Raw genomic sequence first — 57,671 nt, 5'->3', positions numbered from 1 at the left:
TAGGGTGGCTAAAGCAGCATCGAATTGTTTTAACTCAGCCTGAACGCGTGCCAATCTTAGATTAACGGCAGGTAATAGGATTTCGCTCGCTTTGTTCTTTTTCAACCAGTTAAGTTGGTTAAGAGCAAGTTCAAAGTCCCCTTTGTCGACCGCAGATTTAGCTAACATCATGGCTGCTAACGCGCCGTAGTTATTATCTGAGTTTTGTTCGATAAAGGTTTGGGTTTTCACCCAAGCATCATCACTGCCACTTTCTAGCACTTCAACAGCTTGGCTATAGGCTTGTGATGCGGCTTCTTGACCTGCAATTTTTTGTTCATTGTAGTAACGCCAGCCCCATAATGCGCCTAGGCCAACAACAGTACCAAAAATCACCGCAGTACCGTTTTCTTTCCACCAATTCTTTATCGCATCAACCTGTTGTTCTTCGGTTTCGTAACCTACCACGTTATACCCCTTTATTCTCAAGCATCATTGCGACGACATCAGCCATGGCTGTCTGTGCAACGGTTTGTTGTTCATTCTTCCCTGTTAAATCTTTGATGGTCACTTGCTGCTCTGCCATTTCTGACTCACCTAAGATCAACGCGATACGGGCGCCGGATTTATCAGCACGTTTCATTTGTTTCTTAAAATTACCGCCACCGCAATGGTTCATCACTTTAATACTTGGCAGCGCTTGGCGCAATTGCTGAGTAAGCAACATACCTTGAATATCTGTGCCCTCGCCCACTAATACCGAATAAACATCGACCGCAGGTGCCACATCTTGGTTGAGCTCTAAGGTTTCTAGCATTAACACTAAACGCTCTAGGCCCATCGCAAAACCTACCGCAGGGGTTGCTTTGCCGCCAATTTGCTCAACGAGACCATCATATCGGCCACCGGCACAAACCGTGCCTTGAGAGCCCAGACTTTGCGTTACCCACTCAAATACGGTGCGGTTGTAGTAGTCTAAGCCGCGCACTATCTTTTCATTCACCACGTATTTCACGCCCGCCGCATCTAAAATCTGACACAGTTTGGCAAAGTGCTGCTTAGACTCTTCGTCTAAGTAATCGGATAGCTTAGGTGCATCCACTAAGATAGCCTGAACTTGTTCATTTTTGGAATCAAGAACACGTAAAGGATTAGTGTGCATGCGACGTTTAGAATCTTCATCTAGCGCATCTTCATGCAAAGACAAAAAAGCCACGAGCGCATCACGGTAAACGGCGCGCGCTTCATTTGAGCCTAGGGAGTTTAATTGCAGCTCCACATGTTCGCTAATACCCAGCTTTTGCCAAAACTGCGCCGTCATCAAAATCACTTCGGCATCAATATCAGCACTGGCCATGCCAAAAACTTCTACACCAAACTGGTGAAATTGACGGTAGCGGCCTTTTTGCGGGCGCTCATGACGAAACATAGGACCTATGTACCACAAGCGGCGCTCTTGATTATATAGCAAGCCATGTTCGTTACCCGCACGTACGCATGACGCGGTACCTTCAGGACGAAGGGTCAGGCTATCGCCATTACGATCATCAAAGGTGTACATCTCTTTTTCAACGATATCAGTTACTTCACCGATAGAGCGTTTGAATAAATGGGTGCTTTCAACAATCGGCATTCTAATTTCAGAATAGCCATAACTGCTGACGACTTGCTTGAGAATATTTTCTACTTTTTGCCACACTGGCGTTTGTTCGGGTAAACAATCGTTCATCCCGCGAATAGCTTGGATCGATTTGGCCACTTGAAATTCCGTTGTTATTAAGATGATGGCTGGAAATTAGCAGGCATTATAGGGATTTTTGCTAGCCAGGTAAAACCTGGCTAGTCGTGAATGCAGTAATTACTGGTTTTGAATTTCTATTTTTTTACTTGGATCAAGGGTAGATACCCGAGCGCGGATTTTAGCTTCTAATAACTCGACTAATTTGTCGTTATCAAAACGCTCTTTTTGCCTAACGCCATCCTCATAGTAACCACTTTTGTTGCTGCTACCTGTGATGCCTAAATCGGAGATAAGCGCTTCACCCGGCCCATTGACCACACAACCTATGATAGATACATCCAGTGGGGTAGAAATGTCTTCTAGGCGTTGCTCAAGAGCGTTGACGGTATTGATTACATCAAACTCTTGGCGTGAACAACTTGGGCAAGCAATAAAGTTGATACCGCGACTGCGAATACGCAGCGATTTCAAAATATCATAGGCCACTTTGATTTCTTCAACGGGATCGGCAGCTAACGAAACACGCAAGGTATCACCGATACCTTCAGCAAGCAGCATGCCTAAACCCACGGCTGACTTAACCGAGCCACTGCGTAAACCGCCCGCTTCAGTGATGCCTAAATGAAGTGGCTGCACAATTTGTTTGGCCAACAAGCGATACGCACCCACGGCTAAAAACACATCGGATGCCTTCACGCTGACCTTGAACTGGTCAAAGTTCAATCTATCTAAGATATCAACATGACGCATGGCTGATTCCAATAAGGCTTCAGCGGTCGGCTCGCCGTATTTTTCTTGAATGTCGCGCTCTAATGAACCGCCATTCACCCCGATGCGAATAGGTATATTTTTATCTCTAGCACAATCGACCACGGCGCGAATACGGTCTTCGCGACCTATGTTGCCGGGATTAATACGTAAACAATCGACACCGTATTCAGCAACTTTAAGGGCAATACGATAATCAAAATGAATATCGGCTACCAGTGGCACCTTGACTTGCTGCTTGATCAGCTTAAACGCTTCGGCCGCGTCCATGGTAGGCACAGAAACACGCACGATATCGGCGCCGACATCTTCAAGGGATTTGATTTGCTTAACCGTTGCCTCAACGTCTGTGGTGCGAGTATTGGTCATGGATTGCACCGCAATCGGCGCGTCGCCGCCTACGGGTACATTACCCACCATGATTTGCGTACTGTGACGACGTTTAATCGGAGATGTTTGATGCATAACTCGTTATTCTTTTACCGGTAATTCAAAACGCGCAATTTTGCCCGCTTTATACTGAGACATATCGTAAGTTTGACCATTGTAAGTAATCGCCACGGCTTTAGGTGCACCGATAGTGAATTTAACCGGTGCCTTGCCAGTTAATGTCAAACTTGAACCCTTTTCTCTTACACCTATGGCTAAGGTTTTATCATCCGCATCGGTCACTTTGATCCAACAGTCGTTAGAGAAAGTTAAATCAATGTTTAGCACAGAATTATCAACCACAGGCGCTGTCGTTGGCTCACTTTGTTGTTCTTGCGTTGCCACGTCGCTCGCTTGCTCAGCGCCAGTTTCGCTGTCATTACCCGCAACTGTTTGTTCTTGCTCAGCTGACTCATTCGCATCAGTGGCATTATTCGTATCTGCGTTTATATCAAGCGGGATCTCTTGAGGTAATACCGCTTCGGCTTGCTCAGTCACTTCTTGCTGAATGGGTAAATCTTGAGTGGCATGATCTGGCTCAATTGAAGCAATAATGCTTTCACTGACAAGTTGATCCGATGTCGCCGGCTCCAAACTCGCCTTTTGCAACCACCACCAAACCAGCATCCCGACTAACGCAGCACCAATCGCCCAACTTACCCAAGTCAATCGGTTGTTGTGCGCTTCTTGCTGGGTACGCTGAGAGAAACTTTGCATCGGCGTGTTGTTAGGCTCTTTAATCCCTAAGCTGTAATAGGCATTTAAAATTTCTTCTTCACTGATGCCTAAGATCCTGGCATAAGCTTTGAGGTAGCCTTTGATAAAGGTGGGCGACACTTTAGGATCAAATGTTTCATTTTCGATGTCATTGATATTGTGCGCGCGCAGGTTAAGACGAGCCGCTATATCGGTTACCGTCAAACCTTGTTTTTCACGCTCTGCACGCAGCATAGGACCTGGTCCACTTGGGCCAAGATCTTGAATTTCTTCTGGGGAATTATTTTCAGTATTCATTTTTTAAGTATTTTTGTGACTCAATCGACTGAGGAAATTTATTGACTAAACGTCTGCCAAAAGATCTGACTGCCGTTTCACGATTTTGAGCTGATTCTAGGCGGATCCAAGTCCACAAACTTTGTGGCGAATCCTGCGCTACTTTTTGATACTGCAAAAGTACGTTACGCGCATCTTCATACTTTTCTTGAGTGACATAAATCGATGCAATCTCAACCAAAGACACAGGCTTTCTTGGACTGTGCGATAACGCGTTATTAAAATAAATTAAAGCTTTATCAAGATTACCCGCTTGTTTGGCACACAAGCCGGCATTTTCGTAGGTGTCACCCACTCTCACATAAGTGCTAATGCTCACTGCTTTGAGGAATTGTTCTTCGGCTGCTTGGTATTGTTTCTCGCGACATAAAAATGTGCCGTAGTTATTCATCGTATCGGCATCATTGCGGTCAAGTGATAAAGCTTGGCGATAAGATTTTTCAGCTAATCTTGGCTCATTGACTACTTCGTAGTAATAAGCCAGTGCCCGATATATTTCAGGATCGCGAGAATTGTAAGAGAGCGCTTTTTCTAAGTTAAACTTGGCTTGTTCGGTATTACCTTGTTGTAAATACTGAATACCTAATTGCATCCTTGCCTTAGCCGCACCGTCGTAATCCACGGTTTGGCTAACATTTTTTCCAGCCACTGTAGTTTCACTGACACAGCCCAGTAGACTCAATAAAACACTCGCACCTAGGAGAATTTTTTTCATACACCACAAGTATCTAACAAATTATTCTGTCATTGTGACGGAAATTGACTCGCCTTGCATCCGTTTTTTAGCTGTTCTTTTGGTTCTGTCTATCACATCGCCCACTAATTGACCACATGCCGCATCAATATCATCACCGCGCGTCTTACGAACCGTCACTGTGTAGCCATATTCTTGTAACACTTTGTTGAACCTATCAACGCGGCTATTACTGGGTTTAGCGTAATCCGATTCAGGGAATGGATTAAACGGAATCAGGTTAATTTTACAAGGTAAGTCTTTCACCAAGTGAGCTAGCTCATGAGCCAGATCCGTCGAATCATTATAATGATCCAATAACACGTACTCTATGGTGACTTTACCGCGGTTCGCTTTAGATTTAGCAATATAACGTCTAACGCCAGCTAAAAAGTCTTGGATATTGTACTTATCATTTATGGGCATCATCTCTGAGCGCAGCTGGTCATTAGGCGCATGTAAAGAGATAGCTAACGCAACATCAATTTTGTCACCCAAAATATCCAGCGCAGGAACCACACCCGATGTTGACACAGTAACGCGACGCTTAGACAAAGCAAAGCCTAGATCATCTAGCATCAGCTCCAAAGCCGGTACTAAGTTTTTCATATTAAGTAGCGGCTCACCCATCCCCATCATCACCACGTTGGTGATCGGCCGTTGACCTGTGCCATTGGCTTTTACCGGACCAATAATTTTGGCCGCGCGCCACACCTGACCGATGATTTCAGAAACCGATAGGTTGCGGTTAAAACCTTGTTGCGCAGTTGAACAAAATTTACATTCAAGGGCACAGCCAACCTGAGAAGAAACACATAACGTGGCTCTGTCCCCTTCAGGAATATAAACCGTTTCAACATCTTGGTTGCCCACTTTCATGGCCCACTTGATGGTGCCATCGGCACTGCGTTGTTCAAAGGAAACTTCAGGGGCTTGGATCACCGCTTTTTGTTTTAGCTTCTCACGCATTTGCTTGTTGATATTGGTCATTTCATCAAAATCATCAACACCAAAATGGTAAATCCACTTCATCACTTGGTCAGCTCGAAATGGCTTTTCCCCCATATCGGCGAAAAATTGACGCAAGCCGGCACGGTTTAAATCAAGTAGGTTAATTTTTTGATCAGACATAAGCTCTCACAGCGGTGGATTACAGCTAAAAATTGGTCGCGAATTGTACAAAGATTATAACGAGGTTACTAGAGCAGAATAAACAAAAAGCATTGGCTTAGCGAAGCACTAAACCAATGCGACCTATTTGCTTATGATTTTGTGGAGAAAATTTCATCGCTAGAGAAAAAGAAACTGATTTCACGTTGAGCAGATTCTGGGCTATCGGAGCCATGTACACAGTTTTCGCGCACCGATGTGGCAAAGTCTGCTCGGATCGTACCCGGAGCCGCTTCTTCAAAATTGGTTTTGCCCATGATTTCTCTATTTTTGGCAATAGCGTCTTCACCTTCAAGCACTTGTACCATGATCGGGCCTGAAGTCATAAAGCCGATAAGCGGTTCATAAAATGGACGTCCTAAATGTTCAGCATAGAAACCCGCTGCTTGCTCTGGATTTAGTTGCAGCATTTTGGACGCTACAATTTTCAATCCTGCTTGTTCAAAGCGCTGATAAATAGTGCCAATCAAATTACGTTTTACTGCATCTGGTTTGATAATAGAGAAGGTCGTTTCTACAGCCATGTACATCATCCTGTTCATTTCTTAGATATTTTAGAGCCACGATTATAGGCATAGCATTTGTTAAAGCCAAGTTAAGACGTGATGACGACCAAACTCTTCTTGCGTAATATTTGAAAACTCAAGGAGATAGTCTATTTCTTAAATATACCGATTTTACTATGTTCAGGCAGCCCATGGATGACGATATCCTAATTATCGATGATGACGAGCAGCTCCCGACCAGTGCAATCCAGCATTGGACGGTGTTAATTGTCGATGATGAATCAGAAGTACACCGCATTACCAAAGTGACCTTGAGTCAGTTTCGCTTTGATGGCAAAAGCATTCGTTTTTTACACGCCTACTCCGCCAGTGAAGCGCGGGAAATTCTACGCTCTGAGTCCGATGTTGCCTTGGTGTTACTTGATGTTGTCATGGAAACGGATGATGCCGGTTTGCAAGTGGTTAAGTATATTCGTGAAGAGCTAGATAACCACAGTGTGCGGATCGTCTTACGTACCGGGCAACCCGGTCAGGCTCCCGAAGACGATGTGGTTGAAAGCTATGACATTAACGACTACAAAGACAAAACAGAGCTCACGTCGCAAAAACTGCGCACCTTAATCAGAGCAAGCCTGCGCTCCTACCGCGACATTTGTAGTTTGCAGCGTAATAAGCGCGGTTTAGAAAAGGTTATCCAAGCTTCCAAGGGTATTTTTGAAAAAACCGCTCTAGAAAGCTTTGTCGAAGGCGCTTTGGAGCAACTAACCGCGCTGCTGGAGCTTGAAGACACCACCATCTACAACATCAAACATGCATACGAGCTCAAAGACGCAGAGTTGGAAATGCTGCATACCACCGCTGACGATAAAGATAGCGAAGGAGAATTGCAGCACCACCCCATTTTGCAGCTAGCCATTCAAGATAAAGCCAATGTATATCAAGAAAATGAAGTGGTCATTTATTGTAAAAACCCACGCCATAATCTGATTTTTCACATCGAAGGAACACGTGAGTTAGGCGATGTAGACATTCATCTACTCAATTTATTTACCGAAAACATCGTCGTTGCGCTTGAAAACATTCGCTTAAATGAAGTTATTGAAGACAACCAAAAAGAAATTATGTATCGCCTAGGCGAGGTTGTGGAAAGCCGCTCTAAAGAATCCGGTAGCCATGTTAAGCGCGTAGCAAACTACACAGCCTTGTTAGCTAGACTATCGGGGCTTGAGCCTGAGCAAGTAGAAACCTTAAAACAAGCGTCGCCATTACATGATATCGGTAAGGTTGGGATCCCAGATGCGGTGCTGAACAAACCCGCCAAACTCGATGCTGACGAATGGGAAATAATGAAGACCCATGCCAAGCTAGGCTACGATATGCTTTATGACTCCGATATCCCGCTTCTACGCACTGGTGCAGCCATTGCTATGTATCACCATGAAAAGTGGGATGGCAGTGGTTATCCCAACGGCCTTAAAGGCGAAGACATTCCTATCGAGGGTAGACTGACCGCATTAGCCGATGTGTTCGATGCGCTTGGCTCAAAACGTTGTTACAAGGAGCCTTGGGGAATTGAAGAAATAATGGATTTGATTAACAGCGAGTCAGGTAAACACTTTGACCCTAGCTTAGTCAAATTGCTCAATGATAATCTGGGTTTATTTTTGGAGATTAAAGGCAAGTATCAAGATTAGAGGCGTTTGCTTGGCTGATACGATATTGGCGGAGCGGACGGGACTCGAACCCGCGACCCCCGGCGTGACAGGCCGGTATTCTAACCAACTGAACTACCGCTCCGCTATATGTATCAAATTTTGCTTTAACTGATTGAGATGTTGGCGGAGCGGACGGGACTCGAACCCGCGACCCCCGGCGTGACAGGCCGGTATTCTAACCAACTGAACTACCGCTCCGTTATCTTAATCAATTTTTATACTATTTCTGGCGGAGCGGACGGGACTCGAACCCGCGACCCCCGGCGTGACAGGCCGGTATTCTAACCAACTGAACTACCGCTCCGAAGAAATAATATTGCATGTTTGTTGGCGGAGCGGACGGGACTCGAACCCGCGACCCCCGGCGTGACAGGCCGGTATTCTAACCAACTGAACTACCGCTCCATAACAAACATTTTTAGATAATTGGCGGAGCGGACGGGACTCGAACCCGCGACCCCCGGCGTGACAGGCCGGTATTCTAACCAACTGAACTACCGCTCCGTATTATCTATATTCAACTTTGACTTTCATCTAGCTGTTGACGCTAACACATTGTAAGTGGCGGAGCGGACGGGACTCGAACCCGCGACCCCCGGCGTGACAGGCCGGTATTCTAACCAACTGAACTACCGCTCCACTACATCAACGCGCTGCTAATTTTCATTAGCGCTTCGTTGTGTGCGGCGCAGATAATACGTACATGCCCCTACCGAGTCAACAAAGAATGTGTAAAAAAATCGGAAAAATGACTGTTTGATTTCATATCGAACAATCTTTGTTGAAATTACATACAAGGTGGTGATATTTGCACCACAACGACCCCTTTTGGCTTCTTTATTTCTTGACTCTATGTGTAGAGAGTCGGTCAAAAGTGCGATATTTCAATCGCACAATCAACCAAGCAAGTCAGCATCTCATCTTGATTAAGCTAACTAGGGCTTACTTTTTTTTGCTCTCTTGTTCTAGGTTCAACTCTTCCACAGGCGATGCTGTTGGATCTGTTTGCTGCTGTCCCTGCTCTGCCAGTTTTGCAGCAATGCGTTGTACACTTCTTCGCTTCCACCAAATAATGCCCACCAGCACGAGCGATATGAACAATAAGATGGCCCCACCTAGCATCAGATAAAATGATAATTGGCTTGGCTCAGGCTCCGGCACGACCTCAGGGGTTGGCTCTGGCGTCGGTTCAGGTGTCGCAGGTGGTGGCACCACACGAAAAACTTGCTCTTCTAGTTCTAATACAATTTCGCGTCCGGCTCGGGTCGTGGCATAAGCCATGGTAGAAACCGTGTATTTGCCAGCCTCTTCAGGGCGAGGCAAGGTAACAGTCAGTACATCTTTGTCTGCTTCACCGTGGCCAACAAAATCCAATGGCTGCTCTAACACCCCTTCATAGCTTCCCTTTACCACTAATGTCTCTGGCAATATCTCATCCATATCAATTTGGTAGTGCAACATAGGCCCAGGTTGCTCAAAGGATTCGGTGATATTTAACGTAATAGGTACCGGATAAACTAATAGGTCTTGACGAAAGGCGCGGGTAAAGACTTCGTTACGGGTAGAAACTTCAACACGATACTTACCTGATGGCATCTTAATGCTGGGATGGGTGGTCAACTTACCATCACGAGGATATTCATCGTAACCTTTGCCGTCATCTAAAAACTGAAAGCTAACCTTATGGCCATAACCAAAATTATCATCGGTTTCATCATTTAGGCTGGTAAACGTCATGCGAATAATCAGATCTTGGATATAGTCCTCCGCGACCGGCTGACCACTTTTATTCAATAGTGCGGTGGTTAACTTAACCTGTTCGTTGGCATATAAGGTACTGGGTAATTTATCCATATATAGCTGTAGATCCGTCACCATACGGATCGCATTATCTGGACTAAGCCGCCCAACGGCTTGCCAAGGTCCTGGCATCGGCTTATCAATCGTGATCATGTCAAATTGTAAGCCTTCGTGCCATTTCACATTGTCTGGGTGACGACTGGAATAAAGTTTACTGCCATCGGGTTGGACTAAAATAGTGGCCGCAGCGCCAGGTTGGCGTTTAATGACAAAGGTGACCTTTTCCGCCATGGGGTCAATTCGAAAACGGTTATCGAGTAAACTGATATCATTTTTTTCAATAAATGTAACGGCTCCCAACGAGGCACTCAACGAGAGACTCAATGTCAGGCCAATAACACCCAGGATTCGACTCATTAATCTAGCCATAGACAAGGCCCCTTCTTCGCTATTAATTGCAGTCTTTCGTGGTGGGCTTGTTGTTCATCTGCACTTGCGCTGACTACTTTTAACGGGGCTCGATGACTGTTTAAACGCATAATGCCTTGCTGATTTTGGTTATCTTGGTTTTCTGAGTCTTGATTGAGATTAAGCGCCGTTTGTCCGCCCGTCATCAGCAAGTAAACGTCAGCTAAGATCTCGGCATCAAGTAATGCGCCGTGCAAGGTACGGTGAGAGTTATCTATGCCATATCGATCACACAACACATCGAGGTTGTTACGCTTACCGGGAAACAGCTCCTTGGCCATTTGCAAGGTATCGGTGATTTGACAGAAATCTGCGGTTTTACCTATGCCCGTTTTCAGCTTATCAAACTCATAGTCCATAAAGCCGATATCGAACGGCGCATTATGGGCAATCACTTCAGCCCCTTTAATAAACTCGATAAATTCAGGCGCGATTTGGGCAAAGCTTGGCTTGTCTCTTAAGAATGCATCGGTGATACCATGAACCCCGATCGCCTCCGCATCAATCAGCCTGTCGGGTTTAATGTAAACATGGTAATGACGCCCCGTTAATCGGCGGTTTATTAACTCGACACAACCTATTTCTATAATATTGTGGTTTAGATAATGAGGACCGCTATCGAAATTCATACCTGTGGTCTCTGTATCAAGAACCACTTGTCTCAAGGTCTGCTCTGTGTTCATATCTGTTCCATGTTGTCGTTATTATTACTAGTCTAACAAAAATGAATAAACAGGTTGAACTATATACTGATGGATCGTGCCTAGGTAACCCCGGCCCCGGAGGTTACGGTGTGGTCATGAAATACCTTGGCCATCAAAAAGAGCTGGCACAAGGTTATGAGCTTACAACCAACAATCGGATGGAACTACTCGCCTGTATTAAAGGTTTAAATGCCCTCACGCGTCCCTGCAAGGTCATTCTGACCACAGATAGCCAGTACGTCCGACAAGGCATCACCAGTTGGATCCATGGCTGGAAAAAGCGTAATTGGAAAACCGCCAGTAAAGCACCGGTAAAAAATGTCGACCTATGGCAACAACTCGATGAGGCAAGCCAAAAACACGACATAGATTGGCGTTGGGTGAAAGGTCATTCCGGCCACCCGGAAAATGAGCGTTGTGATGAGTTAGCGCGCTCGGCAGCCGAATCCAGCGACTTAATCGTTGATTCTGGTTATATCAGCTCACTTTAATTGCTAAAACTTGTGTTAGCGCATTAATAAAATGCGCCAGCACGCGTCATAATTTGCTTTTTTTCACGCTGGGATCGGAGCCATGACAGTTGGCAAATGGCGTAGCCGTGAGTATCGGTCTTTTTAAGCGCCATTTCTCTTTGATCGGCGTCATTGGCCGTGTCGATTTACGTGCCACAATATAATAGTTGTCGCATAAAATGGGGAAAAAACGTTGCCCAGCCTGCTCGCACCAGTCAAGTTTTTCATTTCGCGCCAACGAAAAACCAAAGCCAAATTTTTCATCGGCTAAAATTTCAAAACCTAATAAATGCAGCCAGTCACGGATCCGCGCAGGGGTAAACATACGACTGTGGCTTACCCAAGGATTGCGATTAAACGGAATATATTGGCTTAGGCCATGCCAGCTCACCGGATTAAAACCACTCAGCAACAGAAAACCATCGGCGGTCAGTACCCGCTCTACTTCCCTCAACATTTGATGGGGATCTTGGACAAAGTTTATGCCGTGGGCGAGTAAACAAACATCAATACAAGATTCTTGCAAGGGTAAGGCGTTACTTTGTGCAACGAGTCCGGTCAATACATTTCCGCTAGAGATATTCACCTGATGGCGTATAGTGCAACTGCTGGTGTTAAGCTGGGCACTTAACTGGCCCAATTTAATCAAATGATAACCAAACAACTGCGGACACCATTTATCCAACCTTTGCTGTAATTGTTGTTGCAACCATTCTCCAGCAGGTAAATCTGGCCATGTTTGCGGATCATACACTTTTCGGCTGGTTTTAGCTGGACGCATGAAGTTCTCATATGGTTAGAATACGTTAAGGTTATCATATCGCTTCAAGGCTGCAATAAAGCTGCATCAAAATCCTTTTAGCGAGCCATCATGTTCGGATTAATTCAAGCTAACGGAGCGACTGCGATGATACAAGTGTTACCTATCCCAGCCTTTAACGACAATTATATTTGGCTTATTAAAAATGAGCAGCGAACCGCTATCCTAGTCGATCCTGGCGACGGCCAAGCCGCGTACCATTTTTTGAAACAACATGATCTTACGCTAACGGCGATATTACTGACTCATTACCACCGCGATCATGGCGGCGGCTTAGAATATTTACAACAGCAATATCAACAACCTTTAGCCATTTATGGCCCCAAATGGCAAGCGACTCCCGTTGGCAAGAGAGCGCCTCAAAAGCGATGCCCTGAAGCATTTACCGAAGTCGCTGCTGGCGCACGCTTAGAAATCAACCAACTTGTTTTTAGGGTTAATGCTGTACCAGGCCATACCCTTGAGCACATTAATTATGTCTTAGAGGATGACACTCAACACGTGTTTTGTGGTGACAGTTTGTTTTCAGCTGGTTGCGGTCGTGTATTTGAAGGCACTATGAGTGAAATGTATCACTCCGTCAGCTCTTATCTTGATTTTCCTGACAATACACTGCTCTACCCTGCCCATGAATATACATTTAGTAACTTAGCCTTTGCTCATCAAGTTGAGCCCGATAACCTAGCCATCACCGATGCCATCAAGCAAGTCGCTAAACTCAGGCAGCAAGGGTTGCCGTCATTACCGGTTACTTTAAGCCATGAAAAAAAGGTTAATCCTTTCTTACGCTGTGACCAACCCACTGTTTTACAAGCAGTTCAACTTCACTGCGCCGAAGCGATCACGACCCCAGAAATGGTATTTTCAGCGCTAAGAAAATGGAAAGATGAGAGTTAGTTCCTTGATTCCCGCCACCAGCTTCTCTAACATGTGGCGATTTTTTTGATAAAAGTGATGAAAATGAAACTACCTCTGGCCCTAACATTGACGATTTTTTTGGTTGGTTGTCAAACCACTGACACCCCAAAAGCTCCCCAAGAAGTCTCAATTACACCTAAACCTAAGGTAGTTAAACCTGATCAACCCACTCCATCTACCCAACCTAAACGTGTGGTGAAACTTTCACCTGAGCCACTTGAGTCCGATTTATGGCAGGTGATCATCGATGGGTTTGAGTTACCTGCGGCGGAAAATGATCGCGTTGCGTATTACGTTGATTGGTATTTAAAGCACCCCGATTATATGCGCCGCATTTCCAAACGCGCCGAGCCTTTTCTGTTTCTAATTGTTGAAGAAATTAAAAAGCGTGACATGCCACTTGAGCTAGCCTTATTGCCTGTAGTTGAAAGCGCTTTCGATCCGTTCGCGTATTCTCACGGTCATGCCTCTGGCATGTGGCAGTTTTTGTCTTCTACCGGAAAGCGCTTTGGCCTGCAACAAGATTGGTGGTACGACGGCAGGCGTGATGTGATCGCATCGACTAACGCCGCATTAGATTACTTAACCTATCTTAACGAGATGATGGACGGTAATTGGCTGCATGCCATCGCGTCCTACAACGCGGGTGAAGGCCGCGTCCTTCGCGCTATCAAGAAAAATCGCAAAGCCGGTAAACCCACCGACTATTGGAACTTGGATTTACCGAAAGAAACCAATGCTTATATCCCTAAACTGTTGGCTTTGGCAGAGCTGATTCGTAACAATGAAAAATACCACATGCCGTTGCCTAAGTTCAAAAACGCGCCAGTGCTTCGCACAGTTAACACGGGCTCACAGATAGATCTCGCTTTTGCCGCCAAATTAGCCGGTATCGACACCGAGCAGTTATTGCAATTAAACCCAGGCTTCAATCATTGGGCAACCTCTCCCCTTGGCCCCCACGAATTATTACTGCCGATTGAAAATGCAGAGCAATTCGAAATAGCCCTTTCAAGTGTGCCTAAATCTGATCGCGTAAAATGGCAAAGATACAAGATCCAAAAAGGGGACTCCCTTGGCTTGATTGCGAAAAAGTTTAATACCCAAGCCGATGTTCTGCGTAAAGCCAATAACATCAAAGGCAATAGCATCAGAGCGGGTAAATTTTTGTTGATACCATCATCAGGCCCTATTTCAGACGTCCAAACCGCTCAACAAGATAAGGTGGCCAAAGTACAAAAAAGAACCGAAGCGAAACGAGGAAAAGCAGCCATTCACACGGTAAAGCAAGGTGATACTCTGTGGGAAATTGCCAAAAAGTACAAGGTAAACTATCAAGATTTAGCTAAGTGGAATAACTTAACCAAGCGCAGTACCTTACGCTTGGGACAAGAGTTAAAAGTATTCAATCAACCTCAGATTAACGTGACTACAGTTAACGCTCAACTGGCTAAGCCGATGGTTTATATTGTTAAAAGTGGTGATTCACTCGGCGCAATCGCTCAAGACTATAAAGTCACTGTAGAAGAATTAAAGCAGTGGAACCAAATCAGCAACCCACGCTCTCTTAAACCAGGTCAGTCGTTAACCATCAAAGTAGCGGACGCCCGCTAATTTATTGCTTTAAACGCCACTTCCATAGGGAAGTGATCTGAGCCAGCCAAGGCATAAGCCTTGGCGCTAACCACTTCAATATCCTTAATATATATATGATCCAATGGCTCGCCCATCACGACTAGTCGCTGATCCGGTGTAAAGCTAACCTCAGATAATCCCACCTGCTTAGCCTGCTCACGCAACTCAAGCTGACGAGAACGACTCCAAGTATTAAAGTCTCCAGCAAAAATAACCGGGCCGACATGGCGCTCGACCAAGGCAAACAAATTCGCTAACTGAAGATTCCAGTCTGCTGTACCTAAGGTAAAATTGATCCCATGAACATTGATGACCAACAGTCCAGCTGCAGTATCAGCCATCGGATACAAGGTCACTAATGTCGATTTCGGAAGTTGGATCCACGGCTCAGGACTGAGTTCAACACAAACAAGCTGACCTTCTACCTTAGCCAAATTTTGCACCCCAAAAAACCTGCCATCTTGACTAAATGCACTAGCACCAAAGCCTTGCCATCCTCGATGTTGCCAAAATTGACTAACTTGGCTATCACTGCTCGCTTCTTGCAGCAGCGCTAAGTGGTGCGTCTTAAGCAAGTTTGCAAGTGTTCCTTGCCAACGAGGATCTTGATATTTATACACATTCCACACCAGTAAACTAAACTCGGCAGGCAACAAGGAGCCGCGAGAAGCGGGCTTTAATACATTTAACTGAGCCTGATTACAAGACGGCGCTTGATAAGGCGTTTGCGTTTCGAGGTCATATGCCTGCGTCATCACATGTAATGTTTGCAAATAATGATGCGCAATCAGAGCCGATATAATCACAGCCAAGACGATACCCGCTAACAGCAAAACTAATTTGTGAAATTTCGCCAATCTTGGATTTAACATTTTCTTCACATTGTTCCTATAATGTAACTTCGACCTAGCTAACAGAGAAGCGCAATGACGACCAAACGCTACCGAGTAACTTATTTCGATCAAGACGGTTGTAAAGAGCAGATGACCATAGAAACGCCTTACTACATCTGCCGCGATCACGATACCGCTTTGTGTCTATTTGATGAGCAAGGATGTGTGGGAGATGAAGTATTACTCGAGACCATTCTCAATCAAAACTTAAATGGGCAACGCGCTTGCTGCATCGTTAATGCTGAGCCTTTACTCATTTAGTGAGAATACCCTACACAGCTGCTTACTTTATCAAAGTTGCAGTCGTGTTGGCGAGCCCCCAATCACCGAGTCAAGCATGCTCATGGGGGCTGGTTTGCCGTGGTTACGGCTACCTATAACTAGTTTTGCTATAAATAGGAGATGATAGCAATGGTTAAAGGGTCTTAATTAATATCTTGGAATTACGCTGAAAGTTATACATGGATTTTTTCTGATTAGGCAAGTCATTAACATCAGCAGGCACAAAACCGCGCTCACGAAACCAATGAATGCTTTGCGTGGTGAGCACAAACACCTTGTTCAAGCCCATTTTAATCGCCTGAGCTTCAATGTGTCTAACCAAGCTATCACCTCGGCTGCTGCGACGGTATTTAGGGTGGCTGACCACACAGGCTAATTCCGCCATCCCTTCTTCTACAAATGGGTATAACGCGGCGCAGCCAATAACCATGCCGTCGCGCTCTACAATGGTAAAGCGCTCAATTTCTGATTCAAGTAACTCGCGAGAACGTTTTACTAAAATACCGCGCTCTTCCAGCGGCTGGATCAGCTCTAAAATCCCGCCGATGTCGTCAATGTTAGCATCGCGGATCTTTTCATAACTCTCGGTGACAATCTGAGTGCCCACACCATCGCGGGTGAATAGCTCTTTAAGCAAGGCTCCACTTTCTTGATAGCTCACCAAATGGCTACGTTTTACACCACCATAACAAGAAGCAACGGCAGCCCGTAAATAGCGCACTGTGCCGGTATCGGTTTCGCTGGCCTGCAAGGTGCGTAACTTAGCCTCGGCTTCTGACGGTAGCATCTCATTAATAACTCGGTCTTTATCGTCAAGCACACCTTGGTTAGAACAAAAACCGATAATTTTGTCGGCCTGCAAACCAATCGCAACTTGAGTCGCCACCTCTTCTGCGGAAAGGTTAAACGCTTCACCAGTAACGGAATAACCGATGGGCGGAACCACCACAATCGCACCTTGGCCTAACTGCCAACGAATGCTGTCGGTATCAATACGACGGATATTACCGGTGTGGCAAAAATCGATTCCATCACGCACGCCGATCGGCTGTGCAACAACAAAGTTTCCTGACATCACATTGATGCGCGCACCTTGCATCGGCGAGTTAACCACTCCCATGGAAAAGGTTGCCTGAATATCAATCAAAAGCTTACCAACCACTTGTTTCACCGCGTTCAGTGCAACATCATCGGTCACTCGGAGGTTATCAACAAATTGACTTTGAACGTGTTGCATTTCTAGCGCAGCATCAATTTGTGGCCGAAAACCAAACACTAAGACCAATTTAACACCGAGGCTGTTAAGCAGCGCAATATCACTGACTATTTCAGGAAAATTCTCATGCTCTAACGCTTCTCCTCCGACCATTAAAACAAATGTCTTGTTGCGATGAGCATTAATATAAGGGGCTGATTGCCTAAAACTGCTAACAATAACGTCTGTATCTTGTGCCAATGCAAATTACTCCCTAGAAATACGGCTGGCAATGATTGTATCTCAAGTGAAGCCAGACTGCAGCGTCAAAATAGAATTTTTATGCACTTTTTTAGAATTTATATTAAGCTTTCAAAGCTCTTTTGTAGGAATGCATTCGCTTCGCTTGCCGTCACCGGAGCCGAGAAATAATAGCCCTGTAGGTAATCACACTTACGTCCTTTCAAAAAGTCCATTTGTTCTTTAGTCTCAACGCCTTCGGCTACGACTTGTAAACCTAATGTATGCGCCATGGTGATGATAGTCGAGACAATTTTTGCATCATCGTTGTCATGAGACAACTGCGCAACAAAGCTGCGGTCTATCTTTAAGGTGTGAATAGGGAAGCGTTTTAAATAGCTTAATGAGGAGTAGCCAGTACCAAAGTCATCAAGGGAGATATTTATCCCCTGCAGGCTAAATTGTTGCATCACATTAATGGCCGACTCAACGTCTTCCATCAACATGCTTTCGGTGATTTCTAGTTCTAGGTTGGCAGGCTTAACGCCTGATTGTTCAATACTTTGCTCTATGACTTGAGCAAGACGTGCAGACACAAATTGCTTAGGTGACAAGTTAATGGCGATTTTGATCTGCTCATATCCCATCGCAACCCACTTGGCCGCCTGATTGGCGGCTTCAAATATAATCCACTCGCCAAGGGGCTCAATTAAACCTGTTTCTTCGGCTAACGGGATAAACTCATTGGGAGGAATAAACCCAAATTCATCATGTTGCCAGCGAATTAACGCTTCAAACCCAGTGACTTCCCCCGTGGTAGGCAGCACTTTAGGCTGATAGTAGAGTTGCAGTTGATTTTCGGCAATGGCCACATTAAGTGCCTTTGTCAGCTTTTTCTTATATTCCATCGCCACGTTCATGTCTCTATGGAAAAAGCTGAAATCATTGCCGTGCAATTTTGCTTGCTGCAAGGCAAATTGAGCGGCATTAAGCAGTTGCTCTTCATTGTCAGCATCATCAGGAAACACGGCAATACCAAATGCAGCGCCAATTCGAATCGACTCATGCTGAGCCGCAAACGGCTCTGAAAATACCGCTTTAAGCTGGGTGAGTTTTTGCTCTAAGGCAAATTGATCCAGTTGAGGGGCTAAAAACGCAAATTCATCCCCTCCTAAACGGGCAAGTGTATCATTCGCTGATAAGCTAGCCGATAACCCGTTGACCACTTGTTGCAGTATGGAGTCGCCGACTTTTAAACCAAACTGGGTATTTATCTCTTTGAAGTGTTTCAAATCGATAATCACCAACGCAACGCTTTGATTTGATTTAGCCGCGCTGATGAGACGATTTTTGAGTCTTTTTTGGAATAAGCCACGATTTGGGATCCCAGTTAATGGGTCGCGCATCGAAAGAAACTTCACTTTTTGTTCGACTTCTTTTTGCTCGGAAATATCAAAGAAAGTGATCACATGATGGGTAATTTCGGCGTGATGTTTGATGACACTGATTTTAACCCAAGCAGGAAAAATCTCGCCATTTTCACGTTTAGACCAAATTTCCCCCTGCCAACTGCCTTCGTTGTATAGATGATGCCATAGGGTCTTATAAAACAATGGGGTGTGGTGTGAGGTAAAGATACAATCGGGCTCTTTGCCAATCACTTCATCCGAAGTTAACCCCGTGATAAGGGTAAACGCAGGATTCACCTTGATGCAGCGCTTACGATTATCTGTCACCATAATGGCCTCTGACAAGGTATCAAACACTTGCCCCGTAAGCTTTAACTCCTGCTCTAAATTAAACTTACTGCTGTAATCACGAAACACCACAACCACACCAGCAAAGCTGCCATCTTGTAATAACTCGGTTGCCTCGTAATCGATATACAGCACCATGCCAGTAGGCGTATCCAGTTTGGCCACCGTGCGCGGGGAAGCATCGCAATGACGATAAATAATATCATCTATATGTTGATTCGCTTTATTTGCTTTATCGTCAAGGTCGATAAAAGATAATACTTGGTTATAAGGTTTGTGTAATAACTGACTTGGGCTCACCCTAAGCAGGGTTAACGCGGCGTTGTTAATGAAACTAATTTGCCCTTGTTTGTCGATGCCAAACATCGCATCGGCCATGCCATTTAAGATGGTCTGATTAAAATCTGATAAACGCTGAGCAGTTAACTCTGAGTGTTTTCGCTGCTCGATTTCTTGTTCCATTTGTTGCTGTTTATGTTCTATTTCAGCGGCGAGAAAAGCCAATGCATCACTTAGCTGATTAAATTCTTGGCTATGGTATTTGGCTGGTTTAGCTGAGAAGTTAAAGTTGGAGAGCGCCAAAGCATAATCGTTTAGCTGTGCTAAGGGGGTAGCCAAACGTTGACTGGCCCTTAAAGACATATACAAGGTGTAAACAATCAATAAGGTGATCGCAATTAAAAATGCCCGCTGGGCATCGCCTAGCTGCTTATTGAAATCGTCCCCACTGCGCTCAATGGCCTCAGTGGCCATTTCAACCCGCTGCTGAAGTAACGCTTGTAACTCGCGAGATTGGGTTAGCCACACCTCGTAAGCCGATGCAAACTCGTCTTGCTCACTCATGAAATCCGGCGCAGCTTGCTCCATTAATGACAGTAAACGAAAAGTGCTGTCAATAAATTGCCAAATAGGCTGTTGCAGCTCTGAATCAACATCCCCTGGCGCAAACGTGCCATGGCGGGTTTGCTCTAAATCATGCTGCCAGTCCTGCTGCTGAAAATGTAAACGTGATAACGCAAAGCGCACCTCATCCCCGGCGTATTTTTTAGCTTTAAAATCACGGCGTAAATGCTGTAATCTTGCTTCTCGGGTATTTGATTTAGCTCTTTGCACCAACAAGTTAACGGCATTAGAGTGATTAATTTCAACGAGATGATAATTGACTAAGCGATCGGCATTGGCCTTTAAATCCAAGAAATAATAGAAACCCGCAAACAGAATGAGTAATGCGAATATCACCACTGAGAGATAAGAAAGCATTAATCGATTTCTAAATTTCATGAAATTATCTCAACTACTAACATCTAAGCCTAACTGATCAAAATAACCACACTACGCGGCTCAGCAATATACCTTTCTTTCACCGTACGCTTGCTGCTACTCAACGGCAGAATGTCATGAGGAGAAGGCAAAGAAGTATCAATAAAACGAGTCCAAAAACCGCGTTTGGGAATAGGCAACTCAAATTCTAAAGGCTCCCAATAGGCATTAAAAATGGCATACATGCCATAATCTTGACCAAATGGCGTTGTTTCTATTGCAATACTGCGTGAGGCTGGGCCCCAATCCGGTTGATTAAGTTGAGTACCATGCCAACGAATATCGGATCTCTGTAACACCTCATTCAAAGGTAAACGATTGGCATTAGCAAAATCAGGCCTAGCTTGTTCCACACGAAGATTAATTAGGGCTTTAGAGAACTCAAACAGGTCTTTATTCTTTTCAAGCAAGTCCCAATCAAACCAAAAATCTTCGTTGTCCTGACAATAACCATTGTTATTCCCTTTTTGCGTGCGCCCCACTTCGTCGCCCATTAAAATCATCGGCGTACCTAGCGATAACAAGGTGGTGGTTAATAAATTCTTTACCTGTCTCCAGCGCAGTGCATTTATCTCCTCATCATCGGTTTCACCTTCAACACCATGATTCCACGAGAAGTTATCATTACTGCCGTCGCGGTTTTCTTCGCCATTGGCCCAGTTTTGCTTTTCGTTATAACTAACGAGATCAAGGAGCGTAAAACCGTCATGACAGGTGACAAAATTAATGGTTTTTTCTGGCTCAAGAAGATGATGGCCATAAATATCTGGGCTACCTATCAGGCGGTTAGCAAACTTGTTGACCATGCCTTCATCACCGCGAATAAAGCGTCGAACGTCATCTCTAAACTGACCATTCCACTCCCGCCAACGTTGCCCTGCGAGGTTGCCCACTTGATATAAGCCACCCGCATCCCATGCTTCGGCAATCAACTTCGTTGACGACAAAGCCGGATCCGTATCAATACTATATAAGGTAGGAGGGCTAACCATCGGCATCCCCTCTTCATCGCGGGATAAAATCGACGCCAGATCGAAACGAAAGCCATCCACATGCATTTCTTCCACCCAAAAATGCAAACTGTCGATAATCAAACGCCTGCAAACGGAATGCGTACCGTTAAAGGTGTTACCACAGCCACTGAAGTTCATGTAATCTTGTTTGTTTTTCGAAAGGATATAGTAGTTTTCATTATCAAAACCACGAAAACAGAGCGTTGGGCCGCCTACCCCACCTTCTGCAGTGTGGTTATAAACCACATCCAAAATGACCTCGATATCGGCCTTATGCATGGCCTTGACCATATCACGAAATTCATTAAGCGGGCCTAATATAGACTGATCTGAACTATAACCACGGTGCGGAGCAAAAAATGAAATGGGGCTATAGCCCCAATAGTTCGACAAGCCGGCATGATGTTCATTTTCATCAAACTGATAAACCGGCAGCAGCTCCACAGCGGTAACGCCAAGCTCTTTAAGATACGGTATTTTTTCGATTAATCCGGCATAAGTACCTTTTTTATCCTCGCTAACCCCTGAGCTAGGATGACGAGTAAAGCCCGCCACATGCATTTCATAAATCACGGTTTTACTAAAGGTATGCCGAGGGTGTTGATCCCCTTCCCAATCATAATCTTTGATATCGGCCACCACGCTTTTTAAACAATGGGCTTCATTACAGCCGGGTTTCGCCGCTAAGTGTCGGTCGTAATTTTTCCCCTTAGCAACCAAAATACCGTAAGGATCGAGGAGTACCTTTTCGCTGTCAAAAGCCGTCCCCTCGTAAGGGCGATATGGACCATGAACACGATAGCCATATAACTGCCCCGGCTTCACGCCTTCGATAAAGATATGCCAGTAATAAGCAGTTCTATTTTCTTCACTCGACAAACGAAATACATGAGAGGCTTCTTGGTCTTCTTCATGATCAAAAAACAACAGCTCCACTTCATAGGCTAAACGCGCATAAACACAAAAATTGGCGCCGTTAGAGGTTAACGTCACACCCAGTTTTTCTGACCAGCCTGCCTCAGTTCGAAAAAGCATTGCTATGTATTCCCTTTATTGGATTGGTAACCCACTCAACACTCAGTGCGCTTAGTCAATCAGCTACCTGTACCTAATGATAAAATAAGTATAAATAAATACTGCAAAAAAACAGCACTTAACCACGCATTTCTGTTACGGCAACGCCTTTACCGCCATAAAAACGTTTAGTGCTCTCACCTTAAGCGCTACATCCGAAAGATGAACCATCACTAATGGCAAACAAATTTGCCAGAAACAAGCAAGCACATTGCCCACAAGCATACCGGTAGCACCTTACAAAAATGCGATAACTTGGCTAAGACTTAACCTGGGTGGTTGTCACTCATCTCTGTGAATATTTAGACACGTCTGTTGCAGCTTTTTTCGAGTATCAAAATGAGTTAATACCAACGATGAAGAATCAGATTAGTAATTTCAACTTGGTCACAAGGTGTGTCAGTGTTAACCATCTGAGAAGTTTGAGTAAAATGAAGATTTGAAATTTATATGCCCGAATGAGCTTATAAATAGAAGCATCCAAAGAGCAAGTTTATCGAAATCTGTACTAGAATGCGGATACAAAAAAAACGCTCATTGAGCGCTTTTTTTGTTAATTTGGTTGGTGATGAGTGAACTTTGAATTAGTGAACTCACGACCTCAAGCTTTGCTTGAAAGCCAAACTTAAATAAGTGGTCGGTGATGAGCGTACTTCGAATTAGTGAACTCCCGACCTCAAGCTTTGCTTGAAAGACGAACTTGGAAAAGTGGTCGGTGATGAGCGTACTTCGAATTAGTGAACTCCCGACCTCAAGCTTCGCTTGAAAGACAAACTTGGAAAAGTGGTCGGTGATGAGAGATTCGAACTCCCGACCCTCTGGTCCCAAACCAGATGCGCTACCAGGCTGCGCTAATCACCGATGTCTTTAATAACGAAATATCTTTAAGGATGGATCATTATCTAGGAAAGATGGGGCGAATGACGGGGATTGAACCCGCGACAACCGGAATCACAATCCGGGGCTCTACCAACTGAGCTACATCCGCCACTAAAACTGGTCGGTGATGAGAGATTCGAACTCCCGACCCTCTGGTCCCAAACCAGATGCGCTACCAGGCTGCGCTAATCACCGAACTAAATCTTGCTTGGAGGCTTGCTTATCGAGCAAGTTAACGTCTGTCCAACTCATTGACGTTAAATGGTGCGGAAGGAGAGACTTGAACTCTCACACCTTGCGGCACTAGAACCTAAATCTAGCGTGTCTACCAATTTCACCACTTCCGCATTTTATCTTCTTGAAGAAGATGGGGCGAATGACGGGGATTGAACCCGCGACAACCGGAATCACAATCCGGGGCTCTACCAACTGAGCTACATCCGCCGCTATATCTCTAACCATTTTTTTGAATATTTATTCAAAGTAAAATGGCGCACCCTGAAGGATTCGAACCTTCGACCTACGGCTTAGAAGGCCGTTGCTCTATCCAGCTGAGCTAAGGGCGCACATTGTAAGCGCTAGGCTTTGCATCCGCTTAGTGCCTGACAACGGGGCGGGATATTACTGAGTTGATTGCGGTTGGTCAAACACTTTCTTTAAAAAATTTGTTGTTTGCTCAAATGTTGTTCGCCCTGCACAAGCCTTATACTAATTGGCTGACAAGCTTTCTTTGTTCTGCCACAATATAAGCAGTTTTAATGACAATAAAAGAGTAGCAAAATCAATGTCTGCGCAAATAATTGACGGAACGGCCATCGCTAAACAAATAAGAACAAATGTAGCTGAAAAAGTACAACAGCGTTTAGCGCAAGGCAAACGAGCACCAGGCTTAGCTGTGGTATTGGTGGGTTTAGATCCTGCTTCTCAGGTTTATGTTGGTAGTAAACGCCGCGCCTGTGAAGAAGTTGGTTTTGTGTCTAAGTCCTACGACTTACCTGCAACCACTTCACAGCAAGAGCTATTATCTTTAATTGATAGCTTGAATGACGACGCCGAAGTAGATGGCATTTTAGTTCAACTTCCTTTGCCACAAGGGCTTGATTCAACTCAGATCATCGAACGCATTCGTCCCGATAAAGACGTTGATGGCTTCCACCCTTATAATGTTGGCCGCCTTGCCCAGCGTATTCCTCAATTGCGTCCTTGCACACCCAAAGGGATCATGACGTTATTTGAAACCACCCAACAAGATCCGCACGGCATGCATGCCGTTGTTGTTGGCGCATCAAATATTGTTGGCCGTCCTATGATGTTAGAGCTACTGTTAGCGGGCTGTACTGTAACCTGTTGTCACCGTTTCACTAAAGACCTAGAGCACCATGTGCGCCAAGCAGACCTGTTAGTGGTGGGCGTAGGTAAACCTAACTTTATTCCTGGTGAATGGGTGAAACAAGGTGCCACCGTGATTGATGTGGGTATTAACCGCCTTGAGAACGGTAAATTGGTTGGTGATGTCGAATTCGAAGTGGCTAAGCAACATGCGGCATTCCTCACCCCAGTACCGGGTGGTGTAGGCCCTATGACAGTGGCGACCCTGATTGAAAATACGTTAGAAGCTTGCGAGTCGTTTGATCAATAAATCCGCTGCATCATGGGTTTAAATCACTGATTTGAGTTGTTTAAACGTTGTAACCAATTGCAAATAAAAACGGAGGCCAAGGCCTCCGCTTTTGTTAATGCGATAACTTATTCTGTTATGCTTTACGCCAAGTTGTACCTGCCGCGCTGTCTTCTAACACGATATTCATTGCGTTAAGTTTATCACGCGCATCATCTGCACTAGCCCAATCTTTTGCCGCTCGTGCATCGTTGCGTTGTTTAATCAAGGCTTCGATGATAGCGACTTCGTCATCAGACTCACCGCCTTGTAAAAACTGCTCAGGATCTTGATACAGTAAACCCAGCACTTGAGCGTATTTCAATAGTTCAGCAGCCAGTGATTGGGCTTTTTCCATGTCCTGTTCTTTGGCTTTGTTAATTTCTTTAGCCAGTTCAAACAACACAGGTAATGCCTCTGGTGTATTAAAGTCATCGTCCATGGCTTGTTTAAACTGCAGCGCATGTTCACTGTCTATGGGCGCTTGTGATGCTGTAATACCGCGTAGCGCCGTGTATAAACGCTCTAGCGATGCCCGCGCCTGTTTTAAGTTATCTTCACTGTAGTTTAATTGGCTACGGTAGTGACCAGATAGCAAGAAGTAGCGCACCGACTCGGCGTCATATTCAGCTAACACATCGCGGATGGTGAAAAAATTATTCAGTGATTTGGACATTTTCACCTTGTCCACTTGTACCATGCCTGAGTGCATCCAAGTATTCACGTATTTACCGTGATGAGCACAACAAGATTGGGCAATTTCATTTTCATGGTGTGGAAAGGCTAAATCCGAGCCGCCGCCATGAATATCAAATACTTCACCTAAGATCTTGTTGTTCATAGCACTACATTCAATGTGCCAGCCCGGACGACCTGCGCCCCATGGCGATTCCCAGCTTGGCTCACCTGGCTTGGACATTTTCCACAATACGAAGTCCAGTGGGTTGTGTTTACTTTGCTCAACCTCTACGCGCGCACCTGCTTGCAACATATCGAGGTTTTGTTGGCTTAACTTGCCATAATCAGCAAATGAGCCGACCGAGAATAAGACATCGCCGGTATCGGAAACATAAGCATGCTCTTTGGCGATAAGCTTTTCGATCATCTCTATCACATCGTCCATGTGATTGGTCACGCGAGGTTCAAAATCAGGGCGGCTGATATTAAGCGCGTCGAAATCCTCGTGCATAGCCTGAGTAAAGCGAGCGGTTAACTCGTCACAGCTTTCGTTATTTTCATTAGCACGTTTGATTATCTTGTCGTCAACATCGGTGATATTGCGAACAAAGGTCAAATCATAACCTGCGTAACGCAGGTAACGAGCCACGATGTCAAAGGCAACGAAAGTGCGGCCATGGCCGATATGACAGTAATCGTAAATGGTAACCCCACACACATACATGCCAACTTTGCCGGCGGTTAAAGGTTTAAATTCCTCTTTTTGACGTGTCAATGTGTTGTAAATCTTGAGCATCTGTTCCTCGATACTTAACTGTGGGGTAAAAAAGCGCATTCTAACGTTTGCTAAGGGGAAATTCACCTATTACTGGCCTTTTTACCATGATTGCGACTACGTCAATGGTTTTCCCTCCGCTTGGCTTAGGTTAGAATATGCCTTTCTATTTGACGATGCAGCTGTATTGGCTAAGTGTGTTCACCCTTATCACATAGTTTTTCTATGCTCATAGGGCTCTCCCTTACCACCTATCTGCAGCGTCAAGTAGTTGGGTATAACCACCACATATAACACTAAGTTAGGTAATAACATGATCACGTTAACAACGAACCACGGCGATATCAAAATCGAACTCGACTATGAGAAGGCTCCTGTAACGGCCGAAAACTTTGCTCAATACGTAAAAGAAGGTCACTACGATGGCACTATCTTTCATCGCGTTATTGATGGCTTTATGGTTCAAGGCGGTGGTTTTGCATCGGGCATGGATGAAAAGCAAACGCGTGCACCAATCAAAAACGAAGCGAACAATGGCCTTTCGAACCAGACCGGTACCATTGCCATGGCGCGCACTATGGATCCTCACTCTGCATCCGCTCAGTTCTTTATCAACGTAAACAACAATACCTTCTTGGATTTCAAATCTGAAACCACACAAGGCTGGGGTTACTGTGTATTTGGTAAAGTAGTGGAAGGCATGGACGTGGTAGAAGCGATTAAAGGCGTATCTACCGGCAACTACGGTATGCACCAAGATGTACCGCTAGAAGAAGTCGTGATCACCAAAGCGACCATTGCTGAATAAGCGTCCCTTTAAATTATGGTCACTTATTTTATTGCTGATTTGCACCTAACCGAGAATCGTCCTGATATTACGGCGCTGTTTCTTCGTTTTTTAGCCAATGACGCAAAAGAGGCTGATGCCTTGTATATCTTAGGTGATCTGTTTGAAGTGTGGTTAGGGGATGATATTCAATCTCCCCTAACCATGGACGTTGCTAAGGCGCTATCTACCTTAGTTGACGCCGGTGTGCCTTGTTATTTTATTCATGGTAATCGTGATTTCATGCTGGGGGAGCGCTATGCTCGCCAATGCAAGATGCAAATTTTACCTGAATACTGCGTGATCCAGCTCTACGGTGAGCCCGCCCTACTCTTGCATGGTGACACCCTATGCACTCAAGATGAGGCCTATCAAAATTATCGTAAATGGGTTTATAAACCCTGGCTGCGCTGGCTATTTCTAGCTCTGCCCAAGTTTGTTAGAGCTCATATTGGCAACAAAATCCGTACTAATAGCCGTGCCCAAAGTAAATACAAACAACAGCACCGCAAAGAAATCATGGATGTTTGCCCTACTCAAGTCATTGCCGATTGCAAGCACTATAACGTCAATTTAATGATCCATGGCCATACCCATCGGCCTGCCATACATGGCTTTAACCTCGATAATCAGCCCGCTACCCGTATTGTTCTAGGCGACTGGTACGAGCAAGGCAGTATGTTAGTGGTAAACCCTGCCGGCAAGCAGCTTATCAACCAAGCTTTTTAAACCGCCGCCCCCCTGTCTATTTTTTGTTCTAATTTGGCTCAACCCGCAATCCTCGACTAAAGTTAGCTCTATGTAGATGTTGCGAAAATGTAACTTTTACATTTGATCTACATTTATGGGTTACGACGTAGTGCCATAATGTCAACGTTGAGATGATTTAGCGACTTGCAGCGTTGGAGCTCAGTTATTGCAGTACGCACCGATTTATTTGCAAGAGGGACGAATTATGATACTGAACCATATTTGGGGGTTATATGCACACCCCAAGACTGAATGGCATACCATTGATCGCAACCATGAAAGCATCAGCTCTAGTTTGAGTCATATCTTATTGATTGCATTAGTACCAAGTGTCTGCATGTTTTATTCCACTGCCTATATCGGTTGGCGAATTGGCGTCGGTGAGCCTATTTTCTTATCAACAGGTAGTGCCGCGCTAATGAGTATTGCGACCTACTTTGCCCTAGTCGTCGGGGTATTCGCGCTAGCGTACTTAACTAACTGGATGAGTCGAACCTTTGGCGCCGAGCCCAATTTTATTCATGCCCTTGAGCTGGCTGCTTACACTGCCACCCCCTTATTCATGGTGGGCTTTTCTGCCCTATATCCTTCACCTTGGTTTATGATGCTAGTGGGGTTTGCGGGATTAGCTTGGTCCATTTACTTACTTTACACAGGCGTGCCTATTTTAATGCACATCCCTGAAGAGCAAGGCTTTATCTTTGCAAGCTCGGTGGTTACGGTCGGGTTAGTGTTGCTGGTGGCAATCCTAGCAAGCACAGTGATTTTATGGTCGGTCGGATTTGGCCCGAGTTTTGTTTAGCAATATGCCTTGATTGTGACGCCAACATTGCGCAAAAAAAGGGTTGCCGAAGCAACCCTTTTTATATCTTAACGATACCTTTTAACTATTGCCCATAACGAGTCATAACGAATAATCACAACTCCTCATGTTAACTTAGCCTACGCACCTTCGTTATGCATTTCTAAGTTGGCGATCTCTTCCTTTTGCTCACGCAGCTCCTTGGCATCATCGCTACGTAAGTTATTCAGGTAATCAAGGTAATCTTGATCTATGTCTTTGGTTACATATTCACCGTTGAATACCGAGGTTTCAAATTGGGTAATGTCAGGATTTTGCACCGATACGGCTTTCACCAAGTCTTTTAGATCTTGGAAAATCAGACCATCAGCACCGATGCTTTGACAAATTTGGTCAACATCACGGCCATGAGCGATCAATTCGTTTGCCGTTGGCATATCAATACCATAGACGTTCGGGAAACGGATTTCAGGCGCCGCAGAAGCAAAGTAAACCTTCTTCGCACCTGCTTCGCGTGCCATTTCAACGATTTGCTCACTGGTGGTACCGCGTACGATAGAATCATCTACCAATAATACGTTCTTACCTGCGAATTCTGCATCAATCGCATTCAGTTTACGGCGCACCGATTTACGACGTTGAGTTTGACCCGGCATGATAAAGGTACGGCCAATGTAGCGGTTTTTAACAAAACCTTGGCGGTACGGTAAATCCAATTGCAGCGCGATTTGCAGTGCCACATCACACGATGTTTCAGGGATAGGAATAACCACGTCTATGTCTAGATCATCCCATTCACGCTTGATTTTATCGCCTAAGGTTTTACCCATTTCTAAACGCGCACCATAAACAGAGATATTATCTATGGTTGAATCGGGACGTGCAAAGTACACGTATTCAAAAATACATGGGCAATAGTTTGGCTCTTTAGCACATTGCTTAGTGAACAGCTCACCTTGCTCGGTTACAAAAATCGCTTCACCCGGTAATACATCGCGAATGAATTCAAAGCCAATCGCATCCAGTGCCACACTTTCTGACGCCACCATGTATTCCATTTGGCCATCTTCAGCTTCACGCTTACCTAAAACCAAAGGACGAATACCATTTGGATCACGAAACGCAATCAGACCATGACCATTTAGAATCGACACCACTGCATAAGCACCGCGCGCCTGCTGATGTACTTTAGCAACCGCGGTAAAAATGTCTTCGGAGTTAAGTTGGTCTTTGTCTACACGCGCTAACTCATGAGCCAATACATTCAGCAAAGTCTCTGAGTCTGACGTTGTATTAATATGACGACGCGAGCGAGTCGATATTTCAGCTAGCTCAGGCGCATTGGTCAAATTACCGTTGTGGGCTAAAGCCATACCATAAGGGAAGTTCACGTAAAACGGCTGAGCTTCAGCTGCACTTGAACTGCCTGCGGTAGGATAGCGCACATGGCCGATACCGATATTTCCTTTAAGGCGCTGCATATGTTTTGATTCAAACACATCTTTGACCAAACCATTGGCTTTACGTTGCTTAAAGTTACCTTCTGAAATAGTCACAATGCCTGCTGCATCCTGACCTCTGTGCTGAAGCACAGTAAGCGCATCATAGATGCTTTGGTTAACAGGGGTAGATCCAACGATGCCGACAATACCACACATGTCTCTTGTCCTTGTATTTTTAGGGGCGGTTTAAAAAACTGGATGACGCTTTTACATAGTCAAAGAACCATTCAATGACGATGCCAAATTCGGGTATTAAGGTTGACGTTTGCCACCAAGGTGTAGATGGAAAGGCGGTAAACGAATCCATAAAAAACAAAATTGCACTTACAATCAAGGCGCCGCGAATAGCACCAAAACAAATACCCAGTACACGATCGGTCCCTGATAGGCCGGTTTTAGTGACGAGTTGGCTAATGATATAGTTAACCAATGCACCTAAAATCAGGGTAACAATAAATAGAATCGCGATAGCGGCGGCGTTACGGATCAGGGGATCGTTGATATTGGGCAGTAAGGTAGCAAGGTCGGTATAAAATTGGCTGGCAACAAAGAAGGCGGCAAACCAGCTGGCGAGAGAGAAAGCTTCTTTTACAAACCCTCGCACTAAGCTAATAATCGCTGATAAGCTAATAATGCCAAGTATGACGTAATCTATCCAGACCATTAATTTACCCAAACGTGGCTGCTTTGTTGTAGCAGCCTAGTTAAAAATCGCCGCGATTCTACCACCCTTGCTAACAAATTGCTTGCAAAAAATGGCATCAGATCACACTTAACTCTGTGGGGTGTAAGCAATCACTCGCCCATTCAAATTGGTCAACTGTTTCAATGCCGGCAGCTTTTGTTCTAACTTCTGTGCCGAAACATCTGGGCCGACATAGACCTTATTAATTCCCGTTTCTGTGACCACAGCAGGAATGGTATAAACAGAATGCCCGGCTTGACGTAGTTTTTTCACCAGTGCTTTTACGTTTGTCGCATTTCTAAATGCACCAAGCTGAATTGTCCAAGCCGCGTCTTTAAACTCCACTTTCGCAACAGGTGCTACCGGCTTGATGACACCAGCTTTAATCGGCTCGGCTATGGGTTTAGGCTCTACTTTGGCGACTTCAACTGGTTTTGGTTTTGGCGTGGGCTTAGGCTTCTCAGCAACCTTAATGACAGGTGCAGGCGTAGGTTTGCTCGCTTCAACCGGTTTAGCCGTGACCACCTTAATCGGCTCGGGAGTCACTAACACTGCAGGCTCAGACGAAGCCGTAACGGCTTCTTGAGCAGCAGCAACGACTGGCTCTTCATTCGGTTTAGCACTTTCATCTATGGCTTTTACGCCATTATCAGTCGGCTGTTCAGCTGCATCGTTAGCGCTAATGATGACCGCATCCGGCAAGGTTTCAATAGTAAAATTGCTATCTTGCTCGGTCACGTCGCTAGGCACTTGAAAAGGCTGCTGCTGCGTTTGCTCAACCATCTCAGGCGCGATAGGAATGGCAACAAATTCTTCCCGATAGGTCTCTTTTTGACCATCCAATAAACTGGGTAAAAACAGTACCGCTAACGCGACAAGAATAATGGTTCCAACTAACCGATTTTGAAACTGAGTGGCCACACGCTAACCTTTTTGTTGTCTATCGATAATTTCCGCTACAGTGTAAAACGAGCCGAACACAATTACCACTGCCTGTGCCTCACTGTCAGCAATCGCTTGCTCATAAGCAAGTTCAACGTTTTTAAATACTTGGGTTGAATCTGATGGCGTGTATTGAGCCAATAGCTCAGCACTCGCCGCCCGCGGCCCCGTGAGGTCAGCCAAATACCAGCGGCTAACTAAACCATCAAATTTAGCCAATGTCGCCTTAATGTCTTTGTCTTTGAGCATACCAACGACGGCGCTAATGGGGCCCTTGTGTTTGGCTTTTAGTTGCTCAACTAAATACCCTGCCGAGTGTGGGTTATGGGCTACATCTAAAATCACCGTGGGCGAGGTTTGAATAACTTGCATGCGCCCAGCTAATTTTGCCTCGCGTAAGCCTTGTTCGATATGAGCCGTACTTACGTTTAGGGCTAACTGTTCAAGTGTTGCTAATGCGGTAGAGGCATTTTGCACAGGCAATGCCATAACTGGCAACCCCGTTAACCGCTTTTCGCCCATTTGCCAATCCCAGCTATCATTATGAAGCTGCATGGTGAAAGCTTGGTTCGCTAGCAATAAATTGGCTTCAATGCGATTGGCATGGTCAATCAAACGTTGAGGCGTGTCATAATCACCACAGATAGCGGGTTTGTTCGAACGGAAAATACCTGCTTTTTCATAGCTAACATCTTCACGGTTATTACCCAGCCATTCGACATGATCTATGTCTATCGTCGTAACGACGGAAACATCAGGCTCAACAATATTTGTGGCATCAAGGCGTCCACCTAAACCCACTTCTAATAAAATCACATCGCATTTTGCTTGTTTGAGTAATTGCAGGGCTGCCAAGGTGCCAAACTCAAAATAAGTAAGCGCGGTATCGCCGCGACCCTGCTCTATCACAGTAAAGGCATCACAGTGCTGCTGCTCGGATAACTCATCACCGTCAACTCGCACGCGCTCGGTATAACGAATCAGATGCGGTGAGCAATAGACGCCAACCCGGTAGCCCGCTTGCATCAAGATAGATTCCAAAATTGCGCAAGTCGTTCCCTTGCCGTTGGTGCCGCCCACCAGCACCACTTTTGCATCATCAAATTGCGTTAAGCTCAGGTGCTCAGCAACTTGTTTAACGCGAGTAAGACCCAGCTCAATTTCACTAGGATGTAGTTGCTCAAGGTGAGCAAGCCAAGCAGGTAAAGAATTTGGGATCATCAAGTGCTCTTATGCATTATCAATAAACAAAGGACCAATATGGTGGTGAGGTAAATCAAACTCAGCTGGGTAATCAACATCGACAAGGTATAATCCGCCCGCTTTCGCAGTCGCAGCGGCAATGCTGCGATCTTTTTGCTCTAACAGGTAAGTTATCCATTCAATCGGCTGTTTACCTTTACCTATTTCAATCAGGCTTCCCGTAATATTGCGCACCATATGGTGTAAAAAGGCGTTAGCTTTAATATCAATGATGATATAGGGGCCTTGGCGAGTGATACGGATATGGTGAATATGTCGACAAGGAGAATGCGCCTGGCAATGCTTAGCACGAAACGAAGTAAAGTCATGCTCGCCAACCAAACACTGAGCTGCTTGGTGCATGCGCTTTTCATCCAGCGGCTCATGATAATGGCTCAACCCTTGGCTTAAGATCGCGCTGCGAAGGTTGGAATTATCTATGATGTAGCGATAGCGGCGCGCGGTTGCTGAAAAGCGAGCGTGAAAAGTGTCAGGTACTTCTTTAACCCAAGCCACGGCAATATCATCGGGAAGATTTGCATTAACGCCAAGCGTCCAAGCGCGTTCATTGCGAATAGCTGAAGTAGTAAAATGAACAACTTGGCCCGTAGCATGTACGCCCGCATCGGTGCGCCCAGCACAAAATGTATCTATTTTTTCATTGGCAACCAAGCTCAAGGCCGCTTCTAATCGGTCTTGTACCGTATCGACTTCAACTTGTTTTTGCCAGCCATAGTAGGCCGCACCATTGTATTCGATACCCAATGCAATATGCATAATGCTTGATGCCCTCTTAAAAAGTGGCAATTATACCCAAACCGATTAAAGATGGAATCGGTCTAGCCCATAAAAAAGGGAGCCTTAGGCTCCCTTTTGCTGGTTATTGCTAAATCTAGCGCTAATTAACCAAGACGATTGAGTAGCTTGGTAATTTCGGCGATTTGATCCTCTGAGCCTTGACCTTGAATTTCTTCAAGAATGCTCTTGGCACCTTCTTTATCGTCAATTTCAAGGTAAGCGCGCGCTAAATCAAGTTTTTGACCTATGCCACCTTCATCAATATCAACATCGATGCCACCTGTTTCAGGTAATACATCTGGGAACTCATCCAAGCCGATGTCAAAATTCGCACCTTGGTACGGCTCATCATTTGACTCGTCACCACTTTCTTCAAGTAGGCGCTCGATATCGATATAGTCATCGGATACATCAGCCGCTTTCGGTACTTCAACCGGCTCGGTTGGCTCATTAAAGGCGATTTCACCTAACTGGCTCGCAAGTAGATCCGTGTCTTCAATATCATCAACTTCGGTAATTTCAGCACTGTCTGCAGGTTCATCTACCGTATCAATTTCGGCGAAATCCCAATCTAGATCGTTAATGTCAGAGCCATCTTGACTAGATTCATTCGCATCCAAAGTTAAATCAGCAATGTCATCTATGCTGTCATCTAGCTCAGCCAAGGTGTCTTTGCTAGTGTCAAAATCAAGGGCTGTATCTGGCTCTGACTCTGGAGTTTCTGACATGTTAAAGTCAAATTCTTCAAGGTCAGTTGCCCCTTTTGGCTCGGCAGTTGAAGCAAGGTCGGCCACTAAATCATCATCCATCGCACTTGGTGATAACTCATCAAGTAAGATGTCATCTTCATCATCAAGCTCAACAATCATCTCTTCATCTTGAACCAGATGATTTTCTTCTTGAAGTTCAAACAGTGAATCGTCTGCTTCTTCAAATTCGATATTGGCGAGATCTTCAGCACTAAGTATGTCATCTGAGTTTGACTCTGCAACCGGCTCTGGCTCAACCTCAAGGTCGGCTACGCTGTTGCTAAAGTCTATTTCTGGCTCATTTGCATCATCAAGAGCTAGCTCACTTGATACGTCGGTGCTAGCAAATAAGTCTTCGTCTTCTAACTCTACAGGCTTTTCAGTTTCGTCTTCAGCTTCAGCTTCCGCAGCATTGAAATCAAAGTCGAAGCTGTCTGCATCGCTTGTTTGTTCAGCCAACATGTCGAGTTCAGCACTGATATCAGCTTCGTTATCCTTGCTATCAAAATCCAAATCTAGACCAGTGTCACGAGGCTCGTCATTGTCACTGTCTAAATCGATTTCGCTCATCAGATTGATATCATCAGAGGCAAGGTTAGCATTGGTCAGCTCATCAGCTTTTAGATCATCATCTAACGAAAACTGAGGCTCCTCTGGTTTAACCACAGGCTCATCGTCAGCTTGTTCACCAGCTAGTAAATCATCATATTCGCTCTTCTCTTCCATTAAGGCGCTGGTTGAAGTGGCGATTTCTTGCTCTTGCTCTTCTGCTTCGCGTTTCGTTTTAGCACGTAGCCAGAATGAAATGATCACCAAGATGATAAGAATTGGCAATGCGATAACAGCACCCAAGTAGAGCCAGCTAGAAGTGAGTAGTTTCAGTAAATCATCTGACTCAGCTTGCTCTTCCGCTTGCGCTTGGGCTGGCGTATTATTGGCCAATTGTTGCGACAGTAGCTCTTTAATTTCTAGCTGAACTTTCGAATCTTCTTGTAGCTGAGTTTTCAAGCTATCTAAATCAGTCGATAAAGCTTCTAGCTTCATCTTCATTCGTTGATTCGATTCGGCAACTTGTAGTAGCTGTTGGTTAGAGTCGTCAAGTTGGGTTTTTAGCTCATCAAGCTCCGTTGAGCGAGCAGGAGCGACCGCCTCTTTAGGGGCAACTTCTTTTGCTGTATTCGCTGTTTCAACCGGCGCTTCCGGTGCTACCTCAGGTGCAATGCTTGGTACTGCAGTAGGGGCAACCGTTGGCGCAACTGTTGGCGCAGGCGTTGGCGCGGGAGTGGCTTTAGTCGCCACTTTAGCTGGCTGAGTATCAGCAATAAACTTCTGTTTTGCTGCGTCTTTATCAATCCCTTGAATTTCGGCTAGGGTTGGAATCGAAAGGACGGCACCATTAACTAATCGGTTGATATCGTTATTTAAAAAGGCTTGCGGGTTTTTGTTGAAAATAGCGGTCATCATTTGATGGACGGACACACTATTATTCGGTCGAGTTTTACTCGCAATTGACCACATGGTGTCAGATGATTTCAGCGGGCCGTAGGTTCCTGATCTAGCTCCAGTATTGACGGCTTTCACTGTCGGCGTATTTTCAACGCTACGAATCTCTTGTTTCGTTTCGCCGTTCGGTCCTGTTAATTCAACATAAAAACCGGGGGCATCTTTAAATACATCTTCTTCAGCAACAATATTGCTCGCAGCAAGTAATAACGGTAAAGCTATTGCTGCGCGGGAAATAGAACGTCCCATGTTTAATCCTTCATTTTGATTTGCTCAAAAACCCAGCAAATATGACGCACGTGGCGCATATACTTATTCAATAACTCATCACTATAAACCAGCATTGCTGGCTAATCTAGTTACAAAAGAAAGGGGATGGGATACAGGGACTAGAATTGAGATCCAGCCCCCTATTTTGCTACTTCTTTACTTAGTCAGTAGCGGGTATTTGTATAGAAACGAGTGCTTTAACAAATATTTGCGGGCGAAACTACAGGTAAAACTGACCAATTTGCTCTGCAATTTGCACTAGGTTAGTCGCGCTGCCTTTTCTTACATTGTCGATAGCGAACCAAAGCTGTATGCCATTTTCATTGGCCAAATTTTTACGCACACGATCGACATACACGGTATCCTGCCCTAGTGCATGGCCAACACAAGTTGCCAGCTCATCATCTTGCTCCACCAGCTCAACCCCTTGGCTATCACGGATCATGGCTGTAATTTCATTAATTTCGAGTGGATAACGTGTTTCTACATGCAGCACGGCTGACATTCCATGAAACACCGGCACAATAACGCAGCTAGGAATAACGTCTACCTCTGGATCGTTTAACACCAAAGGTAATTGACTTGCTATTAACATCTCATCTTGGCTGTAGCCATTTTCATTTAACTTGCCTGCCAAGGGTAAGCAATTAAAAGCGATTTGTTCGCTAAAAAAATCTGCCTCAACCGGCTTAGCATTAAGTAACTTGGCGGTTTGTCCAGCCAAGGCTGCAACGCCTTTTTTACCCGCAGATGAAACCGACTGGTAAGTGGTGATATTAACCTTACTCAATCCAACTTCGTCTTGAATCGATTTGAGCACTAAGCTGGCAGCGATAACCGCACTCGATGGGCTAACTACAATCCGTGATTGTTGAATCTGGGCTAAAGCGCCAGCGTTAATCTCAGGGACAACTTGAGCAACATCTGGCTCATTAGCAAACGCCGATGAACTATCAATAACTAAACAGCCTGCCGCTTTAGCATCGTCAATATACGTTAAGGCTGCTTCATTTCCAGCACAAAAGATAGCAATTTCAACCTGCGTCCAATCGAAATTTTGTGCCAGTCTCACTCTGTGACGTTTACCTTTAAACATTAACGTTTCACCGTCACTGTTTTCAGAGCCTAGCAAGAATAATTGATTTACTGGGTATTCACGCTCTTCCAGCTGCTCTACCACTGCATTGCCAACCGTACCGGTAGCGCCTAATACAGCAATATTAATTAAACGTTCCATTTTATCTCTCTATCAAATTTCAGTTTTAGTCAGCGATGGTAAAACCAAGTGCAGCTAATAGATGTGCTTCTTGGTTCTCGCCCAAAGACACGGTTAAGGTTGAAAACTCACGACGCTCACGGTAATGCTTACGCATCAAGTCAAACCCATTTGGCTGATTAATTTCCGCTCGCATAATATGGTCATCACGGCGCACATCGTAAACTAAATGCACCAAGGATTTAACGAGGTTTTGGTTAAGCTCAGCATTGATTTGAATATTATCCACCACCGCCTTAGGCAAATAATCGGTCACTTTCTTCTTGGTTGGTTGCCCTAGGTGTTGGCACAAAGCCTGATATAAAACGTCGGTACCATTGGCTTTGCCTTCTAGGCTATAACCCGCAATATGGGGCGTCGCAATAGCGGTATAGGGGAGCAGCTGGGTTTCGATTTCTGGCTCATTTTCCCACACATCTAAGATCAGGGTGGGTAAGCATCCGGTTTCGACTCGTTCAAGCAAGGCTTGATTATCTATCACGCCGCCCCTTGAAGTATTGATTAATACTTGCTCATGATTCAATTGGCGTAGGCGCTGCTGATCGAATAAATGCTTAGTGGCAAACTCTCCTTGTGTGGTCAGCGGTACATGCAAACTAATAAAATCACATTCCATGATGGTTTTCATATCAACAAACTGGCGACTGTCGCCGGCTTGCTCAAGTAGAGGATCACACAAATAGCACTTCATTCCCAATGCGGTGAGTTTTTGCCACACCGCACTGCCGGTATTCCCTGCCCCGACAATACCCACGGTTTTCCCTTGTAGGTTTATCAGATGCTTTTCGGCGTGAACCAAAATGGCACTGACGACATATTGCGCAACCGACTCCTTATTGCAACCAGGGGCGCTCACAAAAGGAATATCACGGGATGCTAAGTACGCTTTATCAATATGATCCATGCCGATAGTCGCGGTACCAACAAACTGCAAACGAGTATTTTGGCCCAATAAGTCTTGATTAACCTGGGTGATAGAGCGAACCAAGAGCACATCGGCATCGGCTAACTGATCCGCCGTTACTTTGCGACCTTCAAAGAAATGCAGTTCACCGAGATCACTGAACATTTCTTTAGCAAAGGGGATATTTGAGTCGAGGAATATTTTCATCTTGGGATTAATTTTGCCTAAACAAACTTAAGTTTCATAAACGGCTTAAATGGACAAGCTCATTGCTAACCGCCAGAAACAAAAAAGAGCAGAGATAGCTCCCTGCTCTAACGATAAACGCTTTTACTTAGCTTAAACTTTTTGGAAAACTAAGGTTGCGTTCGTGCCGCCAAAACCAAAGCTGTTTGACATCACTGTCTTAAGCTCGGCTGGTTCAGCTTGATTTCTCACAATTGGCAAGCCTTCTGCTTTTTCGTCGGCTTGCTCAATGTTAATGCTTGGTGCAATAAACTTATTTTCAACCATTAATAGGCTGTAAATAGCTTCGTGAACACCCGCTGCGCCCAAAGCGTGGCCTGTCATGGCCTTAGTTGCACTGATTTTAGGTGCGTTATCACCAAAGACTTCGCGAATAGCTTCAAGTTCACGTACATCACCTACTGGCGTAGAAGTACCATGGGTATTGAGGTAATCAATCTCACCATTGACCGTTGCCATGGCTTGCTTCATACAACGCACAGCACCTTCGCCCGATGGTGCAACCATGTCGTAACCATCAGATGTTGCGCCGTAACCTACGATTTCAGCGTAGATTTTAGCACCACGGGCAACTGCATGTTCGTATTCTTCAACCACGACCATACCGCCACCGCCTGAAATAACGAAACCATCACGATTCGCATCATACGTACGTGACGCTTTTTCAGGGGTTTCATTGTACTTGGTCGACAGCGCGCCCATGGCATCAAATTCCATCGCCAGTGTCCAGTGTAGCTCTTCTGCTCCACCAGCAAAAACGATGTCTTGTTTACCTAATTGAATCAACTCAAGGGCATTACCAATACAGTGGGCACTGGTTGCACAAGCTGAGCTAATTGAGTAGTTAACACCTTTGATCTTAAACGGCGTAGCCAAACAAGCTGAAGTGGTACTCGCCATGGTGCGAGGTACCATGTATGGGCCAACTCGTTTAACACCTTTGTTACGCAAGATATCCGCGGCTTCAACTTGGTTCTCAGATGAGCCCCCACCTGAGCCAACGACTAATCCAGTGCGCTCATTAGAAACGTCTGCTTCAGAAAGGTTGGCATCAGCAATGGCTTGTTCCATTGCTAGGTAAGCAAACCCTGCTGCATCACCCATAAAACGCATGATTTTACGGTCAATGTGTTCTTTAGGCACAATATTCAGTGCACCCCACACCTGACTACGTAAGTTAAACTCGGCAAATTGCTCAGAAAAACGAATACCGGACTTGCCGTTTTGTAATGAAGCAAGTACTTCCTCTTTATTGTTACCAATACTGGAAATAACACCGATACCTGTGATGACTGCTCTTCTCATTTATAGACCCTGTGGTTCTCTCGTTGCCGCCATTGTAGCATTTTATCTATGACAACTGGTCGGCTTTCGACAATATAAGGTAAAATCGGCGCTATCATGCCACAAAATAGCGAAACTTTCTTTGATAAATCATAAACTCGAGAATGCCCAACTAGAATGGAATGCCAATGGCACCCCGGTATCCAGTCAATTTGATGACATTTATTTCTCAAACATCAATGGTTTAGAAGAAACCAAACACGTATTCATTACGGCAAATGGACTGCCGAACAGATGGCATAATTTTGCTCGAGATCACTTTGTGATTGCTGAAACTGGCTTTGGCACTGGATTAAATTTCTTAGTCGCGTGGCATACTTTTAATCAATTTAAGCAAGCTTACCCTGATCAAGGGCCACAGCGACTGTATTTTACTAGCTTTGAAAAATACCCACTAACCCAAAAAGATTTACAATTAGCGCTAGCACAATGGCCAGAGCTTGCCCCATTAGCCAAACAATTGGTAGCAGACTACCCGAACTGTGTGTCAGGAAGTCATCGCTTAAGCCTACAACAAGGACAGGTGATACTCGACCTTTGGTTTGGCGATCTTCATGATTCACTACCGCAGCTTTATTGCCCCGCACAAGGCCTAGTCGATTGCTGGTTTTTAGACGGTTTTGCGCCCAGTAAAAATCCGGATATGTGGTCACAATCCTTGTTTGATGCAATGGGCAGACTAGCAAAACCTGGTGCCACGGTGGCAACCTTTACCGCGGCAGGATTTGTCCGCCGAGGTTTAACCGATGCAGGCTTTACCATGACCAAGCCAAAAGGCTTTGGGCGTAAGCGTGAAATGCTAGCGGGCCACTACAGTGAAGCGCCAAAGGTACTTACCATAATCAAGGGTGAAAATAGAGAGCCCGCTACATCAAGCGCCGATGCTATCACTCTAGTAGGCGGTGGTATTGCCGCTGCGGCAACCGCCCTTGCTTTAGTGCGCAAAGGTCGCAAGGTCAACCTGTATTGCAAAGATAGTCAATTAGCCAGCAATGCCTCGGGCAACCGCCAAGGGGCACTTTACCCACTAATTAGCCCCAATAATCCGATCAATACTGAACTTTTCATTCATGCCTTTGATTATAGCCGTCAGCTATTAAGACAAGTGGCACACCAAGGTATTCGACATCAGTTTTGTGGCGTTATTGAATTAAATTACGATGACAAATCAGCAAAAAAAGTAAATCTAATTGAGCAGCAAGACTACCCTTGCTCGCTGGTTAAAAGTTTAACGCCCGAGCAAGCCAATCAAGTAGCTAATCTGCCAATTAATACCAATGGCCTGCTATACCCTGATGCCGCTTGGCTTAATCCTGGGGACTATACGTGCGCCTTGATAGCTCAAGCTATTGAAACTGGGCTTCTCACCATTCATTTTGACAGTCTGATCAGTGATATTGTGGCCAAGGATACAGGCTGGCAATTTAGGGTGAACGGTCAGTTAGAGTCCGCGCAAATCATGATTCTATGTACTGGCTCAAACCTTGATTTTGCGCAGCTAAAAGCGCTTCCCCTCTTTCCAGTTCGCGGACAAGTAAGCCATGTTAATACGTCACCAGTTAGCCAAGACTTAAAAACCGTCCTGTGTTATCAAGGTTATATGACGCCAGCAGATGGCAAGTCCCATTGCATAGGTGCCAGTTATGGCCGTAATCAAGATGCAGTTAATTTTAGTCAAATCGAACAGCAGCAAAACCATGACAAGTTGTTAACGTCGATGCCGCAGGTTGATTGGCCAAAAGAATTAGATTTTACCAATAAAGATGGGAGGGTAAGTGTCCGTTGTGGTACCCGAGATAATTTACCGTTTGTTGGCAAGGTGCCGATATACCAAGAGTTTGTGAACTTTAATCACAGCGAAAAACTAGAACATCATGATTTATATATGCTAAGTGCATTAGGGTCGCGCGGCTTATGCACTGCACCTTTGATGGCCGAATTGCTTGCTTGTGAAATAGTAGGGGAGCCCCTGCCTGTTGGCAAAGAGGTGCTCGCTCGATTACACCCTAACCGTTACTGGCTTCGCAGTGTAAAAAAAGGAAGACCGCTATAAGCGGCCTTCCTTTTTGGAAAACTTAATAAGATGAAGTTACTTAAACGAGAGCTTCATCTTTCTATCGTAATCAGCGCTTTCTGCTTTGGCCTTGGCAAGGTAGCGATAACCTGCTTTATCAACGCGCTGTTGTAGCTGAGCACAATCTAAATTGGTTGGCGCTAACTTAATGCTTTCAATTAATTGCTCCGCAGCCTTGACTACAATATCTTTGTGGCCACTCTCGTGATCAAGCAAGCCACCTAGGTAAGTCTGCCAATGGGCTTGAGCCGTCTCAGATTGCTCATCAACATTTAACCATCTTGGTACCACGATATCGATTTCAATATCGACACCCGCATCACCGACCCGACATTGTTTACCCTTTTGTTCAAATGCAAGCTGCCAGTTCATATTATAACTGGCTTTACCCGCAGCCTTATTACCCGCTTGTCCAGCTGGGCCAACAATACGAATCTTTTGAAAAAGTTCATACATACTTTGGGCTTCAAGATCATAGAACTTGAAATTAACATTCACATTTGGTGATAAGGTAGTTAATTTGCTAGACGTTTGCCAATCAGAGGCTGCCAGAGCACTGTTTGCACCTAGACCTAACGTACAACAAAGGATTGAGAGTAGAGATAAGCTTTTCATTATTAATTATTATTTTCCCTGTGATTGGCTCACAATTGAGATTTAGCAGCCCAATAAAAATCCGCACCAAGCTATCATTTAGGCAGAAATTGAGCAAGTTTCAAGATGATAGTTTTACTCTTTTACTGATGTTTCTCACAAAATGCTTGATTTGCAGGTTTTTTCATACTGTTGATAGCCGACTCAATCGGCTATGCTAAGACAGTTAATCGTCGCCTTAATCACTCATTCGACCAATGCGCCGCTGTGCCAGAAATATCACTCATTTCAAAGTAAATGAGCCGATATAAGTACACTCGATGGCAATATTGCGATTATTGCCATAAGATGAAATAAAGCATTGATAGGAACATCTCATGTCACTACCCATTCTCATTTGTGATGACTCAGCACTTGCCCGCAAACAAATGGCCAGAAGCTTGCCGGACAATTGGAATGTAGATATCACCTTTGCAACTCATGGCGCTGAAGGTATAGAAGCGATTAAGAAAGGGTTAGGTAACGTTGTTTTTCTTGATTTGAATATGCCTGTCATGGATGGCTACGAAGTATTGGAAGCCATTTGTAAACAAGACCTAAATGCATTAGTCATTGTGGTTTCGGGCGATATCCAACCCGAAGCCAGAGAAAAGGTGATGGGCTTTGGCGCCCTAGATTTTATTAAAAAACCGGTAAGCAAAGAAAAAATTGCCGATATTCTCACCCAATATGGGGTGATCAACGAAGCCGACTTAATACCGACACCCGAGCCAGTTACTCCTCCACAAACAGCACAAGTGGTTGCCGAATTAGCCCAAGACGACATCAACGAATATTCTGGCCCGAAAATTGAATTACCTAATGATGCGCGAGATGCCTATCAAGAAGTCGCCAATGTTGCCATGGGTCAGGCCGCTGACCTACTTGCCCGATTGCTTAATGTATTCGTTTTACTCCCCATCCCTACGGTTAATTTGCTTGAAGTCAGTGAATTGACCATGGCGCTTGAAGCGGCAGAGTCAAACGATACCATTTCTGCCGTATGTCAAGGCTATATAGGTGCTGGCATTGCAGGTGAAGCACTCATTTTGTTTCATGACTCCAGCTTTAAAGACATGGCTAGCCTGATGAACTTTCAAGGTGAGCTCAATGAACAAGCGGAAATTGAAGTCATGATGGATATTGCCAATATCTTAATTGGCGCATTTCTTAAAGGCTTTGCCGAGCAATTAGATATGTCATTTAGTCAAGGTCACCCCGTGGTGTTGGGCCAACATTGCCAAATCAAAGATTTAGTCAATGAGAATCAAACTCGCTGGAAGCAAACATTGGCGATTGAAATAAACTATGTCATTGAAAATAAACACATTCACTGTGATTTACTAATGCTGTTCACGGAAGATTCCATCACGACCCTAAACAATAAACTCACTTATTTGTTGAATTAATTATGCAAAATAGCGCTTTCGATTTAAAAGAATTTCATTGGATGGTTGAGATGGTGCAAACCATCGATGTTGGCCTAGTGGTGCTGGATCGCGACTATAAAGTGCAAGCCTGGAATGGCTTTATGGAAAATCACAGTGGCAAAGGTGGCAGCCAAGTTCAAAACCAGATCATGTTTGATTTGTTTTCAGAAATCCCGAAAGACTGGTTAAGTCAAAAAATTGAATCGGTTTTTTTACTGAAAAACCGAGCTTTTACTACCTGGGAACAAAGGCCTTACATATTTCGCTTTAAAAACTACCGCCCCATTACTGGCACCGCTGAGTTTATGTATCAAAACATGACCATCATTCCTTTGATGAGCTTAACTGGCGAGGTGACTCACGTCAGCTTGATCATTTACGATGTGACCGACAGCGCGGTAAATAAACTACAACTGAAAGATCTCAACGACCAACTTAAAGATCTAAGCCGTATTGATGCCCTCACCCAATTGTATAATCGCGGCTACTGGGAAGAACAATTACATCATGAGTTTGCTCGCTATAAACGAACTCAGGTTAATGCCTGTTTAATCATGTTCGACATTGACCATTTCAAACGCGTCAATGATACCTATGGCCATCAAGCCGGTGATAAGGTTATTCAAGCGGTGAGTGCAACATTGAAACAAAATCTACGTGAAACGGACATTGCAGGCCGTTACGGCGGGGAAGAATTTGCGGTGTTATTGATTGATACCGATGCCGAAAAAGCCCTGTTTTTTGCTGAACGTTTGCGCAAAAGTATCGAGGCACTGCATGTTTACCATGACGAACATGATATCTGTTTTACCGTGAGCTTGGGCATAGCCCAAACCCATCCTCAGTTACCTTCACCAGAAGAGTGGCTAAAACAATCAGACAGTGCTTTATACCGTGCCAAAGAATCGGGCCGCAATAGAACGTGTGCAGCACCGCTGCCTAATTCCGAAGGCTAGCTTTAGCCTTCGATTAACTGCTGCCACATGGTTTCAACCAAAACTTGATCGCCAGGACTTAACTCTCGCGCCGCAAATGCATTTGCTAATTCCTGCTCAACTTGAGCAATAAAATCTTGTTTCGAATGCTTCTCTGCTTGTTCACAATGGGCTAAAGCTAAGCTTAAATGGCCACTAAGATAACCCGATGCAAATAGCGCATCACTGTCACCCGTATCCAAAATTTGCGCTATTTTATGCTCAATACCCTGATACAACTCATACATATTTTTTACCTTAAATACATGCCTTTATATTCAAATGAGGCGGGAGTTAACGGCGCTACACCATAAAATTGCGCTAATGCCTGCATTAAAGTTTGCGCGCGAGGAGGAAAGCCTTGCTCTAGGTACTTTAGCACTTGGTCATAAACTTGATGCTGAAAGCCAAGCCGGTCAATTTCAATGCCCGACAGATTGTCACAACTCACCGCAAAAGCAAAGCCACAACTGGCAGCTAGCCCCCACTCTACCGCTTGAGGCTTAATCTCCACTTTCTCGAACTCGGCTTGCTGCTGAGCAGTGCGGCCATCTGGCTCATACCAGTAACCAAAATCAACTAGTTGCCTGCGAGCCTTACCGGCAATACACCAATGAGAGATTTCATGTAATGCGCTGGCAAAAAATCCATGAGCAAAAATAATGCGATGATGAGGATGGTGTTGGTCAGCCGGTAAATAGATAGGCTCATCTTCACCTGCTACTAATTGCGTGTTCTCGCTGCGCAAAAAACACTGTTCAAATAGCCTAATTAAATCTTGATAGCGGTGCAATTTAACTCCAGCCCCTTAGTCACTGCCAAAAACACCGCATTCTACCTACTCAAGGTCAAAGCGACAAACATCAATGGGCTCAGCTCGATTTTTTTAGCTCAACTGATGTGTTTTGCTTTAAAGGTTTAGTATTTTTAGCTAAGGTGATGGCAATTAATTTTGACTTAACGCTAGTGCCCCTCTGGTTTGAGTCAATTTCCATCCTGAAACAGATATTTCCAGCCTACGCTGTTTAAGGAAGTTGACCATGATAATGACCAATTCGCACGACTAACAAGGATGCGGCCTAATGCCATTAAAAACTGACGAGCTACGTACAGAAAAACAAGACTTTCTTATCACGCCTGCCGAGCTAAGTGATGATCGCCCTCTAAGCGATGCTGCTGCTGGCGTGGTGACCAGAGCCAGACGCGAAGTAGAAGCGATTATTTCAGGTGAAGACAAACGTTTGTTAGTCGTGGTAGGCCCTTGTTCAATCCACGATCCTAGTGCTGGTATTGAATACGCTAAACGCTTAGTCAAACTTAAAGATGAATTAGGTGACGATCTGTGCATCGTGATGCGAACCTACTTTGAAAAGCCACGCACTATCGTTGGCTGGAAAGGTCTTATCAACGATCCTGATTTAGATGGCAGCTACAATGTCAATAAAGGCATCGCCCTTGCGCGTAACTTACTGCTTGATATTAATGAACTGGGCTTAGCTACCGCCACCGAATTTTTAGATATGGTTACGGGACAATACCTTGCCGATTTAATCACTTGGGGAGCGATTGGTGCTCGCACCACGGAAAGCCAAATTCACCGTGAAATGGCGTCGGCCTTGTCATGTCCTGTTGGCTTTAAAAATGGTACCGATGGCAATTTACAAATTGCGATGGATGCAGTTCGAGCAGCTAAAGCACGCCATATTTTCTATTCACCCGATAAACACGGCCGCATGACTATCTATAAAACAGCGGGCAATCCTTATGGCCACATTATTTTGCGCGGTGGCAAAGAGCCTAACTACAGCCAAGAGCATGTTCAAGCCGCTGCAGAGCAACTTTCAGATATAGGGTTAACCCCTCGTGTGATTGTTGACTTCAGCCACGGTAACAGTTTAAAACAGTATAAGAAGCAGTGGGATGTGGCTAACGATATCATGGCCCAAATGCGCAGCGGCTCTAAGGCTATCGCCGGCGTTATGATCGAAAGCTTCTTAGAAGAAGGTAATCAAGCCGTTGAAGACGGCAAAGAGCTCGTATTTGGTAAAAGTATCACGGATGCTTGCATCAACTGGCAAGACACCGAAAATATGCTGAGAGAATTAGCGAAAGCCAGCCGAGATAGTCGAAAATAATCAACTCACATAGGGAGTCAGGGTCAATAACGCTCTGGCTCCATTTTCTACCTTGGCATTAGGAAACAAGATCCACTCCTGATTCGCCTGCACGCAATATTCTTTCTCCGCTTCTTTTGCCAATACCTCCCCTTGCTGAAAACAACTAAAGTTGGCCGCATCAGCAGCAAAAGCCAACATAAAATCATCATGATACTTATTAATTTGCTGAGCGATGGTGAACAGTTGTAGCTCATGGCTCACTTCAGCCTCGCCCTTCACTTCATCTAATGACAGTAAGGAAATAAGGTAATCCTGAAATATTTGATGATCGAGCATGTTATTTTGTGCCCAAGGCAAGGCCTTGCCTAATTCTAAGGTGGCAGCCTGAGCACCATATTGGATATAAGATGCATAACTAAAAGTATTAGTGGCAAGCTGACTCAGCACCGCGGCTTGGATCCCTGCTTGTTGCAATTTATTTAACTGCGACGACAACGGCCTGTGCGTAATATCAATACAAGGGCTTTTAGCGACAGGCACCACGGCAAAACGCCGATAAAAAGAATCTCGGATAGCACAATGACAATCCCAATGGAGCTTTTGTTTGGCATCATGTAGCTGAAAAAAGCGCGCCACACATAGCTCTAATAAAGCGGCGCGCATGGATTCAATGCAAGCTGCTACGCGCAGATGTTGACCACAGAACAACCGATTCAGATTGGTGTCGCAATAGCGCACGGCTTTAGCCAGTGCTTGTGGATGACCTAAGATAAATAAACAAGCGTGTTTGGGAGTCAAAACCTGACCAATAATGCGTGCCACTATTTCATTTAACACCAGCACGGGGGCAGTCTCATTACCGTGAATTCCCGCTGATAAAACCAGACTGAATTGGCTTTCACCGGGCAAATACAACACCCCTGGAGCCCAGCATTCAAGCTTTAAATGCTTTGGAAATTGGGCAACAAACTCTGCTTCGCTGATCTTACCTAATGTGAAGTCGATAAAGCTCATTGCTATGCCCCCCATTTCGCATCTCACTTAAGTATAAGCAGCTTGCGAAAATTAGGGGAAAGCAATCACCCTCCATAAAATGGGGAAGGCAATGCCTTCCCCTTTAGATTAACAAAGAGCGGTTAGCTCAGCGGACACGCCTCTAAATGCCAGATAGTATCGACATAATCTTGGATTGAGCGGTCGGAGTTAAATTTACCCATACTTGCCGAATTAATAATCGCCATTTCAGCCCATTTAGCTTGATCTCGATAAGCGGCATCAATTCGCTGATGGGCATCAAGGTAGCTTTGGTAGTCGGCTAAACATAAGTAATTGTCACCCCATTCAAGCAAACTACGCTTAACATCAGACAATTCGCCTGGGTGGCCTGGGGTAAAGTAATCACTGTCTAGCCAATCCAGCACGGCTTTAAGCTCATCGTTTTTGTAGTAGTAATCAAACGGGTTGTAGCCGGCTTTTTTAATGGCTTCCACTTCATCAACATTCAGACCAAAGATAAAGATATTATCTTCACCCACTTCCTCGGCAATTTCGATGTTAGCGCCATCTAGGGTACCGATAGTGAGCGCACCATTAAGTGCCAGTTTCATGTTACCCGTTCCCGAGGCTTCTAATCCCGCGGTCGAGATCTGCTCAGAAACGTCGGCAGCCGGAATTAACTTCTCAGCCAATGAAACGCGATAGTTTGGCATAAACACCACTTTTAGCTTGCCCTTAATTCGATCATCATTGTTGACCTTATCCGCCACTTTATTAATGGCATAAATGATTTTTTTAGCCATGTGATAACCTGGCGCTGCTTTGGCTCCAAAGATAAATACCCGAGGTACCATGTCTAGCTCAGGGTTAGCTAATAAGCGACGGTACAAGGTGAGAATATGCAATAGATTAAGCTGCTGGCGTTTATACTCATGTAGGCGCTTAATTTGAATATCAAAGATAGCATCCGCACTGACTTCAATACCGGTTAGCGCTTTAATTTCATCAACTAACTTAAGCTTGTTGTCACGCTTAATTGCCATAAATGTCTGTTGGAATTTTTTATCTTTCGCCTTTGGAAGAGCATCTTTGAGCATATGCAGCTGAGTTGGCCAGCCCGCACCAACGGTTTTGTCGTATAGTGCAGCCAGCTCAGGGTTAGCTGATTTCAACCAGCGACGCGGCGTGACACCGTTTGTCACATTGACAATTTTGCCTGGGTATAAAGCATCAAACTCGGGGAACAGATCTTTTTTCACTAAACGCGTATGAATAGCCGCAACCCCATTAACCTTGTAAGAAGAAACCACGCTCAGATAAGCCATGCGAACCATGCGCCCGCCTTCTTCATTGATGATAGATAACTTGCGCTTCATCTCATCATTACCGGGCCACTTAGCCTCCACTTCTTGCTCTAAGAAACGGCGGTTAATTTCATAAATGATTTCCAAATGACGCGGCAATACCCGCTCAAACAAAGCAACCGACCAGTTCTCTAACGCTTCAGGTAATAAGGTATGGTTGGTATAAGCAAACGTGTGACTAGACACATCCCAAGCCTCACTCCAAGTTAGCCCTTCTTCATCAATTAAGATCCGCATTAACTCAGGTACTGAAATGGCGGGGTGAGTATCATTAAGTTGAATCGCTACTTTGTCAGCAAAGATAGACCATTTCTCACCGTTGGCGCGTTTAAAGCGACGAATAATGTCTTTAATTGAACAGGCACAGAAAAAGTACTGCTGGATCAAGCGTAGCTCTTTGCCTTGCTCGGTTTCATCATTAGGGTAAAGTACTTTTGATACGGTTTCGGCTTGGGCTTTTTCAGCTTGTGCATCCACGTAACCACCGGCATTGAATACGTCCCAGTCAAATGCTTCGCCCGGCTTACTTTCCCATAGTCGAAGCACATTAACCAGATTAGCACCATAGCCAACAATAGGAATATCCCAAGGCACCCCTTTCAATTTACGCCCAGCGTGCCAAACCTTGCGCATCGAGCCATCAGCTTCAAATACACTTTCTACATAACCATATAATGGCACTTCTTGGACCGACTCAGGACGACAGATTTCCCACGGGTTGCCATATTCACGCCAGCTGTCAGGACGCTCGATTTGATGGCCATCGCGAAACTCTTGACGGAATAAGCCGTGCTCATAGTGAATACCATAACCGATTGCTGGGTAGCCTAAAGTGGCTAATGAATCGATATAGCACGCAGCCAATCGACCTAAGCCACCATTACCTAGCGCCATATCAGGCTCTTCTTCACACACTTGGTAAATATCTTTACCAAGCTCCTGCAGCGCTTGTTGCGCTTCGGTGAAGAGTTCTAGGTTATGTAAATTGTTAGAAAGCAAACGCCCCATTAAAAATTCAAGGGAGAGGTAATTTACTGCTCGGGTATCTTTTTTTGCATGAGTCGCTTGTGTCTCGGTCAATTTTTCAAACACAAGTTCATTAATTGCTGCACAGGTTGCGTTCCACCAAGCCTTATCATTAGCTTTGTTTTCATGTGTGCCTAAGGTAGAACGAAGATGATGAACGATACGTTGCTTTAGCTTATCAGCACTAATATCAAAAGGCTTAACCTGTGTTTTCTTTGTCGCCATGGTGGGTTCCTTAACAAATGTACGGGAAAGCGTGTAAACGTCACTACAGGAGACGGTTAAACACAAAAAAATTGCTAATTAAAAGTAAACTATCCATTGTTGATTTACCAGTAAATAAGCAATAAGTGTGATTAACTTTTGTTACAGTTCAATGATCTAGATGCTCTTGACAAGCAAGTTAGCCATCGGCCTGCTCGTCTATTTTGTCAACTCTCAAGTCCAAAGTGTGGATATAAATAGCAAACACAACACGCTCAAAATTGATTGTATTCGGCTAGGCATAGAGGTGTGCCTGAAGGGTGTTGTAACTACATAATATAGCGCGAAAATAACAGCGCCACTCTCAAGAGAATGGCGCTGATAGATATCATATTGATGTATCGTGCTTTACCTGCTGGCACTAGCACGAAGTTGGCTATTTAGAGCTAACTCTATAGACCCGCTTTTGCAAAGGCGGCAGCCACAATTTGCTGCGCTTCACTTTGGATCAAGCTAAGGTGTTGCTCATCAACAAAGGACTCAGCATAGATTTTGTAGATATTCTCGGTACCAGAAGGGCGAGCCGCAAACCAGCCGTTTTCGGTCACTACCTTTAACCCGCCAATCGCCGCATCATTCCCCGGCGCTCGAGTAAGCTTAGCGATGATGGTGTCGTTTGCTAAGGTGCTGGCCTCAACTAAGTCTGGATTAAGTTCACTTAATACCGCTTTTTGTTCAGGTGATGCAGGTGCATCAAGGCGTTGATAGAGCGGCGCACCAAATTCTGTCGCCAGAGCTTGATAATGCTCACCCGGATCTTGTTTGGTCACGGCGATAATTTCAGCGGCTAATAGCGCTAGGATGATGCCATCCTTATCGGTACTCCAAACGCCACCGTCACGGCGTAAAAATGACGCACCCGCACTTTCTTCACCGCCAAATCCAAACTCGCTATTAAAGAGCCCATCAACAAACCACTTAAAGCCCACTGGCACTTCACATAATGGCTTGTTAAGTTTTTCCGCTACGCGGTCAATCATCGAGCTAGACACTAAGGTCTTACCGATTTTGGCTTCTGTCGGCCAGTTTGGCCGATGCCCAAACAGATACTGGATCGCTACTGCCAAGTAATGATTCGGGTTCATTAAACCGACCGACGGAGCCACGATACCATGACGGTCATAGTCAGGATCATTGGCCACTGCGATATCGAATTTGTCTTTAAGTTGGATCAAACTTGCCATGGCATAAGGCGATGAGCAATCCATGCGGATTTTGCCATCCTTATCTAAGGTCATAAATGAGAAAGTAGGATCGACGCGATCATTAACCACGGTAATATCCAACCCATAATGCTTGGCAATGACAGGCCAATACGCAACACCTGAGCCACCTAAGGTATCAACGCCAATTTTCACGCCCGCAGCGGCTATCGCTTTCATGTCAATGACATTTTCTAAATCAGCAACATACGGCATGATGTAGTCGTAATGCTCGGCCTGTGCTAGCGCGGCTTGATAATCCATGCGCTTAACCGCCGCTAACCCTTGAGCTAATATCTCATTGGCGCGGTCTTGAATAATTTTTGTCACTCCACCATCAGCCGGACCGCCATTGGGTGGATTGTATTTAAATCCACCATCTTGGGGAGGATTATGTGACGGTGTGATAACTATGCCATCGGCGAGTAACTGGTCGTTATGACGATTATGCGCCAAAATAGCGTGAGAAATAACCGGTGTCGGGGTGAACCCGAGTCCTTTTTGCACGACGACATGCACGCCATTGGCTATCAACACTTCAATCGCACTGGCAAAGGCTGGCTCAGATAAAGCATGAGTATCTTTGCCTAAAAACAAAGGGCCTTGATAACCTTGTTGCTGGCGATACTCCGCAATGGCTTGGCTTATCGCTAAAATATGATCCTCATTAAAAGCCGAATCAAATGAACAACCACGGTGACCAGAAGTACCGAATGCAACTTGTTGCTCGCGGATATCAACATTGGGTTTATTGGTGTAATAAGCCGATACCAAAGTGGGAATATTGGTAAGATCTTGCTGCTGAGCAGGCAAACCTGCACGAGGGTGAAGTGACATAATTATCCTTTAATTATTGATATTAAATTTTTGCGCATGCTTTCTCTATCACATGATGAGCATACCCCATACTTGCCATCAACTGCGCGATAATGATGCGTTTTCTTCCGTTATTTGCATTAGTGATAACCCAAAACGGGGTATCAGCAATAGCACGTGGTTTACACGTTTTTCCGCCTTCTTCCAAGGCTGTTTCTGATGCGGCTAAATAGAGTCTTTTTCGGCCTCGAGTCGTTTCACTGGCTTTTGCAAAAGCGCTCGGTGAATCTTGATACATAGCAGATAGCATTAACAAAAAGCGCTCAACAGAGTGCTCAATAGTGCTTAGCTCGTGACTATCAAGTAACGCTTGTAGGCCTGTCGCATCAGGTAATGAATCAGATGCTGCTGATGTGTCTTTAGCATGACTTGCTACATTAGATTGTACGTCATTGACATTAACATCAGATTGGTCAGCATTAGCCTTTTCAACTCGTTTAGTATCGCTGTCATGTTGAGCTGTTGCAGACTCAGTCGACGCATTATTAGTGCTAATTGTGCTCGGCTGCACATTTGCTCGGTCATTATTTGGCAAGGGAGGCAAAGATAACAAACGACGTAATATTTGAGACGCACTTTCACCAATATTTTGGGTTTGAGCTGCTATGTATTGGTACAACTCATCATCTAGCTCTATTTTTTTCATTTCTTACAAACATTTCCGGCAAAACATTGAGGGATTATACCCAGAGTAAAGACGACACTCCAATGACTTTAAGACAAACTGCCGTTACACTGGTCGAGGAAATCGGTTTCTGCCAAAACTTCCCCTACAAAGTGTTGGCATTTTTTCTGTCTCGGCATTGGTCTACCGATAATTAATCCCTTTAGCTTATGCCGACTTAACAATGAAATCGATGATTTAATTGCATATACATGACAAAAAAATGAATAAAGAGTAAATAAATGCAACTTAATTACAAAATCAGCGGCCAAGGCGATGCTGTATTTTTAATCCATGGTTTGTTTGGTAGCTTGTCGAATTTCGGCTTATTACAACAAACCTTAAGCACACACTACCGGGTTATTTGTGTAGATGTTAGAAACCATGGCGAATCGCCCCATCACCCAAGTATGCGTTATCAAGACATGGCACAGGATATTTTAGAGTTAGCCAAACTGCTCGATATCTCAAGCTTTTCAATTGTTGGCCACTCTATGGGCGGCAAAATTGCCATGCAAGTGGCACTGCTCGCGCCGGAACGGGTAAATAAACTCGTTGTTGCCGATATGTCGCCAGTCAATTACGAACCACGTCATCAGGGTGTATTTGCTGGCTTGCAAGCCGTTGCTGAAGCTGATTTCAAAACACGAAGTGAAGCACAGACCTGTCTGAGCCAGTACGTCGAAGAAGTCGGTGTGATCCAATTTCTATTAAAATCACTATATAAGTACAAGGATAAGATGATCTGGCGTTACAATCTTGACGCCTTAGTCAATGGCTATGCAGATATTATCGCTTGGCCAGAAACCACGGCCACCTTCCAAGGCCCAACTTTGTTTATTAAGGGCGAGCTCTCAGACTACATTATCAAGGATTATTGGCCGAGTGGGGCAAAACATTTCCCTCAGGCAAAGATAAAAATGATCATGGGTACAGGTCATTGGCTACATGCTGAAAAACCAGTGGTGTTCAATAAAATTGTGGCTAATTTTTTGGCCGCAACAAGTTAGCGAATGATGGGGAGTTATGTTATATTCCCGCCGTTTATAAATAGCCTTAACGAACTTACGTTGATTAACTTATGTTAAGTGAATACACAGAACAAATTGAAACTTTCGGCCTGTACGGCTTTTACGTCATTTTATTCTTGCTGATCGGGCTATCCATTAATGATGTACTAAAACGCAGTAACGTGCCGACCTATGGCCGTACCATTGTTTGGATGGTATTGTTCTTGGGCTGTGCTGGATTCATTTCAAAAGGCATTATTGAAGTATTTTGGGAGTCCAATGGGCTTGGTTAAGCAGTATATACAATGGCAAAAGAGCTAACTGATAGAACAACGATAGATCTTTTCTGTGATGAAAAACGGCCCGGTAGGCCAAAGACAAACCCTCTATCGCGAGAACAGCAACTAAAGATCAATAAACGCAATCAAATCAAGCGCGATAAAGCGAAAGGTTTGAGACGAGTAGAATTAAAGGTCGAGCAAACCTTGTTTGAACAACTGAACGATTTAGCACTACAGCAAAACATGAGCCGCAGTGAACTAATTGTTTATATGCTAGAACAACAACTTAGACCACAACAGTAACAGATAAAACGGGTAGAAAAATATGGCAAGTGTAGGGATATTTTTTGGTAGTGACACTGGCAATACCGAAGCTGTGGCAAAAATGATCCAGAAGCAACTTGGTAAGAAACTAGTTGAAGTAAAAGACATTGCTAAAAGCACTCAAGCTGAGATCGATGAGTTCAGCCTGCTTTTATTCGGTATTCCGACTTGGTATTACGGCGAAGCCCAATGTGACTGGGATGACTTCTTTCCTGAACTTGAAGAAATTGATTTTAGTGAAAAATTGGTTGCCATCTTTGGCTGTGGTGATCAAGAAGACTATGCCGAATATTTCCTTGACGCCATGGGTACCTTAAAAGATATCGTTGAATCCAAAGGTGCGACCATCGTCGGTCACTGGCCAACACAAGGCTACGAATTTGAAGCCTCTAAAGCCCTTGTTGACGAAAACCACTTTGTGGGCCTAGGTATCGATGAAGATCGTCAACCTGAACTAACCGCCGAGCGCGTAGAAGCTTGGGTTAAACAAATCTACGACGAAATGTGTTTAGCTGAACTAGAAGATTAAGCTGATGTCAGGCGCAGATTTACCTTAAAGGATCCAGGTAAATCTGTGCAAACTTCGCCAACGAGCCAAGCTTGTCATAATATAAATACAACTGAATGTTATTTTTGTTAAGACGTACCTTGCTCAACTCAACTAAAGCATTGTAAGCTTCCTTATATTCATCTTGGAATTTTCCATAGGGAAACATTCCATTTTAAACCAACTATTATCAGGACAACTTCCCTACCATGGCCGATAACAATAAAGCACTGAAACAGGCGGGTTTAAAAGTCACCTTACCTAGACTCAAAATCCTTGAGCTATTAAGACAGCCTGATAGCCAACACATTAGCGCAGAAGACTTATATAAAAAGCTCATTGAAATGGGTGAAGAAATTGGTTTGGCGACCGTCTACCGAGTGCTTAACCAGTTTGATGACGCTGGCATAGTCACCCGTCATCATTTCGAAGGCGGTAAATCTGTGTTCGAGCTTTCAACAATAGAACATCATGACCATTTAGTATGTTTGGATTGTGGTGAAGTAATCGAATTTACCGACGATCTAATTGAAGATCGACAAGAGAAAATTGCTCAGCAACACGGTATTGAATTAACTAATCACAGTTTGTACTTATATGGTCGTTCGGTGGATGGGAAATGTAACCATTAGTCTTGCAACGGCAACCTTGTGGTTAAATTATCTAAGCAAGGTGAGATGTTTACGTCTCACCTTTTATTTTCTATGCTCCCATATACCTGATCAACTTATACCAATCTTGAAAGTTAATTTGTCGGATTACCCCTCTTCATCAGCAAAATTGACTTACCCTCTCTAACTGATCCCAAAAATTACATACCTTCGATACGATATCGCGACAATCAGTAAGGCATTGGTTTACAGTCAATGGTGTCTTACCTGCTCTAAACTTGGTTACTCCTCTAAACCTCTCATGCCCTTCTCCCTAAACAGAGTTATCCATATATTAACTCTTTCGGGTGACTTTCAGGAACCTAGCTATCATTGGAAGAGTTTTACCATCCTAGATATGTACTAATGCCAGTAAACGCATTTTTATCGAGATGGATTTTTGTTGGCTAGCAAGCTTTTCGAAATCTATATTGTCGAGAGAAGTCATCGTCGTTTGAGTTAAGGACTGTGACTTAATTAGATCATATTTTAACTAATGAGTGAAATGGCATAGCATGAACTGAATCTTGTAAGGCCGGATTTTGCTCTGGGAATCTGTTTAGTTTTCTGAAGACGTAAAAATGCTGTAAGGGCTTCTTCGAATGGGAGCATGGTGAAGGCCGGTGTCCTTTGCTTTGTCTTCAGACGTAAAAAAGCCCAAGTCATTAGACTCGGGCTTAGTATGG

The 57,671-nt window shown here is 44.7% G+C and carries 49 protein-coding genes and 12 tRNA genes (1 of these 61 running past the window's edge); 18 read left to right on the top strand and 43 right to left on the bottom strand.

Annotated features, from left to right (window positions below; all coding sequences use genetic code 11):
• The 7 genes from ACK8OT_RS16025 to ndk all read right to left on the bottom strand — a co-directional run.
• Positions 1–447, bottom strand: the 5' portion of a protein-coding gene (locus ACK8OT_RS16025) for a YfgM family protein (RefSeq protein WP_410197511.1). 222 nt of this gene lie to the left of the window's left edge; the window shows 447 of its 669 coding nt (coding positions 1–447); its start codon is at positions 445–447; its stop codon lies off the left edge, out of view.
• 1 nt (position 448) lies between these two features.
• A complete protein-coding gene (gene hisS / locus ACK8OT_RS16020) occupies positions 449–1,738 on the bottom strand; it encodes a histidine--tRNA ligase (protein WP_410197510.1) in 1,290 nt (429 codons plus the stop codon).
• Between the two features lie 99 nt (positions 1,739–1,837).
• Positions 1,838–2,953: a flavodoxin-dependent (E)-4-hydroxy-3-methylbut-2-enyl-diphosphate synthase gene (gene ispG, locus ACK8OT_RS16015; RefSeq protein WP_410197509.1), complete on the bottom strand. Its 1,116-nt coding sequence runs from the start codon at positions 2,951–2,953 to the stop codon at positions 1,838–1,840.
• A gap of 6 nt (positions 2,954–2,959) precedes the next feature.
• Positions 2,960–3,931, bottom strand: a complete 972-nt coding sequence (locus ACK8OT_RS16010) for a RodZ domain-containing protein (protein WP_410197508.1) — start codon at positions 3,929–3,931, stop codon at positions 2,960–2,962.
• Entirely contained in the window at positions 3,921–4,685 is a 765-nt protein-coding gene (gene pilW / locus ACK8OT_RS16005; RefSeq protein ID WP_410197507.1) for a type IV pilus biogenesis/stability protein PilW, read from the bottom strand. Before pilW ends, ACK8OT_RS16010 begins: the two co-directional genes overlap by 11 nt.
• Before the next feature lie 21 nt (positions 4,686–4,706).
• Complete coding sequence (rlmN, locus tag ACK8OT_RS16000; protein ID WP_410197506.1) at positions 4,707–5,834, bottom strand: dual-specificity RNA methyltransferase RlmN; 1,128 nt, start codon at positions 5,832–5,834, stop codon at positions 4,707–4,709.
• Positions 5,835–5,965: 131 nt separating this feature from the next.
• Positions 5,966–6,397: a nucleoside-diphosphate kinase gene (gene ndk / locus ACK8OT_RS15995; RefSeq protein ID WP_410197505.1), complete on the bottom strand. Its 432-nt coding sequence runs from the start codon at positions 6,395–6,397 to the stop codon at positions 5,966–5,968.
• A 173-nt stretch (positions 6,398–6,570) separates the two neighbouring features.
• Here ndk and ACK8OT_RS15990 point away from each other — a divergent pair, with 173 nt between their 5' ends.
• Positions 6,571–8,073 (top strand): DUF3369 domain-containing protein, encoded by a 1,503-nt coding sequence (locus tag ACK8OT_RS15990; protein ID WP_410197504.1) that lies wholly within the window; start codon positions 6,571–6,573, stop codon positions 8,071–8,073.
• Positions 8,074–8,099: 26 nt separating this feature from the next.
• Here the strand turns inward: ACK8OT_RS15990 and ACK8OT_RS15985 are convergent.
• The 8 genes from ACK8OT_RS15985 to dnaQ all read right to left on the bottom strand — a co-directional run bounded on the left by ACK8OT_RS15985 (position 8,100) and on the right by dnaQ (position 11,045).
• Positions 8,100–8,176, bottom strand: a tRNA-Asp gene (locus ACK8OT_RS15985).
• A gap of 39 nt (positions 8,177–8,215) precedes the next feature.
• Positions 8,216–8,292, bottom strand: a tRNA-Asp gene (locus ACK8OT_RS15980).
• A gap of 29 nt (positions 8,293–8,321) precedes the next feature.
• Positions 8,322–8,398 (bottom strand) — tRNA-Asp (locus ACK8OT_RS15975).
• Positions 8,399–8,422: 24 nt separating this feature from the next.
• Positions 8,423–8,499: transfer RNA gene (locus tag ACK8OT_RS15970), tRNA-Asp, on the bottom strand.
• A 22-nt stretch (positions 8,500–8,521) separates the two neighbouring features.
• Positions 8,522–8,598 (bottom strand) — tRNA-Asp (locus tag ACK8OT_RS15965).
• 58 nt (positions 8,599–8,656) lie between these two features.
• Positions 8,657–8,733 (bottom strand) — tRNA-Asp (locus tag ACK8OT_RS15960).
• Between the two features lie 303 nt (positions 8,734–9,036).
• Positions 9,037–10,311 (bottom strand): TIGR03503 family protein, encoded by a 1,275-nt coding sequence (locus ACK8OT_RS15955; protein ID WP_410197503.1) that lies wholly within the window; start codon positions 10,309–10,311, stop codon positions 9,037–9,039.
• Positions 10,311–11,045: a DNA polymerase III subunit epsilon gene (dnaQ, locus tag ACK8OT_RS15950; protein WP_410197502.1), complete on the bottom strand. Its 735-nt coding sequence runs from the start codon at positions 11,043–11,045 to the stop codon at positions 10,311–10,313. Before dnaQ ends, ACK8OT_RS15955 begins: the two co-directional genes overlap by 1 nt.
• 41 nt (positions 11,046–11,086) lie before the next feature.
• Here dnaQ and rnhA point away from each other — a divergent pair, with 41 nt between their 5' ends.
• On the top strand, positions 11,087–11,557 hold the full coding sequence (rnhA, locus tag ACK8OT_RS15945) for a ribonuclease HI (RefSeq protein WP_410197501.1): 471 nt from the start codon (positions 11,087–11,089) through the stop codon (positions 11,555–11,557).
• A 46-nt stretch (positions 11,558–11,603) separates the two neighbouring features.
• Here the strand turns inward: rnhA and ACK8OT_RS15940 are convergent, their stop codons facing one another.
• Positions 11,604–12,359 carry a class I SAM-dependent methyltransferase gene (locus tag ACK8OT_RS15940; RefSeq protein ID WP_410197500.1) on the bottom strand — a complete coding sequence of 252 codons (756 nt, stop codon included), beginning with the start codon at positions 12,357–12,359 and terminating at the stop codon, positions 11,604–11,606.
• Positions 12,360–12,449: 90 nt separating this feature from the next.
• On the opposite strand from ACK8OT_RS15940, the gene gloB reads away from it, so the two are divergent.
• Both gloB and ACK8OT_RS15930 read left to right on the top strand, forming a co-directional pair.
• Entirely contained in the window at positions 12,450–13,295 is an 846-nt protein-coding gene (gene gloB, locus ACK8OT_RS15935) for a hydroxyacylglutathione hydrolase (protein WP_410197499.1), read from the top strand.
• A 63-nt stretch (positions 13,296–13,358) separates the two neighbouring features.
• On the top strand, positions 13,359–14,930 hold the full coding sequence (locus tag ACK8OT_RS15930; RefSeq protein WP_410197498.1) for a LysM peptidoglycan-binding domain-containing protein: 1,572 nt from the start codon (positions 13,359–13,361) through the stop codon (positions 14,928–14,930).
• On the opposite strand, the gene ACK8OT_RS15925 is transcribed toward ACK8OT_RS15930, so the two are convergent.
• Positions 14,927–15,823, bottom strand: coding sequence for an endonuclease/exonuclease/phosphatase family protein (locus ACK8OT_RS15925; RefSeq protein WP_410197522.1), 897 nt, complete (start codon positions 15,821–15,823; stop codon positions 14,927–14,929). The two genes, ACK8OT_RS15930 and ACK8OT_RS15925, sit on opposite strands and share 4 nt — an antisense overlap.
• Before the next feature lie 54 nt (positions 15,824–15,877).
• On the opposite strand from ACK8OT_RS15925, the gene ACK8OT_RS15920 reads away from it, so the two are divergent.
• A complete protein-coding gene (locus tag ACK8OT_RS15920; protein ID WP_410197497.1) occupies positions 15,878–16,105 on the top strand; it encodes a hypothetical protein in 228 nt (75 codons plus the stop codon).
• A 154-nt stretch (positions 16,106–16,259) separates the two neighbouring features.
• Here ACK8OT_RS15920 and argA read toward each other — a convergent pair whose 3' ends face one another.
• The 9 genes from argA to ACK8OT_RS15875 all read right to left on the bottom strand — a co-directional run bounded on the left by argA (position 16,260) and on the right by ACK8OT_RS15875 (position 24,170).
• A complete protein-coding gene (gene argA / locus ACK8OT_RS15915) occupies positions 16,260–17,582 on the bottom strand; it encodes an amino-acid N-acetyltransferase (protein WP_410197496.1) in 1,323 nt (440 codons plus the stop codon).
• A gap of 98 nt (positions 17,583–17,680) precedes the next feature.
• Positions 17,681–20,599: an EAL domain-containing protein gene (locus ACK8OT_RS15910; RefSeq protein WP_410197495.1), complete on the bottom strand. Its 2,919-nt coding sequence runs from the start codon at positions 20,597–20,599 to the stop codon at positions 17,681–17,683.
• Positions 20,600–20,628: 29 nt separating this feature from the next.
• Positions 20,629–22,686, bottom strand: a complete 2,058-nt coding sequence (gene glgX / locus ACK8OT_RS15905) for a glycogen debranching protein GlgX (RefSeq protein ID WP_410197494.1) — start codon at positions 22,684–22,686, stop codon at positions 20,629–20,631.
• Positions 22,687–23,509: 823 nt separating this feature from the next.
• A tRNA-Pro gene (locus ACK8OT_RS15900) sits at positions 23,510–23,586 on the bottom strand.
• A gap of 51 nt (positions 23,587–23,637) precedes the next feature.
• Positions 23,638–23,713 (bottom strand) — tRNA-His (locus tag ACK8OT_RS15895).
• Positions 23,714–23,722: 9 nt separating this feature from the next.
• A tRNA-Pro gene (locus tag ACK8OT_RS15890) sits at positions 23,723–23,799 on the bottom strand.
• Between the two features lie 67 nt (positions 23,800–23,866).
• Positions 23,867–23,951, bottom strand: a tRNA-Leu gene (locus ACK8OT_RS15885).
• A gap of 21 nt (positions 23,952–23,972) precedes the next feature.
• Positions 23,973–24,048 (bottom strand) — tRNA-His (locus tag ACK8OT_RS15880).
• 45 nt (positions 24,049–24,093) lie between these two features.
• A tRNA-Arg gene (locus ACK8OT_RS15875) sits at positions 24,094–24,170 on the bottom strand.
• A 218-nt stretch (positions 24,171–24,388) separates the two neighbouring features.
• Here ACK8OT_RS15875 and folD point away from each other — a divergent pair.
• A complete protein-coding gene (gene folD, locus ACK8OT_RS15870; protein ID WP_410197493.1) occupies positions 24,389–25,243 on the top strand; it encodes a bifunctional methylenetetrahydrofolate dehydrogenase/methenyltetrahydrofolate cyclohydrolase FolD in 855 nt (284 codons plus the stop codon).
• Between the two features lie 115 nt (positions 25,244–25,358).
• Here folD and cysS read toward each other — a convergent pair whose 3' ends face one another.
• The gene (gene cysS / locus ACK8OT_RS15865; protein ID WP_410197492.1) at positions 25,359–26,735 is read right to left on the bottom strand and encodes a cysteine--tRNA ligase; all 1,377 of its coding nucleotides are present in this window, start codon (positions 26,733–26,735) and stop codon (positions 25,359–25,361) included.
• Between the two features lie 292 nt (positions 26,736–27,027).
• On the opposite strand from cysS, the gene ACK8OT_RS15860 reads away from it, so the two are divergent.
• The 3 genes from ACK8OT_RS15860 to ACK8OT_RS15850 all read left to right on the top strand — a co-directional run bounded on the left by ACK8OT_RS15860 (position 27,028) and on the right by ACK8OT_RS15850 (position 29,092).
• Positions 27,028–27,522: a peptidylprolyl isomerase gene (locus ACK8OT_RS15860; protein ID WP_410197491.1), complete on the top strand. Its 495-nt coding sequence runs from the start codon at positions 27,028–27,030 to the stop codon at positions 27,520–27,522.
• Between the two features lie 15 nt (positions 27,523–27,537).
• Positions 27,538–28,269, top strand: coding sequence for a UDP-2,3-diacylglucosamine diphosphatase (gene lpxH, locus ACK8OT_RS15855; protein ID WP_410197490.1), 732 nt, complete (start codon positions 27,538–27,540; stop codon positions 28,267–28,269).
• A 226-nt stretch (positions 28,270–28,495) separates the two neighbouring features.
• A complete protein-coding gene (locus ACK8OT_RS15850; RefSeq protein WP_410197489.1) occupies positions 28,496–29,092 on the top strand; it encodes a Yip1 family protein in 597 nt (198 codons plus the stop codon).
• Positions 29,093–29,232: 140 nt separating this feature from the next.
• Here ACK8OT_RS15850 and purF read toward each other — a convergent pair whose 3' ends face one another.
• From purF to fabB, 9 genes are all read right to left on the bottom strand, one after another.
• Positions 29,233–30,750 (bottom strand): amidophosphoribosyltransferase, encoded by a 1,518-nt coding sequence (gene purF / locus ACK8OT_RS15845; RefSeq protein ID WP_410197488.1) that lies wholly within the window; start codon positions 30,748–30,750, stop codon positions 29,233–29,235.
• A 19-nt stretch (positions 30,751–30,769) separates the two neighbouring features.
• Positions 30,770–31,258 (bottom strand): CvpA family protein, encoded by a 489-nt coding sequence (locus ACK8OT_RS15840; protein ID WP_410197521.1) that lies wholly within the window; start codon positions 31,256–31,258, stop codon positions 30,770–30,772.
• Positions 31,259–31,366: 108 nt separating this feature from the next.
• Positions 31,367–32,200, bottom strand: coding sequence for a cell division protein DedD (dedD, locus tag ACK8OT_RS15835; protein WP_410197487.1), 834 nt, complete (start codon positions 32,198–32,200; stop codon positions 31,367–31,369).
• A 3-nt stretch (positions 32,201–32,203) separates the two neighbouring features.
• Complete coding sequence (folC, locus tag ACK8OT_RS15830; RefSeq protein ID WP_410197486.1) at positions 32,204–33,442, bottom strand: bifunctional tetrahydrofolate synthase/dihydrofolate synthase; 1,239 nt, start codon at positions 33,440–33,442, stop codon at positions 32,204–32,206.
• 9 nt (positions 33,443–33,451) lie between these two features.
• A complete protein-coding gene (gene truA / locus ACK8OT_RS15825) occupies positions 33,452–34,240 on the bottom strand; it encodes a tRNA pseudouridine(38-40) synthase TruA (protein WP_410197485.1) in 789 nt (262 codons plus the stop codon).
• Positions 34,241–34,365: 125 nt separating this feature from the next.
• Positions 34,366–36,762 (bottom strand): FimV/HubP family polar landmark protein, encoded by a 2,397-nt coding sequence (locus ACK8OT_RS15820; RefSeq protein ID WP_410197484.1) that lies wholly within the window; start codon positions 36,760–36,762, stop codon positions 34,366–34,368.
• A 241-nt stretch (positions 36,763–37,003) separates the two neighbouring features.
• A complete protein-coding gene (locus ACK8OT_RS15815; RefSeq protein WP_410197483.1) occupies positions 37,004–38,020 on the bottom strand; it encodes an aspartate-semialdehyde dehydrogenase in 1,017 nt (338 codons plus the stop codon).
• A 25-nt stretch (positions 38,021–38,045) separates the two neighbouring features.
• Positions 38,046–39,170: a 4-phosphoerythronate dehydrogenase gene (locus ACK8OT_RS15810; RefSeq protein ID WP_410197482.1), complete on the bottom strand. Its 1,125-nt coding sequence runs from the start codon at positions 39,168–39,170 to the stop codon at positions 38,046–38,048.
• 132 nt (positions 39,171–39,302) lie between these two features.
• Positions 39,303–40,514, bottom strand: a complete 1,212-nt coding sequence (gene fabB, locus ACK8OT_RS15805; protein ID WP_410197481.1) for a beta-ketoacyl-ACP synthase I — start codon at positions 40,512–40,514, stop codon at positions 39,303–39,305.
• A gap of 121 nt (positions 40,515–40,635) precedes the next feature.
• Here fabB and mnmC point away from each other — a divergent pair, with 121 nt between their 5' ends.
• A complete protein-coding gene (mnmC, locus tag ACK8OT_RS15800) occupies positions 40,636–42,606 on the top strand; it encodes a bifunctional tRNA (5-methylaminomethyl-2-thiouridine)(34)-methyltransferase MnmC2/FAD-dependent 5-carboxymethylaminomethyl-2-thiouridine(34) oxidoreductase MnmC1 (RefSeq protein WP_410197480.1) in 1,971 nt (656 codons plus the stop codon).
• 36 nt (positions 42,607–42,642) lie between these two features.
• On the opposite strand, the gene ACK8OT_RS15795 is transcribed toward mnmC, so the two are convergent.
• Entirely contained in the window at positions 42,643–43,242 is a 600-nt protein-coding gene (locus tag ACK8OT_RS15795; RefSeq protein WP_410197479.1) for a DUF922 domain-containing protein, read from the bottom strand.
• A gap of 356 nt (positions 43,243–43,598) precedes the next feature.
• Here ACK8OT_RS15795 and ACK8OT_RS15790 point away from each other — a divergent pair, with 356 nt between their 5' ends.
• Positions 43,599–44,669 (top strand): response regulator, encoded by a 1,071-nt coding sequence (locus ACK8OT_RS15790; RefSeq protein WP_410197478.1) that lies wholly within the window; start codon positions 43,599–43,601, stop codon positions 44,667–44,669.
• Between the two features lie 2 nt (positions 44,670–44,671).
• Positions 44,672–45,646 (top strand): GGDEF domain-containing protein, encoded by a 975-nt coding sequence (locus tag ACK8OT_RS15785; RefSeq protein WP_410197477.1) that lies wholly within the window; start codon positions 44,672–44,674, stop codon positions 45,644–45,646.
• Positions 45,647–45,648: 2 nt separating this feature from the next.
• Here ACK8OT_RS15785 and ACK8OT_RS15780 read toward each other — a convergent pair whose 3' ends face one another.
• Together ACK8OT_RS15780 and ACK8OT_RS15775 are read right to left on the bottom strand one after the other, a co-directional pair.
• On the bottom strand, positions 45,649–45,912 hold the full coding sequence (locus ACK8OT_RS15780) for a YfcL family protein (RefSeq protein ID WP_410197476.1): 264 nt from the start codon (positions 45,910–45,912) through the stop codon (positions 45,649–45,651).
• 5 nt (positions 45,913–45,917) lie between these two features.
• Positions 45,918–46,457: an elongation factor P hydroxylase gene (locus ACK8OT_RS15775; protein WP_410197475.1), complete on the bottom strand. Its 540-nt coding sequence runs from the start codon at positions 46,455–46,457 to the stop codon at positions 45,918–45,920.
• Positions 46,458–46,746: 289 nt separating this feature from the next.
• Here ACK8OT_RS15775 and ACK8OT_RS15770 point away from each other — a divergent pair, with 289 nt between their 5' ends.
• Entirely contained in the window at positions 46,747–47,799 is a 1,053-nt protein-coding gene (locus ACK8OT_RS15770) for a 3-deoxy-7-phosphoheptulonate synthase (RefSeq protein WP_410197474.1), read from the top strand.
• Here the strand turns inward: ACK8OT_RS15770 and ACK8OT_RS15765 are convergent, their stop codons facing one another.
• The 4 genes from ACK8OT_RS15765 to ACK8OT_RS15750 all read right to left on the bottom strand — a co-directional run bounded on the left by ACK8OT_RS15765 (position 47,800) and on the right by ACK8OT_RS15750 (position 54,155).
• Entirely contained in the window at positions 47,800–48,795 is a 996-nt protein-coding gene (locus ACK8OT_RS15765) for a succinylglutamate desuccinylase (protein WP_410197473.1), read from the bottom strand.
• A 122-nt stretch (positions 48,796–48,917) separates the two neighbouring features.
• Entirely contained in the window at positions 48,918–51,392 is a 2,475-nt protein-coding gene (locus ACK8OT_RS15760; RefSeq protein ID WP_410197472.1) for a glycogen/starch/alpha-glucan phosphorylase, read from the bottom strand.
• Positions 51,393–51,823: 431 nt separating this feature from the next.
• Positions 51,824–53,470, bottom strand: coding sequence for a phosphoglucomutase (alpha-D-glucose-1,6-bisphosphate-dependent) (pgm, locus tag ACK8OT_RS15755; protein ID WP_410197471.1), 1,647 nt, complete (start codon positions 53,468–53,470; stop codon positions 51,824–51,826).
• A 22-nt stretch (positions 53,471–53,492) separates the two neighbouring features.
• On the bottom strand, positions 53,493–54,155 hold the full coding sequence (locus ACK8OT_RS15750) for a replication initiation regulator SeqA (RefSeq protein ID WP_410197470.1): 663 nt from the start codon (positions 54,153–54,155) through the stop codon (positions 53,493–53,495).
• 260 nt (positions 54,156–54,415) lie between these two features.
• On the opposite strand from ACK8OT_RS15750, the gene ACK8OT_RS15745 reads away from it, so the two are divergent.
• From ACK8OT_RS15745 to fur, 5 genes are all read left to right on the top strand, one after another.
• Positions 54,416–55,183, top strand: a complete 768-nt coding sequence (locus tag ACK8OT_RS15745; protein ID WP_410197469.1) for an alpha/beta fold hydrolase — start codon at positions 54,416–54,418, stop codon at positions 55,181–55,183.
• Positions 55,184–55,254: 71 nt separating this feature from the next.
• Entirely contained in the window at positions 55,255–55,476 is a 222-nt protein-coding gene (locus ACK8OT_RS15740; protein ID WP_410197468.1) for a DUF2788 domain-containing protein, read from the top strand.
• A 12-nt stretch (positions 55,477–55,488) separates the two neighbouring features.
• Positions 55,489–55,767, top strand: coding sequence for a LexA regulated protein (ybfE, locus tag ACK8OT_RS15735; RefSeq protein WP_410197467.1), 279 nt, complete (start codon positions 55,489–55,491; stop codon positions 55,765–55,767).
• Between the two features lie 22 nt (positions 55,768–55,789).
• Positions 55,790–56,317 carry a flavodoxin FldA gene (gene fldA / locus ACK8OT_RS15730; protein ID WP_410197466.1) on the top strand — a complete coding sequence of 176 codons (528 nt, stop codon included), beginning with the start codon at positions 55,790–55,792 and terminating at the stop codon, positions 56,315–56,317.
• A 227-nt stretch (positions 56,318–56,544) separates the two neighbouring features.
• On the top strand, positions 56,545–56,967 hold the full coding sequence (gene fur, locus ACK8OT_RS15725) for a ferric iron uptake transcriptional regulator (RefSeq protein WP_410197465.1): 423 nt from the start codon (positions 56,545–56,547) through the stop codon (positions 56,965–56,967).
• Positions 56,968–57,671: the final 704 nt, after the last annotated feature.

The sequence above is a fragment of the Motilimonas thetidivivens genome (assembly GCF_046452435.1).
In the GTDB taxonomy this organism is placed as follows: domain Bacteria; phylum Pseudomonadota; class Gammaproteobacteria; order Enterobacterales; family CBDFNC01; genus Motilimonas.
This window is presented reverse-complemented; position numbering and strand designations above follow the sequence as displayed.

Bases quoted from the DNA above. Each gene is read 5' to 3' on its own strand.
- dnaQ (WP_410197502.1), bottom strand. From the start codon at position 11,045: ATGAACACAGAGCAGACCTTGAGACAAGTGGTTCTTGATACAGAGACC.
- ACK8OT_RS15955 (WP_410197503.1), bottom strand. From the start codon at position 10,311: ATGAGTCGAATCCTGGGTGTTATTGGCCTGACATTGAGTCTCTCGTTG.
- fldA (WP_410197466.1), top strand. From the start codon at position 55,790: ATGGCAAGTGTAGGGATATTTTTTGGTAGTGACACTGGCAATACCGAA.
- ACK8OT_RS15785 (WP_410197477.1), top strand. From the start codon at position 44,672: ATGCAAAATAGCGCTTTCGATTTAAAAGAATTTCATTGGATGGTTGAG.
- ACK8OT_RS15840 (WP_410197521.1), bottom strand. From the start codon at position 31,258: ATGGTCTGGATAGATTACGTCATACTTGGCATTATTAGCTTATCAGCG.
- truA (WP_410197485.1), bottom strand. From the start codon at position 34,240: ATGCATATTGCATTGGGTATCGAATACAATGGTGCGGCCTACTATGGC.
- ACK8OT_RS15925 (WP_410197522.1), bottom strand. From the start codon at position 15,823: ATGTTAAATCCAAGATTGGCGAAATTTCACAAATTAGTTTTGCTGTTA.
- rlmN (WP_410197506.1), bottom strand. From the start codon at position 5,834: ATGTCTGATCAAAAAATTAACCTACTTGATTTAAACCGTGCCGGCTTG.
- ACK8OT_RS15745 (WP_410197469.1), top strand. From the start codon at position 54,416: ATGCAACTTAATTACAAAATCAGCGGCCAAGGCGATGCTGTATTTTTA.
- ndk (WP_410197505.1), bottom strand. From the start codon at position 6,397: ATGGCTGTAGAAACGACCTTCTCTATTATCAAACCAGATGCAGTAAAA.
- ACK8OT_RS15850 (WP_410197489.1), top strand. From the start codon at position 28,496: ATGATACTGAACCATATTTGGGGGTTATATGCACACCCCAAGACTGAA.
- ACK8OT_RS15780 (WP_410197476.1), bottom strand. From the start codon at position 45,912: ATGTATGAGTTGTATCAGGGTATTGAGCATAAAATAGCGCAAATTTTG.
- ACK8OT_RS15820 (WP_410197484.1), bottom strand. From the start codon at position 36,762: ATGGGACGTTCTATTTCCCGCGCAGCAATAGCTTTACCGTTATTACTT.
- cysS (WP_410197492.1), bottom strand. From the start codon at position 26,735: ATGCTCAAGATTTACAACACATTGACACGTCAAAAAGAGGAATTTAAA.
- pgm (WP_410197471.1), bottom strand. From the start codon at position 53,470: ATGTCACTTCACCCTCGTGCAGGTTTGCCTGCTCAGCAGCAAGATCTT.
- ACK8OT_RS15795 (WP_410197479.1), bottom strand. From the start codon at position 43,242: ATGAAAAGCTTATCTCTACTCTCAATCCTTTGTTGTACGTTAGGTCTA.
- lpxH (WP_410197490.1), top strand. From the start codon at position 27,538: ATGGTCACTTATTTTATTGCTGATTTGCACCTAACCGAGAATCGTCCT.
- ACK8OT_RS15940 (WP_410197500.1), bottom strand. From the start codon at position 12,359: ATGCGTCCAGCTAAAACCAGCCGAAAAGTGTATGATCCGCAAACATGG.
- ybfE (WP_410197467.1), top strand. From the start codon at position 55,489: ATGGCAAAAGAGCTAACTGATAGAACAACGATAGATCTTTTCTGTGAT.
- ACK8OT_RS15750 (WP_410197470.1), bottom strand. From the start codon at position 54,155: ATGAAAAAAATAGAGCTAGATGATGAGTTGTACCAATACATAGCAGCT.
- ACK8OT_RS15770 (WP_410197474.1), top strand. From the start codon at position 46,747: ATGCCATTAAAAACTGACGAGCTACGTACAGAAAAACAAGACTTTCTT.
- ispG (WP_410197509.1), bottom strand. From the start codon at position 2,953: ATGCATCAAACATCTCCGATTAAACGTCGTCACAGTACGCAAATCATG.
- ACK8OT_RS15790 (WP_410197478.1), top strand. From the start codon at position 43,599: ATGTCACTACCCATTCTCATTTGTGATGACTCAGCACTTGCCCGCAAA.
- ACK8OT_RS15920 (WP_410197497.1), top strand. From the start codon at position 15,878: ATGACGACCAAACGCTACCGAGTAACTTATTTCGATCAAGACGGTTGT.
- purF (WP_410197488.1), bottom strand. From the start codon at position 30,750: ATGTGTGGTATTGTCGGCATCGTTGGATCTACCCCTGTTAACCAAAGC.
- ACK8OT_RS15930 (WP_410197498.1), top strand. From the start codon at position 13,359: ATGAAACTACCTCTGGCCCTAACATTGACGATTTTTTTGGTTGGTTGT.
- folC (WP_410197486.1), bottom strand. From the start codon at position 33,442: ATGATCCCAAATTCTTTACCTGCTTGGCTTGCTCACCTTGAGCAACTA.
- fabB (WP_410197481.1), bottom strand. From the start codon at position 40,514: ATGAGAAGAGCAGTCATCACAGGTATCGGTGTTATTTCCAGTATTGGT.
- ACK8OT_RS15740 (WP_410197468.1), top strand. From the start codon at position 55,255: ATGTTAAGTGAATACACAGAACAAATTGAAACTTTCGGCCTGTACGGC.
- ACK8OT_RS16010 (WP_410197508.1), bottom strand. From the start codon at position 3,931: ATGAATACTGAAAATAATTCCCCAGAAGAAATTCAAGATCTTGGCCCA.
- fur (WP_410197465.1), top strand. From the start codon at position 56,545: ATGGCCGATAACAATAAAGCACTGAAACAGGCGGGTTTAAAAGTCACC.
- ACK8OT_RS15760 (WP_410197472.1), bottom strand. From the start codon at position 51,392: ATGGCGACAAAGAAAACACAGGTTAAGCCTTTTGATATTAGTGCTGAT.
- ACK8OT_RS15810 (WP_410197482.1), bottom strand. From the start codon at position 39,170: ATGAAAATATTCCTCGACTCAAATATCCCCTTTGCTAAAGAAATGTTC.
- glgX (WP_410197494.1), bottom strand. From the start codon at position 22,686: ATGCTTTTTCGAACTGAGGCAGGCTGGTCAGAAAAACTGGGTGTGACG.
- folD (WP_410197493.1), top strand. From the start codon at position 24,389: ATGTCTGCGCAAATAATTGACGGAACGGCCATCGCTAAACAAATAAGA.
- ACK8OT_RS15815 (WP_410197483.1), bottom strand. From the start codon at position 38,020: ATGGAACGTTTAATTAATATTGCTGTATTAGGCGCTACCGGTACGGTT.
- ACK8OT_RS15910 (WP_410197495.1), bottom strand. From the start codon at position 20,599: ATGAAATTTAGAAATCGATTAATGCTTTCTTATCTCTCAGTGGTGATA.
- gloB (WP_410197499.1), top strand. From the start codon at position 12,450: ATGTTCGGATTAATTCAAGCTAACGGAGCGACTGCGATGATACAAGTG.
- ACK8OT_RS15990 (WP_410197504.1), top strand. From the start codon at position 6,571: ATGGATGACGATATCCTAATTATCGATGATGACGAGCAGCTCCCGACC.
- pilW (WP_410197507.1), bottom strand. From the start codon at position 4,685: ATGAAAAAAATTCTCCTAGGTGCGAGTGTTTTATTGAGTCTACTGGGC.
- rnhA (WP_410197501.1), top strand. From the start codon at position 11,087: ATGAATAAACAGGTTGAACTATATACTGATGGATCGTGCCTAGGTAAC.
- ACK8OT_RS15765 (WP_410197473.1), bottom strand. From the start codon at position 48,795: ATGAGCTTTATCGACTTCACATTAGGTAAGATCAGCGAAGCAGAGTTT.
- ACK8OT_RS15860 (WP_410197491.1), top strand. From the start codon at position 27,028: ATGATCACGTTAACAACGAACCACGGCGATATCAAAATCGAACTCGAC.